This is a genomic window from Paenibacillus residui (assembly GCF_042677205.1).
In the GTDB taxonomy this organism is placed as follows: Bacteria; Bacillota; Bacilli; order Paenibacillales; family NBRC-103111; genus Paenibacillus_L; species Paenibacillus_L residui.
Genome location: NZ_JBHTIU010000010.1, coordinates 1 through 57,671 on the forward strand (window position 1 = coordinate 1; position 57,671 = coordinate 57,671).

Below are 57,671 nucleotides of genomic sequence, written 5' to 3' on the forward strand. Positions count from 1 at the left end.
TCCGAAAACCGTATACGCACTGGCTTCATTCATTCACTCGTTGTTCAGTTTTCAAAGGGCAATGCTGAATCTAGCAGCCTCTCGGCTATTGCCGCATCTCTCAAGCGCGACTTTTATAATATAGCACGTCCCCTAATATAAAGTCAACTGTTTTTTTATTTAATATTTTTGAGACGAACAAAATGCTATTTCAACCTGATTTTCTGAATATCTACCATGGACTATGTCCGTAACAAAATTATCGAAAGCAAACCTATTAGACCCGAGCTTATAGCAAAACTAGCTTTATAGCCGCCAGCATCCCTATACCGGGAATGCCAAGAAAAGTGACAGCCGCAATAGTGGCGGGGTTTATCGGAAGCCTGAATCCATAATATCCGCCAATCCAGTTCACTGCATACAGCAGCACGCCGGCAATGACAATATGAATCCCCAAACGGGCAAGCCATTGAATGGATGATCTATTTTTTATAAGAACAAATAGCAGAAAGGATAGTGAAAAAATAAATACACCCCACAGCAAGAGCTGCATCATATCACCTCCCTCTCATAATTGACAAAACCTTGATTCCATTGCTGCTGTTTCGCCAGTCTGAGAAGCATCTCATACTTTTTTTCTGCTGCCACCAAATCATATATAGCGCAATCGACTTCATCCTGACCGACGACCCATTCCAGCCGATGCTGGGCATTTCTCCACTCCAGTTGTGATTGGCGTATTTCCTCCAGAAGAGCCAGCTTGTCCTTGATCGACGCGGCCGTTTCCTTATTTCTCCTCCAATTCAGAAACCACTTCATTATTCCACCCCTCGCCGAGAGTTAGTCCTTAATAATGAATATGGTGTTCACGTAGGCTTTTAGAACGGTTTCCTCCAAAATCAATCCCTTGTCATCCGTCCATCTCCGCACCGGCAGAAAAACTGCTCATAAAAAAACTGCGGGACCCTTTGTCCCGCAGGTAAATTGGCTTGCCATCCAATGTCAGATTAGCCGCCGTCTTATTTTGTACATCCTATTTGCAGAGATCATTCCCGGCGGTATCCGGCCTATTCGGGGTCAGCTCCGCTCAGGAAAGCTCTCTTCTTCCTTCAAGCGCTTTGGTCAAAGTTACCTCGTCGGCATACTCCAAGTCTCCGCCCACCGGCAATCCGTGTGCAATACGTGTGACACGAATGCCGAAAGGCTTCACCAGACGGGATAAATACATTGCCGTCGCCTCTCCCTCTATATTCGGGTTGGTGGCAAGGATCATTTCCTGAACGCGTTCATCGCTCAGTCTCTTGACCAGCTCTGTTATGCGGATTTCATCCGGGCCAATGCCTTCCATGGGAGAAATAGCACCGTGAAGCACGTGGTAGAAACCGTTAAATTCCTTAGTCCTCTCCATAGCCACCAGATCTTTCGGTTCCTGCACGACACAGATAATGGAGTAATCCCGGCTCTTATCCTGACAAATCCGGCATGGGTCCGTATCTGTAATATTGCAGCAAACCGAACAATAATGGAGATTTCTTTTGACATTGACGAGCGCCTTGGCAAAATCGATCGCTTCATCTTCCTTCATCTGAAGAACATGAAAAGCTAGACGACTCGCCGTCTTGGGCCCTATGCCCGGAAGCTTGGAAAAGGAATCGATTAATTTGGCCAATGGTTCGGGGTAGTACAAGAGGCTATCTCCTTTTATCCAGTCTCGTTCGCTATTAGAACAGACCCGGGATTTTTAATCCGGCAGTAAACTTGCCCATGTCCTTGTTGGCCAGCTCTTCCGCTTGGTTCAAAGCGTCATTCACGGCTGTCAGCACGAGATCCTGCAGCATTTCCACATCGTCGGGATCGACAGCTTCCGGCTTAATGGCAATATTGACGATTTTCTTCTGTCCGTTAGCGGTAACGGTGACCACGCCGCCCCCTGCAGTTCCTTCCACCGTTTTATTGGCCAGTTCTTCCTGCGCCTTCAGCATCTGCTCCTGCATTTTCTTAACCTGCTTCATCATTTGATTCATATTATTCATGCTTACCTACTCCTTAATCTTTTTTTATTTTCACCAAATCTTCTCCGAATAATTGGATCGCTTCATCGACCCAGGGAGATTTACTGCCCTGCTGCTCCTCATCCGGCTCAAGCTTCATCTCTTCGACAGCTTCCGGTTCTTCCGCCAACGCATCCTTCCATTCCTGGTTCATAACGGCAACAAGCTGGAGCGGATGACCCAGAACCTGCTGTATCGCCTGCTCGATAAGCTGCTTGTTTGCAGGCTTCTCCGTAGTCTCCCGATGCATGGCGCTTTTGAATGCGAGAAGCAGTTGATCATTGGATAGTGACACAGGCTCGCCGTCCACAAGCCAGGCATGCACCGTTATCTTCATTTCCTTAACCAGTGCCAATATCTGGCTCCATTTGGACAAGGCCTGTTTAAACAGCGGAGACTCCTGGTCGCGAATGAATGCCTCCAGGTTTACAGACGGCTTGCGAATGGCAGGGCCGCTTCTCCGGGCTCCGAACTGATCGGCCGGCCCCCTGGATGCCGGCTCCGGTGTTGTCACCTGGCCGGAAGCCGGCGCCGGGGAAGAGGCCATTAGCCTGGAGAGCGTCTGTTCCAGCTGCTCCACCTTCCGTTTAAGGACGGCCCAGTCTTCTCCTTGTCCGGCCGAGACGGGAGACGACGGAGAGGCTTGCGGTGACGGGGCTTCTTGGCCTTGCAAATGGCACAGCTTCATAACCGCAATTTCAAATAATATCTGAGGCTGCGAAGAATACTTCATCTCCCCGTGATAGCGGTTGAGAACCTCGATCGATTCGAACAATTCCTCACGGCTGAAGGAAGCGGCCGTCTCAGCGAAGCTGGCGGGATCCAGAATCCGCTCGGTGGAGGCTAACGAATCGGGAACAATCTTGATCAGAAGCAGATCCCGGAAATAATGCATCAGACTCTCCACGCATTTATCCGGACTCTTGCCTGCCTGCAGAAATTGCTCCACTAATTGCAGAGCTTCCCCGATGCGCCGTTCCCGAATCAACACGGATAGTTTCTTAAATTGATCGGCCGCTACTCCACCGGTCATAGCCACTATATCCTCGTAAGTGACCTTGCCGCTCGAGAAGGAGGAAATCTGGTCCAAGAGGCTGACGGCGTCACGCATCCCGCCCTGGGACAGCCGCGCAATGTACTGAAGCGCCTCCTGTTCTATATCAACGCCTTCTTGCCGGCAGATATAATCCAATCTGGAGATCTGTTCATCCAGAGACACCCTGCGGAAGTCAAATCGTTGACAGCGGGAAATAATGGTGGCCGGGATTTTATGCGGCTCTGTTGTGGCCAGAATGAACATGACTTGCCCCGGAGGCTCCTCCAACGTCTTCAATAAGGCATTGAACGCTTCGGTGGTCAGCATGTGAACCTCGTCGATGATATAAACCTTCTGCCGAACCTCTGTCGGGGCGAACTTGACCTTATCGCGTATATCGCGGATTTCTTCCACACCGCGGTTAGAGGCCGCGTCAATCTCGACCACGTCCATGACGGCACCTTCTGTAATCCGCCGGCAAGTATCACATTCGTTACAAGGCTCTTCGGCAGGGCCGTGCTGGCAATTAACCGCTTTGGCTAATATTTTGGCCGCACTGGTTTTCCCTGTTCCGCGTGGCCCATTGAACAAATATGCATGGGTCAAACGGTTTTCTCTGAGAGAGTTTTGCAAGGTTTTTACAATATGCTGTTGTCCGACGACATCTCTGAAAAATTGAGGCCGCCACGTACGGTATAGCGCAATATGCTGTTTCATATAAAACCTCTCCAATAATTCCTTGCATAGAATTATTTTCTTTATTATACAATACTGTCAGTCCTCATTGAAGCGCGATCAATGAATTGGTCCGGATTGCTTGAATATGGGAAGCGAAACGGGATGGATTTAGCCTGGCAGTTCAACAGAGGCGAATTATAAAAATGGCGGGGAAACACAAAAACAGCCTCTCCAAACGGCAGGCTGTTCTATGGAAAGGGAATGCTTACACTGAACGTCGTGCCATAGCCCTTCGAAGCGACGCGTATCGTTCCACCGATGTCGTGAATGATGCGCTGACAGACGGACAGTCCGAGACCGGTCCCGTTTTCCTTGGTGGTAAAGAAGGGATCGAAAATTTTATCGATGACAAAATTGGGGATTCCGGGTCCGGTATCATGAATTTCAATATGAACCATCAACTCCTCATAATCGACCTTCTCCGTTATGGTGAGTATTCCTCCGTCCGCCATTGCTTCGATCCCGTTCTTGCACAGATTGAGGAAAACCTGCTTCAGCAGCTCGCTGTCGGCAATCACTTTAGGCAGGCCGGGAATGGCATCATATTGTACGCTTACCCCATGAAGCAATGCCTCATTACTGATTATCGGCAAGATTTCGCGCATAACCAGCTTGATATCCACCTTATGATAGGATACGTTCTTAGGCTTGCTGAGCAGTAGGAATTCACTAACCAGCTCGTTAATCCGGTTGATTTCGGTTAGCATGATGTCGGTATATTCCTGTTCCTTAACCATGCCCTTCTCTATAAAGGTATTCTTGAGCACCTGCATGAAACCTTTAATGGATGTTAACGGATTCCGGATTTCATGTGCGGTTCCCGCTGCAATCTGGCCGATCATCGCCAACCGGTCGCTTCTCTGCACCTGTTGTTCCAAAGACCGCAGATTCGTTACATCCTTAAAAATAACATAGGCGCCCACCGTTCTCCCGGCCTCATCCTTAAGCACATTGGAATCGAGCAGCAGCTCATAGCGATCCTCGTTATTCGTCCAGGAAACGGCATGATTTCTCACCACGACCCCATTTAATATGGCTGGCTGAATCAGTTGGTGATGAGAGGGGACGGCATTAAAAACCTCTGTAACCGGTTTGTTGACAACTTTTTCTCTATGTAACCCTAATACCCGACAGGCCATATCGCTAATATCCACGATACGGAATTGGACATCAATCAGGATGACCCCTAAATTAATATCCTTCATAAACGTTCCGGCAAATTTCTGAAGCAAGGAAAGCTCCTCCTCCGTACAGACCCGGTCCATGTGCATGGAAAAATAGGGTCTTCCATCCGGAGTTTGTAATGAGACAATCGCATACCGCCTGTTCATCACATCCCCCTGACAATTCCGCAGACGGATGATTGGATTTAAACTGCTCCGGGATACCGCTTCCAAATATTGATCCTGCAGAATGCTAAAGGATGACTCAATCCCCAATTGCTGAAGCGACATCCCTTTAAGCTCCTGCAGTGTATAACCTGCTTCTTGGAGAAGAGCGGCGCTGCAGTCGGCGATCAATCCCTCGCCGTCCACAACAATAACACACTGTGACGAGAAAGCCTGAATGTAGGCATCCACATGTTCGATTGTGAGCGGAGAACGGCCTTTACTTAAAGAGGACAACTGCTTCCCCCCTATTCCTTAAAGTACGGAACGCAATCTCTCTTTACGTTTTGGTTACATAGCGGTAGTTTACACGTATAAACATTCGATCTACGGTTTTAAATTCCTTCCGGACAACAAAAAAACACTTCAATTCGATATTATCGGCATTGAAGTGCTGCTCTACATTTAATATTAAACCGTGCACCTGCTATCGATCATTGCAATCCAAGCGGAACGAACATCGTCAGCTCAGGCTAGGCACTCCTTCGGCACATGAAGCATCTTGCTTACGGCTGCTTTCTTCCGAACCTGACCGGGTTCACAAGCGTTCATTGCGAAGGACCTGACCGTCAACACTGACAAACATCCGTCAGACCTTACATTAACAAGACCTCTAACAGGAATTCAACCCTGCTGCAGCGGATTGCAGGTTACAGGGCACCGCTACCTCCCCGTCTAGCACGGCATGAATAAGTATAGCGGATTGAGCGGCAAATATCAACTATCGGTTTTTGGATAAATCAGCTATTGGCGTCTCACATTAACCCTGACGTCGTATCTGGGCAGCATATAGCTGACCGCTTCCAAGGCCTGGGCTTCAATCCTCTGGTATTCTTCCTGGCTCGTATCCCTCGGTACATAGACCGTTATGTCCAGGCGCCGGCCATTGAAGACGGTCCGAGTATTTTGAATCCCGCCGATCTCCCTGAGCGCATGATTAACCATTCGCCGGTCGGCAGAATAATTATGATAGGTTGGGCTTGTCGGGTAATTGGGATTGGCGCTTGTCGCACCCAGTAACCCATCATCCGGATAACTTCTTGCCCTTACTCCGTTATTTCCGCAACCGGACACAAGTAAGGAAAGACAAATAACGGATATCGCCCCGACTAACACTCCGGTTCTGTTCATAATAAACAAACACCTCCCTTGGTCTTAGAATGACCTTAGAGAGGTGTGTTAATCCATTTCCCAAAAGGAAATTGCCGGATATTACATTCCGTATTTCTTCTTAAATTTATCTACACGTCCGCCAGCATCGACAAATTTCTGCTTGCCGGTGAAGAACGGATGGCAGTTAGAGCAAATTTCCACGCGGAGCTCCTGCTTTACGGACCCGGATTCAAAGGTGTTCCCGCAAGCACAAGTGACCGTAGTTACATGGTAATTTGGATGAATAGCTTCTTTCACAATCTTTCACCTCTTTCCGCCCTGAATCTTAAACGTCGATCCAGAGTAAATGGACACATAAACGGATTATATCAAAACCATTTTTGTTGCGCAAGAGTCTATCATTGACAATTCCGAGCGGTCTGCGGTTCAGATTCGACTTTTATACAGTGAGCAAACTCGAAGGATACCCGCTTATCCGGAAAACTTTTATGGAGTTCCTCCGCTGCGATCCAACACTCTCTTCTTCCGCAGTCCTTCCGGAGTATGGGAATAGGAGCCGATGGCCACATCCGGCAGTTCCTCCTGGAAGATTTCAATCATCTGCTTCATCCCCAGGATCTCTCCCTGCGGAGAGGGAATTATATTCAGATATGCCTCTGGATCGATGTTCAAATTTCTAAGCTGAATCAATTTCAGGCCCGTTCTGCGTACGAAGCCTATCATCGCTTCGATTTCCTCTTCCCGGTCCGTCACCCCGGGGAAGATCAAATAATTGATAGACGTTAATACTCCTTTATCCGATGCATACTTCAAAGACTTTTCCACATTGGCCAAAGTATACCGGCGAGGTTTATAGTAAGCATTATAATGCTCGTCAAGCGCGCTAATCGTGCTGACACGCATCATATCCAGGCCTGCATCCACTATTCCGCGGATGAAGTCCGTCAGCCCGGCATTCGTATTAATGTTAATATAGCCCATATCCGTAATGCGGCGAACTTCACGAATGGCCGGTATAATCAGGGCCGCTTGCGTAGAGGGTTCACCCTCGCAGCCCTGCCCGAAGCTGATGATACTGTCTGGCGAAGTCAGCTGCTCCAGCATCACTTGCACGATTTCTTCCACCGTCGGCTTGAAATTCATCCGGGTCTGCGGCGCTACGAATCCGCTGTCCTCCGGCTGTTCCGAAATACACCCGAAGCAACCGGCATTACAGGAATAGGAGACAGGGACAGCGCCCTCCCAACGATTAAGGAAGGTATTGGATGCCGTCAAGCATTCATATTCCAAAGCACACTTGGACAAATGTTTATACAGCCGGTTCTCGGGATATTTATCCAGCCGGTCCGATACCTGCTGCTCCAACAGATCCGGATCACAGTTGACCGGATTCCAGCGATACGGATCGTCGCTCTGACGGGCCGCCACATAGAATCCATCCTCTTTCCAAACCACAGCCGTATATCCGAACAGAGGAAGCACCGCAGACCGATCCTTCTTCACATAGCCCGGCAGCAGAAGACGGGTAAACCCTTGCGGCAGCAGCGCCCCCACCGCAGCGAATGAGCCGTCCATCGCTTTCATTTCGCCGGTCTTCGGATCCATACAGACCGGACGGGTGGAGGGCAAACTGACCAATGTCGCTCCCTCCGGAAGCGGGATCAGCTCGTCTTCCATAATTTCCACAACCATATCCCCGCTGCGGCCAAGTGCCAGCAAATCGGGATGATCATATACATTGCCGTCTGAATCCGCATATACCAAATTCATTGTAGTGCCCCTTTATCTCGTCACCATCGGTGATGCAAGTTACTTATTGAAGTGTATATTCACGAACCGCAATCCGGACGTATCATCCAATGATGAGTCCTTCACTTTTAGGAAGCGGAGTTTTTAACCTTTTTCCCGTTGGGTTGGGTTTCCAAAGTTTCCAGAAACTCGCTGTTCGTTTTGGTTTCCTTGAGCTTCTTGAGGAACGCCTCGACAAACTCATGCGATTCCTGCATATTTTTGCGAAGTGCCCAGATTTTCTCCAGCTCTTCCTTGCTCATAAGCATTTCCTCGCGGCGGGTTCCCGATCTGCGAATATCGATAGCAGGGAACACTCTGCGCTCGGCCAGCTTGCGGTCCAGATGAAGCTCCAGATTTCCCGTTCCCTTAAATTCTTCATAGATCACATCGTCCATACGGGAGCCCGTTTCAATCAAGGCGGTAGCCAAAATCGTCAGACTTCCACCCTCCTCGATATTCCGCGCCGCGCCAAAGAAGCGCTTAGGCCGGTGGAATGCCCCCGGATCTATACCCCCGGATAAGGTTCTTCCCGAAGGGGGAATGACCAGGTTGTATGCCCGGGCCAAACGGGTGATGCTGTCCAGCAGAATGACAACATCCTTCTTATGCTCCACCAATCTCTGAGCTCTCTCCAGAACAAGCTCCGCGACTTTAATATGGTTCTCCGGCAGCTCATCGAATGTGGAAGCCACTACCTCACCTTTAACCGAACGCTGCATATCGGTCACTTCCTCCGGTCTTTCATCGATGAGCAGGACGAACAGCTCGATATCCGGATAATTAGTGGATATGCTATTGGCAATCTCTTTTAACAGCAAGGTTTTGCCCGCTTTAGGCGGTGCTACTATCAATCCCCGTTGTCCTAAGCCTACGGGACTCAATAAATCCATGATTCGGGTTGAAAGAATGGAAGGAGATGTTTCCAGAACCACTTTCTGCTGCGGATATAGAGGAGTTAGGGCAGGGAAGTGCAGCCTTTCGGCCGCCGTCTCGGGCTTTTCCCCATTGACCGCCTCGACTTGCAGAAGACCGAAATATCTTTCATTTTCTTTGGGAGGACGACATTTACCGGAAACCAAATCACCCGATCGTAAGTCGAATTTGCGGATTTGAGAAGCGGAAATATAGATGTCTTCGGAACTGGGCAGATAGTTGATCGGCCTGAGAAAACCGAATCCTTCCTGCAATATTTCAAGGACGCCTTCCATGAACATAAGGCCGCCCTTTTCTGCCTGTGCTCTAAGTATGGAGAAAATCAGTTCCTTCTTCTTCATCTGGCCGTAGTAAGGGATTTGATGCGTCTTGGCCAGTTTATACAAATCAGTTAACTTGAGCGCTTCAAGCTGCGCCAGCTGCATATCCATTGATTTGACCACCACACTATGAAATTTTAAAAGCAAGATTAGTATACCCAATTATGCCCTGATTGAGTCCTGCCCCGTGCCTGTTACCCTGACAGGTTAAGTAAAATCAGTCTATTCCATCCTCCAGACCTCTGCTCCCAGCATGGACAGATTCTCTACCAGATTATCGTAGCCTCTCTCAATATATTCAAGCCCGCTTACTTCCGTAATGCCGGAAGTGACCGTGAGTCCCGCCACGACAAGCGCGGCTCCTGCACGAAGATCGGTCGCCGTTACTTTGGCTCCCGACAGAGGAACTCCGCCTTCAATAATGGCAGATCGGCCCTCAAGCTTGATTCTGGCCCCCATACGCACAAGCTCGGGAACATACTTAAACCGGTTGCTGTACACGTAATCGGTCAGAATGCTCGTCCCCTTGGCTTGAGTCAGCAAGCTGGCCATGGGAGATTGAATATCGGTGGCAAAGCCAGGATAAATCAAAGCTTTGACGTCCACTTGAGCATACTCCGGAGAACCGATAACCCGAATAGACTCGTCCAGTTCTTCAATGATAACGCCCATTTCCTGCAGCTTGGCTGTTACTGCCTCCATATGCTTCGGAATGACGTTGTCCACCAGAACATCCCCGCGGGTGGCAGCCGCTGCAATCATATACGTGCCGGCCTGGATCCGATCAGGAATAATAGAGTGTCGGCAGCCATGGAGAGAATCTACGCCTTCGATGCGGATCGTTTCGGTGCCCACACCTTTAATGCGTGCTCCCATCGAGCTCAATAACGTAGCTACATCAATGATCTCCGGTTCTTTGGCGGCATTCTCGATAATCGTTACACCCTTGGCCCGCGCCGCTGCCAGCATAATATTGATGGTAGCCCCCACGCTGACGACATCCAGATAGATTCTGGCGCCGCGAAGCTGCTTCGCCCGCAGGTGAATGGCACCGCCTTCATTAGTCACTTCGGCTCCGAGCGCTTCAAATCCTTTAATATGCTGATCGATGGGCCGCGGTTCGAAGTTGCAGCCTCCGGGCAGGCCGACTACCGCCTCGCCGAACCGGCCGAGCAGAGCTCCCATTAAATAATATGAAGCTCTCAGCTTTTTGACGTTCCCGTTAGGAAGCGGAATAGATCTTAGACCTTCAGGATGAATGATCATCTGATCACCCTGCCATTCAATAGAAGCCCCCAGCTCCGTTAACAGCTCCATGTAAATGGCGACATCGCTTATCGCAGGCAGGTTGTCCAATGTTACCGTGGTCTCTGCAAGAATTGCAGCTGGAATGAGAGCAACCGCGCTGTTCTTGGCCCCGCTAATCGAAACCGTGCCGCGCAGGGGCCGCCCGCCTGCTATCATCAATTTATTCATTCCTATTGCTTTCCTCCTACCTCTGTGCACGGCAACGCAAAGACATTAAGGGAATTGCGCCTGTTACTGGAACGCAGTTCCCTTAATGAACATGAGCCGTCACAACTTAGGCTTGATTATTGCTTCCGAACAGCACCATTTTCGATTTGACGACTTCTACCATTGCTGCACGGGCAGGAGTCAAGTATTTACGGGGATCGTAAACCTTCGCATCCTTGGCCAAAACTTCACGAATGGCATTCGTGCAAGCTACCTGATTTTCCGTATTGACGTTGATCTTGCCAACACCGGCTTCAATAGCTTTGCGAATGGCCTCATCCGGTACGCCGGAACCGCCATGAAGAACTATCGGAACAGGAATGGCATCGGCCACTTCCCGGATGATGTCGAAGCGGATATTAGGCTCACCGGCGTACATTCCGTGTGCCGTTCCTACCGCTATTGCCAGGCAATCCACGCCGGTCTCTTCGTAGAAACGAATCGCTTCCTCCGGCTTGGCCAGGCTTGCATCGGCTTCATCCACGCTGATATCGTCTTCCACTCCGCCGATCGTTCCGAGCTCTCCTTCTACCGAAACTCCCATTGCATGGGCCGCTTTCACGACCTCTTTCGTCAGACGAATATTTTCCTCAAACGGATAGTGGGAGCCGTCGAACATAACCGAACTGAATCCGGCGCGGATACACTCCATGGCCACCTCGAAACTGCTGCCGTGGTCCAGGTGCAGAGCAATCGGAAGACCCGATTTCTTGGCTGCCGCTTCCGCAATAGCTACCGTGTACTCCATCCCCATATATTTCAAAGCGCCTTCGCTGACACCGTAGATAAACGGAGAGTTTAACTCCATAGCAGCTTGCATAATGGCTTGGGCAAACTCCAGGTTGTTCATATTGAACTGACCGACAGCAAAGCGGTTTGCTTTAGCTTTGGGTAAAAATTCATTCATTGAAACCAAAGGCATAGTCTTGTCCTCCCTTGTAGTGTGAAAGAGTGAAAGGCCGGATTGTCCGCGACCAATTACTGAGCTATTATATCACATTAAAACGGTGAATGGTAAATTGAAGATTATGCACCGCCGACAGGGACTGACGTAAACCGGCCTTAGAGTCTGGACGGAAGCAAATCCCCGTTTGTAAAGAGGCGAAAAAAAAGATCCTTATTCAGGATCCGACAGCATAATCGTGAGAAGACGAAAGACCCATCTGGGAATTAACCGCTACCCGAAGCTCATCAATATCGAAAGGCTTGGTAAAGTGCATCAATGCCCCTAAGTCTGTCGCTTCTTTAATCATATCCAATTCACCGTACGCCGTCATCATAATGACTTTTATCGAGGAATCGATTTGTTTAATATGTCTGAGAATGTCCAAACCGTCCATTCCGGGAATCTTCATATCCAAAAGGACCAGATCGGGAGGTTCCTTCCTAACAATATCCAGGGCCAGCTTACCGTTCGAAGCTTGGAAAGTTTGGTAGCCTTCACTGTTGAATACTTCTACTAGCAATACACGTATGCCATTCTGGTCATCAACAATCAGCAACTTCTTCTTGTCCAACAAAATAACCTCCTCCGGAAACCGATGATCATGTTAATGATTTACATTCGACAACCGAAGGAGCATTTCCTTCTGCCAGCCAGATTATTTTTTACATTCCTTGCCTGAAGGGCAGCCTGGCTGCCCCGATATTTACATCCCGGAATAGTTAAATGCAGCCTTCACAAATTCCCGGAACAGCGGCTGGGACCGGTTCGGCCGGGATGTGAATTCCGGATGGAACTGAACAGCCAGGAACCAAGGATGATCCGGCAGTTCAATAATTTCTACCAATCGTCCGTCCGGAGAGGTGCCCGATATTTTAAGGCCCGCCTTTTCAATCAGTTCGCGATATTCGTTATTGAATTCATAACGATGGCGGTGTCTTTCGTAAACCAGCTCTTTCTGATAGCAGCGCAAGGCCAGCGATCCGGCTGCCAGCTTGCAAGGATACAATCCGAGCCGCATGGTTCCCCCAAGATCCTCGATATCCTTCTGCTCCGGAAGCAGGTCGATAACCGGGTAAGGAGTGGTCGGATTAATCTCCGAGCTGTTGGCTCCTTCCAGCTTGGCAATGGAACGGGCAAATTCCACCACAGCGACCTGCATGCCGAGACAAATGCCGAAGAACGGAATCTGCTTCTCCCGCGCATACTTAATCGCCGCTACCTTCCCTTCGATGCCTCTATCCCCGAATCCGCCGGGCACGAGAATGCCATGCACTCCTCGCAGAACCTCATCCACGTTGCTTTCCTGGACTTCCTCCGCATCAACCCAACGGATCTTCACTTCCGTCTCGCTGTCAAATCCGGCATGGGACAACGCCTCGACGATGCTCAAATAAGCATCATGAAGGGCTACGTATTTACCGACAATGGCGATTTCAGTCTGGTGCTTAAGCCCCTTAACCTTCTCCACCATCTGTTCCCATTCCGTCATATCCGGCTTACCGCAATTCAGCTTCAAGTGGTTGACGACGATCTCATCCAGTCCTTGATCCCTCATCATTAACGGGATCTCATAAAGCGTGTCAGCATCCAGGCATTCCACTACTGCATTGGCGTCAATATCGCAGAACAATGCGATCTTTCTTTTCAAATCTTCCGCAAGAGGATGTTCCGTACGGCAGACGATGATATGGGGCTGGATGCCGATGCTTCTCAGCTCCTTGACACTGTGCTGTGTCGGCTTCGTCTTGACCTCGCCGGCCGCTTTGATGTAAGGGATTAATGTAACATGGATGTACATTACATTTTCCCTTCCGATGTCACTTTTGATCTGGCGGATCGCTTCGAGGAAAGGCAGGCTCTCAATATCTCCGACCGTTCCCCCGATTTCGGTTATGACTACGTCGGATTTGGCTTCCTTGCCCGCCCGGAATACCCGTTCTTTAATCTCGTTGGTAATATGGGGGATGACCTGTACGGTCCCGCCCAGATACTCCCCTCTCCGTTCCTTGGAAATGACAGAGGAATAGATTTTGCCTGTCGTCACATTGCTGTTCTTGGTTAAATTGATGTCGATAAAGCGCTCGTAATGGCCGAGGTCCAAATCGGTCTCCGCGCCGTCATCCGTCACGTATACTTCTCCGTGCTGGTATGGACTCATCGTTCCCGGGTCGACATTAATATAAGGATCGAATTTCTGAATCGTCACCTTTAACCCCCGGTTTTTAAGCAATCTTCCCAGAGAAGCAGCAGTAATCCCTTTGCCAAGGGATGAAACGACGCCGCCTGTTACAAAAATGTATTTGGTCACAATGTTTTACCTCCTGCGTGATCTCCTGACACTGACATGATGTAATTGAATTGGACGTCTGCCAACGTTTAAGATTGTTATTCCCATATTCACTCCATAGAAAAAAATCAAGCTTCGCCACCCAAGCGAAAGTTGATCCTCTCCTCCGCGGCAAAGCCTCACCGCACCCCTTATTATCCGGCTAAAAAAATAAAAAGTGACACCCGTTGACACGGGGCACTTTAGTTAGAATTGTGTATAAAAATCACGCTAATTTTCTAGCCCATGCTATAGTTTACTCTGTCACGTTACGGCTTGTCAAGTAACGCGAGCACGGAGCCGTGCCGTGGGGAAAATTCCCATTAGACGAGCTTACTGGTCGTCTTCTTCCTCTTCGGAATCCCCAAAGTCCTCGTCTTCTTCTTCATCCAGTTCGGCATCCTCTTCTTCATCATCTTCGTAGAATTCTTCTTCCTCTTCTTCAGCGTCTATATCTTCACGATCCTCATCGTAGGTATCGAAGTCTTCTTCACTGTAGACTTCTTCTTCCTCCTCAGGGAATTCATCCTCTTCATCCAGATCGTCGTCATCGTTAATAATTCTTGGACGCTTGGCGCTGCCCACGCCATCATCCGATTTGGTATCGACAGGGTACCATCTTTTGAGTCCCCACAGATTGTTGCCTACGCATGCAAAACGGCCATCGACGTTGATTTCGGTATACAGCTGCGCGATGACCTGCATGACCTCCTCTTCGGAAAATCCCTTTATCTTCGCGATCTCCTGCATCAAATCACGATAATAGAACGGCGTATTAGCCGCCTTCAATACCATAAAGGCCAAATCTACCATCGGCATTTCCTTGGCTTGCTCTGGCGCAATCTGGAGCGTAAATTGGCTGCTCATTCGAACACTTCCTTCCGTACATATTCACTGCAAACGATCTAATTTTCCCCAATTATCATCCTTAAGTAAAACCTATTTTATTCAAAAATGCAACTCTATACACCCTCAAAAAAAATAATTTAAGCGGAGGCCAAACTGCACCTCCGCTTACGACTGTAAATCCCGAACGATGACCTACCCGTCACCGCCTTGTACTTATATCAAGGGCCAGCAAATGATCCCTCTCTTCATCCTATGTGAAACGGGAACGAATGACACGGTTTAGCGCTGAATTATCCAAAAGCGGGCGACCATCCGATGCGGGGGGAAGACCCCTTACATAGGATATGAAAAACGAATATCGCGTCATGACTCCAATTCATATTCCAGCAGCACAGGAAGAATCTCTTCCAAACAGCAGCATATGGATCTCATGCGGCAAAGGGGAAATTCACAGATGGAAAGGGATCTTATCTATTGGATACATGATGAGCTGCAATACAGAGGAGCGGATTCCTCGAGGCATATCATCCGATTCAAGTCCAAGAGGGAATACTTGAATTGTCTTAATCTGATCAGCCAGCTGAAACCGTCCCTGGATGCACTTCCTTTCCTTCAACCGTTACCTTCCATTCAAGGCTTTTCCTGCTTTCTTCGTTCCGCCAGCGAACTGAGCTCTTATTCGGATACGGTGTCGATCGAGGAAGACCGCAAGCAGGCTGTTATCCATGCCGCCTCTTCTTCATCGACGCGTTCGCGCTCTCAAGCGAAATTTCGTGTCGACGAGCAATTCATTCCATGGGGGGTTCGGCAAATTAAAGCCCCTACCGCCTGGGCACGTTCTACCGGACATAAGATTAAAATTGCGGTAATAGACACCGGAGTCGATTACATGCATCCCGACCTTCAACGAAATGTGGCCGGCGGCGTCAACGTCATCTACCGCCATCTTCTGCCGAGAGACGATAATGGACATGGAACCCATATCTCGGGGACCATAGCAGCCTCCTCCCAGAGAAAGGGCATTGTCGGCGTCGCTCCCAATGCGTCCTTATATGCTGTCAAGGCCTTCGATCATAACGGCACAGCCTTCATCTCCGATATCATCTTCGGTATCGAATGGTGCATCCGCAACCGCATCGATATTATCAACATGAGCTTCGGGATGAAGAACAGCAGCAAGGCATTGGAGGATACGATTCGCAAAGCTTATGAGGCAGGGGTTATCATTGTCGCTTCCTCCGGCAATGACGGACGTAGCGGACGGATTGATTATCCGGCCAAATTCCCGTATACGATAGCGGTCGGAGCGACTACGAAAAACCGGAAAGTAGCCCGATTCAGCAATCGGGGCAAAACGATCGATATCTATGCTCCGGGAGATAAGATTTATTCATGTTGGTTAAATGGTAAATACCATGAGTTAAGCGGCACCTCAATGGCTACTTCCCATGTTTCGGGAGTGATCGCCATGATGATGGCGGTTCGCGGGAAAATGTCCACCAGGACGGTGAAGGACCTGTTGAAGAAAAGCTCTTCCGCCATTCAGAGCAAAAGATCCACCTCCTTGGATACCGGGGAGATCAATGCTCTGCAAGCGGTCCGAACCGTCATGTCCTAATGAAGCAAAGCGGGCTCCGTGTCGAGCGTCAAGCTGAAGCGCCCGGCACTGCTGCCTTGAACACGCAGCTCATAATCCCAGCATATCTTGCCTATGCCGTCGACGAGATGGACAGCCAGACGGTGAGTGTAAGTCTCCAGATGAATAATTCCCTGTTGGGTGCGATAGAACCCCGGAATCCATCGATGGAGAATGAAGGTTTGTTCGGATTGCAAATCGCCATGCCGGATCACTTTAATTTCCTCTCGTCCGACCTTGACTGTCGTCGTTGTATTGCCCATATCCGACTCCTCTTCCTGATACCGGATGTAGCCGTTCTTCTCTTTGGGGTACCATGCGGCTGTAAACGACCTGCTGGTCTCCTCATCTTCTTGCAAGCTTCTGACGGTAAGCCGGATTTCTTTATGTGCAGCCATGTCTGTTCACTCCTTCCAAGGGGGCTTCTGCGATGGATCGCTGTCCCCTTGTCAAGTTTCTGTCAACACCTCAGCTTATATTACAAACACCGGGCTATTCGGCCCTTGACTGAACCGATTAATAGGTACGGATGAACAAAGGATTAAGGCGCAGCCTTAATCCTTTGTCCATCTTTATGAGCTTACATTGGTTATTTAACAAACCCGAGAAGCATCTCACGAACCAGCTTGGCCGCGACAATCTGTGTCTGCTCACTGGGATCGTAGACCGGGGCCACCTCTACCAGGTCGGCACCCACTACTCTCAGATCGGAGCGGGCAATGGCATGAATGGCCGCCAGCAGCTCCTTGGAAGTAATGCCGCCGGCTTCCGCTGTACCCGTTCCCGGGGCCGCGGACGGGTCCAGAACGTCAATATCGATCGTTACATAAACAGGCCGGCCGGCGAGCTCGGGAAGCACTTGACGAAGCGGCTCCAGAACGTCGAACGGATACATATGGAGATTCCGGCGGGCATACTCGAACTCCTCGCGCGTCCCGGAGCGGATGCCGAATTGATAGACATTGCCGCCGCCGATCAATTCCGCGGCCTTGCGGATCGGCGTCGAATGGGAAAGCGGCTCGCCTTCATACTGCTCCCGCAAATCGGCATGTGCATCGATATGGATCAGCGCAAGATCCGGGTATTTGGCATACATTTCGCGGATAATGGGCCAGGAGACAAGATGCTCCCCGCCCAAGCCGAGCGGAAATTTGCCGTCGTTCAGCAATCCTCTAATATAATCGCCGATCATATCCAGACTGCGGGCCGGATTGCCGAAGGGCAGCGGGAGGTCTCCCGCATCGAAATAGGAGGCATCCGCCAGATCGGCATCCAGATAAGGGCTGTATTCCTCCAAGCCGATAGACACTTCCCGGATCCGGGCCGGGCCGAATCGCGATCCCGGGCGGAAGCTGACCGTGAAATCCATCGGCATGCCGTAGATCACTGCTTTGGAGTTTTCGTAATCCGGGGAGCTGGCAATAAAGACATTCCCTGAGTAAGCGTCGTTAAAGCGCATTTGGCCACGTCCCCCTGTCGTTATTTACAAAGCTCTTCCACGAATTTAGGCAGCGCGAAGGCCGCTTTATGGATTCGCGGGGAGTAGTATTTCGTATTGATTTCAGGAATGGTGCTTTCGTCAACAGCAAGCGGATCATACTTTTTGCTGCCAATGGTAAAGGTCCACAGACCGCTCGGATAAGTAGGAATGTTCGCCCAATAAACGCGCACCACCGGGAAAATTTCACGCACATCGCGGTTAACGTTGCGGATAAGGTCCGCCTTGAACCACGGATTGTCGGTTTGCGCCACGAAAATTCCGTCGTCCTTAAGCGCGTCATAAATCCCTTGATAGAAGCCTTTGGTGAACAGCTCTACGGCCGGGCCAACCGGCTCCGTGGAATCAACCATAATGACATCATACTCGTTCTTGTGGTCATGAATGTGCATGTACCCGTCATTGACTATCACTTCGACCCGGGGGTTATCCAATTCGCAGGCAATTTCCGGGAGGAACTTCTTGGAATATTCGATGACCTTGCCGTCGATATCGACCAGCACAGCCTTCTCCACTTCGGGATGCTTCATTATCTCCCTAATAACCCCCCCGTCACCACCGCCAACCACAAGCACCTTCTTGGGATTCGGGTGTGTGTAAAGCGCGGGATGGGCTACCATTTCATGATAAACAAATTCATCCTTAACGGTAGTCATCACCATTCCATCCAGAACAAGCATCCGTCCAAATTCGACCGTATCGATAATGGCCAGATCCTGAAATTCCGTCTTCTCCGCAACCAGCGTTTCTTTAATTTTTGCCGTAATGCCGAAATATTCCGTTTGCTTCTCGGTATACCACAGCTCCATTGTCCTATCCCTCTTTTCCTGTATTGAACAGACTCATGTCCGCATAACCTTCTATTACTTTTCCTCTTCAGCGAAATTTTAACGTCAGACGAACAAAGCAACAATTGTATTATAGTAAATCGCGCTGAAATTGCAATGAGAAAAACTCCATTTTAAGGATAAACGGCCGTGTTTACAAAATGTTATTTTCAGCCAAATAGTATGTCCTGCAGAAAATCCGGATGAGATTGAATATCAAGTCCCAACCTTTTCCATACTAGAAGTATAGATGCTACGGCAGAAGAGGAGGTAATGGCGATGCAGGACAAAGAAGCGGAGCCCCATTTGCGCTGGATAAGGAGAATCCGCAAATGGTTTTCTTTGCTGTTTTCCTTCCTGATTCTGTTTGCGGCCGGAACCGTTCTGCTGCTGCTTTATTTACGTTCCCAGGCCCTGCCCGTCACTCATGTACTGCAATCATCCGAAATCTATGATATTAACGGAGAGCTTATCGATTCTTACCACGCCGGGCAGAACCGGCAAGCCGTTTCTTTAAACGATATCTCCCCATACCTTGTCCAAGCGGTTCTGGCCATTGAAGATCAGCGCTTCTACGAACATTTCGGGGTGGACCCGAGGGGAGTCGCCCGCGCCGTCGTCACCAATGTTAAAACGATGTCCATGCAGCAGGGGGCGAGCACGATCACCCAGCAGCTGGCCAGAAACCTGTACCTGAACCATGACCGGACCTGGTCGCGGAAAATTAAGGAAGCCGTCTATGCTCTCCAATTGGAAATGCAGTTAAGCAAGGATCAGATCCTCGAGCAATATTTGAACCAAATTTATTACGGGCACTCTACGTATGGAGTCCAGGCAGCTTCGCGGCTGTTCTTCGACAAGGATGCCAGCGATCTCACCTTGGCCGAGAGCGCGCTGCTTGCAGGCGTGCCTAAAGGACCCAGATATTTCTCCCCGTTCTATAACATGGAGAATGCTCTTAAGAGGCAGAAAATCATCCTGAATACGATGGTGGCCCAGAATCTCATTACACAGCAGGAAGCGGATCAAGCTGCCGCCGAAAAGCTGATTTTCGCGGAGAACAACAAGAGCCGGGAATCCGAAGCTCCTTATTTCCAGGACTACGTCAGACAGATAGTCAGCGAGAAGCTGAACCTGGAGGAGTCTCTATTCGAGACAGGCGGCATCCGGATCTATACGACCTTGGATTTGAGAGCGCAGAAAATCGCCGAGGAAGCCGTTAACAAGCACCTAAAGTCGAATGAGGAGCTGCAGGGGGCGCTTATCTCTATTGACCCTCGGAACGGCTATATCAAGGCGATGGTCGGAGGCAAGGATTATAATGCGAACCAATACAACCGTGTGTTCACGACGACTCGGCAGCCAGGTTCCTCCTTCAAGCCTTTTGTCTACCTGGCTGCTTTAATGAACGGATTCACCCCTGTCAGCCAATATAAAAGCGAGCCGACGGAATTTGTGTACGATGACGGCAAGAAAACCTACCGCCCCAACAACTTCAACAATCATTACGAGAACGAATATATAGACATGCGTAAAGCCATTGCCAAATCGGACAATATCTACGCGGTTCACACCATTATGGATGTTGGAGCTGAGCAGGTCATAGATCTGGCCCGCAGAATGGGGATTACGAGCCCCTTGGAGCCGCTGCCTTCCTTGGCCCTAGGCACCTTCCCGGTCAGCCCGTTCGAGATGGCGTCCGCCTTCGGTATTATGGCCAATGATGGGATACGGGTGGAGCCGGTTGCCGTTCTCAAGGTCGTTAATTCAAGGGGCAGGATTCTGTATGAAGCGAAGCCGAAGAAAGAACGGATTATCGATGCCCCTTATGCTTATGTCATGACCAATCTGATGCAAAGCGTATTCGAGCAGGGAGGAACCGCCAATCGGGTATCCAGCGTGCTTAAACGCCCGGTAGCGGGAAAAACCGGAACGACGAACAACGATGCATGGATGGTCGGATATACGCCGGAGCTGTCCACGGCCGTCTGGGTCGGATATGACCGCAATAAGGCGATAACAACCACCGACTCCTATAAGGCCGCCCCCATCTTCGCCGATTTCATGGAGAAGACGCTGGATCCGGTGCCGCCGAAGCTGTTTCCGATCCCGGACGGAGTGGCCAGCGTATATATTGATCCCGTTACCGGGAAGTTGGCGAATGAGGCCTGCTCCCCTTCGCGGCTGGAAGTATTCGTCCAGGGAACGGAGCCGAAGGAATACTGCGCAGAATCCAAGTCCCCGGCCCAGCCGGAGAAGCCGGAAGGCAACAATTCCTGGTGGGATTATTTGAAGCGATGGTGGAATGAATAAACGCAAAAAAGCAGACGAAAGCGTCTGCTTTTTTGCTGTCCTAGTATATTGATGCAAATATACTTTCCATAGTATACCCCGATTGTGGAACCTTCTCAACGGATGACACACAATCGCCATAATTTCGAAATAAAAGTTGGAGGAAGTCTATACCTTATTAGATGGCCAATGCATCCTTGATTTCGCTGCCCGTGCGCTCCCACCACTCCGGATTGTGGTTGATCAGGCAGTCCCTCAACAGCTTCTTCTCCGCCTCATTCAGATTCTCCACCAGCACATGCCGTTTCATCGCCTTATCCATCCGGTTGACATGATCGGCAAGAATCTTCCAGCCTCTTCTCGCCTCCGAATCAATCAGCATTTCACAAGCGGCCAGCCCACCATAAAACGGGCCTTCTTCCGTACGGTCTACCGCCACCCATACGATCCAGCATTTGCGGCCGTTAGGCACATCTTCCTTATTGGCCGAGAAGCGGATGCGGCGCTCCACTTTACTCTTCGCATGCAAGGTGCCTTCATCCACGTAAGCCTCATCGCCATCAATAATGATGCCGGACACGTTGCTAAGATCGATGGAGCCGGCTCCGAATCCCCTGTGATTATATTTGGTGCTGACTATATTCAAAGCATTAAGCTTCTTGCCCTTCTGTTGCTCTTCCATTGTCATCACTCGCTTTTCCTATAAATCGAAATACCTTTCTTTATTTTAGCTAATATTCCCGCATTTGCAAACATATACATGCTGTAGATGCTTGTCAACGGGGGGAGAACAATGAAACTAAGATTAACTAAACCATTTATGATTTGGTTGCTTGTAGTCGTTGCAAGCTGCGCGGTAACGGCCGGCCTGCGCCTCCTGACATGGAACAGGGATACCATGACCACTACCCTGAACCACGGCCCCATCCTTAACGATGCGGTTCCCCAACAGCTCAAAGCTCCGGACCCTTCGGCTCCTCCACCCATGAGCAGACGGATTGTGGAATACCATATTTCCGCTGCTCTCCAGCCGGACAGCAAGTCTCTGTCGGGGAGCCAATCATTAACATGGGAGAACCCGGGGAAGCTTCCGGTTGAAGAGCTTTATTTTCACATGTATCCCAATGCCTTCGAGTCGAAGAAAACTACCTTCTTGCAGGAGTCGGCGGGAAAGCTCAGACAAGACGAACAGAAGCCCGGAAGCTACGGCAGCATGACTCTGCATAAGGTGACCACGGCCGAAGGCACCAATCTGCTCGACCGGATGGAGTATGTTCAGCCGGATGACGGGAACAAGAATGACCGGACTTTGGTCAAGCTGTCCCTGCCCGCACCTGTACTTCCCGGACAGAAGGTAACTCTGAGCATGGATTTTGAGGTGCAGCTGCCGGAAGTATTCGCACGAATGGGATATGCGGACGATTTCTATATGGCCGGGCAGTGGTTTCCCAAAATCGCCGTCTATGAGCCGGAGGGAATGCGCGGGAGAACGGCCGAAGGCTGGAATCTGCATCAGTATCATGGAAATTCCGAGTTCTATGCGGATTTCGGAATTTATGATGTCATCATTAAGGTGCCTTCGACGTTTACCGTAGCAGCGACCGGTTTTCCAACCCAGGCTCCCGTCATTCAGAACGATATCAAAACCTATCACTTCTACGCAGATGACGTGCATGATTTCGCTTGGGCCGCTTCCCCGAATTTTCAGTATTATGAGGAACCGTTCTCCACCTCGAACGTCCCCGGCGTCAAGATCAAGCTGTATCTAGACCCTAAGCATGAAGCATTAAAGGGACGCTATTTGCAGGCGGCCAAGAAATCTCTGGCCCGCTTCAGCGAATGGTACGGAGCTTACCCTTACTCGACCTTATCCATCGTAGTTCCTCCGGGCAATGCCAACGGAGCCGGCGGGATGGAATACCCGACGCTTATCACCGCCTGGGGAGCGGCCGAGGATAATGCCGACCTCAACCTGGAAAGGGTGGTCGTCCATGAAATCGGGCATCAATTTTTCTACGGAATGGTCGCCTCGAACGAATTTGAAGAAGCTTGGCTGGACGAAGGCTTCACCTCCTATGCGGAAGATCTGGTCATGGAACAGGAATATGGCATTAAACCGAGACAGGCCCTGGAAGCCACCTATATTACCGCTCCCGCCTCGTTGACCATTAACGCTTGGGATTACGATGATCACAGTCATTATGCGGATAATGTCTACATTCGCGGCAAATTGATTCTGATGGCCATCGAGCAGGAAGTCGGTTCCGATACGATGAAGAAAATCATGAAAACGTATTTTCAACGCTGGAAGTTCCGTCATCCGACAACGAAGGATTTTCAAAGCGTGGTGGAGGATGTTACCAAAAGGAGCTGGGAAGATTTCTTCCAGCAATTTGTCTACGGCAGCCAAATGATCGATTATTCCGTGGACAAAATCCGCATTCGTCCGGCAGGCCCGGATCTGTATGATAATGAGGTTCTGATTACGCGTAAAGGCGCCCAGCATCACACTGTGCCCATTCAATTTCATTTCACGGACGGCACCAAAGTCGATAAGCTGTGGGACAGCCAGGGAAGCCAGATCTTGTATAATCTCAGTCACTCATCCCCGCTCTCCTGGGTCGTCATTGATCCGGAATATACCCTGATCCTGGAGAACCGGAAGATGAACAATTTCATGAATGCGAGCGTTGATGACAAATTGAAGGTTCGTTGGAATACAGGTATCGTTAAAATTGTCGAGACCGTCTTCGGCTGGGTCTCCTGGTGAGGTGTCCCGTAATGCTGCAGCATATTAAGTTGGGCTGGAGGGCAGCCCTAAGACAGCCATTCGCCGTTCTGGTTCTGTTCCTGTACCGCTTTGCCTGGGGGTTCGCTCTGTATGAGCTGGTGAAATCCGTCATCATTCCGTTATTGCATCGTTATCCGGGGAATGTCTCTCCGGACCGGGTCCATCTCTTCCTGGCCGAAATTCAGTTCCAACTGACGAAGACGGACCTGATTTCCCCCTACCTGTGGCTGCTCGTCGGTCTTCTCGGCGCGAGAATGCTGCTCACCCCCTTTATCAATGCGGCGTTATATTACTCCGTGGAGTATACCCGCTTGAATAACGGCTATCGATTTTTTAAAGGAATCAAAGAACTGTACAAGTCCTTCTTGCTGTACTACCTGCTGCAAACCGTCGTCACTCTGGGACCGCTGTATTTTCTTATCCCGAAGGTCAAGAGCATCTTTCTACAAGCCGTATCGTACGAAAGCCTTCTGATGAATCTGCTCCCTTGGATCGCCGGTTGTCTCGTCTACGGATTTCTTGTCCGGCTCGCCGTTATGTACCTGCAGTTCGGAAGAACGGCCAACCGCCCGCTGCTTCAGTCCATGACCTGTCTGATCAAGGGTCTGCTTCCTGTTATCGGAATGGCCGTGATCCTGCTGCTGCTCTCCTTCCTGCTCTCGCTGACGGTTCTTACCGTTGTCTTCGTCTGGGCCGGCTTCTGGGCCGTGCTTCTTTATCAGCTCTACCGTTTCGCGGAGACTTTCATTTCGGTATGGGGGATTACGAGCCAGCATCAATGGTATACAAGCCAAAGCGCTTGACGGCTATTTCCCGGATTCGTCTATAGCTGCTTGGCGGCACCGTAACGATCCGTAGGCATACAGCCAAGGATAAACGGCTATCGCCGTCCTTGGGATGGCGCGTTTACCGATGAAATATACTTTCTTATATTTGAAGAAAAACGCTGAGGGCGCGCTGAACAGAAGCGTCATTCCTCAGCGTTTATGCCGACCATCTATTAGAGCCTTTCCGCAGGTTGTTGCGGCAGGGCTCTTTTGGCATCTTGTTAAATAAACGCCCTACCCCGTCAAAACGAAATTTCATTGGCAATGTACTGCACCGAGAACATCGTGGAAAGGCAGGCTGAATACGATCAGGCCGTTCGCTTCCGGCCTGCTTTTTTTGTTGAATAAAACGGTTCATTGTCTGAGTTCCGGAGGAAGGCACATTTTTTCTCATTTTTTGCAGAAGGATTTTCTATATCGATGGAGAATGTGTATTACTATTGCAAAATTGTAACAAATGCTACAAAATGTCCGACTTTCTTCCAGGCCAGTCGGCTTCCCGAGCGGAAGCCGGTCGGAAATCGGGCATAAGTGGAAGGAGACATCAGGTTTTGAGGAAAGTTGTCGTCGGTTTATTCAGCTTCGTACTATTGTTCAGCTTCATGTTGGGAAGCGCTTCCGCCGAGACTCCGCTAAGCGCAGAGGTTGACGCCCTTATCGGAACCCCTTACAAATGGGCCGGTACCACGGAAGAAGGCTTCGATTGCTCCGGGTTTACCCAGTATCTGTTCGCCAAATTCGACATCAAGCTGTCCCGCAGCTCTAAGAGTCAGGCTAAAGAGGGTACCGAGGTAGACAAGGCGGACCTAAAAGTTGGTGATTTAGTATTCTTCAACACCGACGGCAAAGGAATCTCCCATGTCGGCGTTTATATGGGAGATGGAGAATTTGCTCATTCCGCGACCGATGACGGAGTGATGATCAGCCGTATGGATGAGAAGTATTATGCCAAACGGTACGTCACTGCCCGCAGAATTCTCGGGGATGACGATTATAAGAAATTGACTGCCGAGCAATAACGGTCCATTACAATGGATCATCCCCTCCGAAGGGGAGAGCAGCAATATAAAGCCCAGCGCGGCCGGACAAGCTCCGGAGCACTGGGCTTTATTCTTTAATTTTGTTTATCGATTCCGGGTAAGATAGGCCTTGATCGCAAATTTCGGCAGCACAAGCTGTCTTCTCCAACGGGAGGGCTGGCGTATTAACCGATACAGCCATTCCAGATTGAGACGTTTCCAAATTTCCGGCGCGCCCTTCACTTTGCCGGCAATGACATCCAGGCTCCCGCCTACTCCGATGGCCAGCTTGGCCCCCAGCCGGTCCTTGTAGCGGTAAATCCATTTCTCCGCACGCGGCACCCCTAGAGCGACTATAAGAAGATCCGGCTTCCGCTCCTTAATTTCGGAGACAAGCTGCCCTTCCTCCTCTTCGGAAAAAAATCCGTTATGGCGCCCGGCGATTCTGACACCCGGATACCGCTGCCGGATCGTCTCCACAGCCGTCCGGTTAGTGTCCTCATCCGTCCCCAGAAAATAGAAGGACCAACCCTTCCGGTCACCGGCCTCCAAAAGCCGCAGCAGCAAGTCGTAACCCGTCACTCTCTCCGGGACGGGATTTCCCCTCCACTTGGCCGCCATAACAATCCCGATGCCATCGGGGGTAACCAGTCCGGCCTCGTGAATAATCGTCTGCAGCTCATGATCCTGCTGCTGCTGCATCACCATCTCCGGATTGGCTGTTATGACCTGGAACAAATCTCCCCCGTCGGCTTCCAACCGTTCCGACAGCAATTGTACGGTTTGCTCCATTGTAATTTTAGCAAAGGGAACACCCATAATATTGACTTTATCTATTGTTCTTCTCATCCTGTATTCTCTCCTAAACGATAGCTCTTCAGCGGAAGCACCGCCTAATCATTGATCCGCTCATGAAGATACTGCTCTAAGAACTGGGCATTCCTTCGGTCAAGTATTTGGGCTACTCTCTTGATGAGGCAGTCCATTGAGCAATTAACGGCACTGCGGAATAATCAATTAAATTTCCGTCCTTGAAGGTACAGCAATACTCATAAGCAGAAGGGCCATCCTCTAACAGTTGGGGCAAATAATACCGCGCATGCTGCGGAATGCCGTTATTTTGCGGATCCAGCACCCACCCGATCGGCTTCCAATCCAGGATGCCTTCGTCCGTCTCGCGGGGAGTTATGTATGCTTGGGGATCCAAATGTCCGGGAAAGTCCGCCAGGAAAGCATACATTCCTCCGCTGGTCCCTCCCAGTGTCGTCCAAGTGACCTTGCCCCTGTCCCTGACGTGGTCCAGATGAATTCCCGTTTCCTCCAACACTTCCCTAAGCACACTATCCGCAGGACTTTCCCCGGCCTCGATCTTGCCGCCCACTCCATGCCACAGTCCCATGACCGGAGGGGATTTACGGTTCAACAGCAGCAGACTGTCGTTATGACGTATATAACAAATAGTATATTTGAGCAGCAATGGATCCACCCCGTCCGCAGCGATTTCATTTTCCAATTTCATTTTCTATAGTCTAACATGTCCGCGATTACATGGCTATCCGAAATGCCGCACTTCCTCTGACGTCCGCAAGCTGCCCATCATTGTTTCAATAAATCATTTCGGTCAATCATCCTCGTTTAGGCAGCAATTCCCGGGTGAACCGGATCCATTCTCTCGCCGCAAAAGATAAATATTTGTTTTTCCTCCAAATCAATCCCAAATTCCATGGAATCGCAGGCTCAACCAGCGGGACGACCGCTATCCGCTTCGGATCCAGACCTTGGCAGATCGTTCGCGGAAGCAGCGAAATACCCAGTTTCGCCGCAACCATCTCGCTAATGAAATCCCATTGTGAGCTTTCATAAAGAACATTAGGCCGATAGCCCGCACGGATACATTCATCTGGGATTCTATAGTGCAGGGCGAAATCTTCGCTTAGCAGGATGAACGACTCCTCCTTCAACTCCGCTAACCGGATGAAGGGCTTTGTCGCTAAAGGATGATCTGCCGGCAGAAGGACCATTAACTCCTCCCGAACAATTTCGAAATACTCGAACTCCTCCTCTCTCGCGGGAAGCAAAATGACTCCGATATCCAGCTCCCCGTTTTCTACGGCATTTTCCACTTTCTTGGCCCCCACTTCGATAATCTTGATCGCTATCCCCGGGTAGGTTACGCGAAATTGACCCATGACCTCGGGGAAGAAATGCGAGCCGATCATCGGCGGCAAACCGATTCGAAGCAGTCCCTTACGAATTTCCATAACATCATTCAATTCAGTGGAGAGGTTATGGAAGGCCTCCAGCACCCGTTTGGCCTGTGATAGCACGACCTGTCCCGCATCCGTCAGCTCCATCTGCTTGGTGGAGCGGTCGAGCAGCGTAACCCCCAGCTCCTCTTCCATCAGCTTCACCATCTTGCTCAGCGTTGGCTGTGTAATATGCAATGTCTCCGATGCTTTGGTGAAGCTTAATTGCTCCGCGACTTCGACAAAATAACCAAGCTGTCGAATATCCATTGGCCAGGCTTCCTTTCTATATATAGATATTATGAATAAATAACATTCCATATATGTATTTTACCTATACATTTTCCCCATGTACACTGAAATTAAAGGAGAGAACGGGATGAAGATATTATTTAAGACTATTGCTCAAATTGGGCTTCTGCTGCTGTTTGCTTCGGCGGGAAACTGGATTGCGGCCTTTCTTCACCTGCCGGTTTCGGGGAGTATCATCGGTATCGCCCTTGTTTTTATCCTCCTGCGCATCAAGGTGATTCGACTCGATTGGGTGGAGTCGGGCGCTAACTGGCTCATCCGTCATCTGCTGCTGTTTTTTATTCCGGCTGCGGTAGGAATTGTTCAATATACGGATGTTATGGCCCGCGACGGATCCCGCTTCCTGCTTGTCATTCTGTTCGGCACGGCCGCCGTAATGACTTGTACCGGCTTGATGGCGGATTACATTTATCGGAAAAGGAGACATCAACATGATAGTGACATCAGCGGCCATGCTGCTGCTAACCCTTCTAATCTACCAAGGCGCCGTCCGTCTCTACGCCCGCCACAATAAAATTTGGCTCGCGCCAATCATCATTGTGCCCGTTGTGATCATTGCTTTTCTTGCACTCACTCCCGTCGGTTACGATCAATTCGAATCCGGAGGAAAATGGCTGTCAAGGATGCTCGAGCCGGCTACCGTTGCCCTGGCCATCCCCTTGTATAAATATTCATCGTTATTAAAAAAGTACGCTGCAGAAATAATCGGCAGCGTACTATTCGGTTCCTTGGTCGCCATATTCACCTCGGCTCTGCTGGCCGGATGGATGCATCTCGAGCCGAAATGGGTGAACAGCTTGCTGCCCCGCTCTGTCACGACCCCGATTGCGATGACCATCTCGCAGAGGCTTGGAGGAATCCCTCCGATCACTGCCGTATTTGTCATCCTGACCGGAATTGCCGGGATGATCATCGGCCCGCTCGTCATACGATACCTGCCCATTCGCAGCGGTATATCCAAAGGCTTGCTCCTTGGCGTAGGGGCACATGGTTCCGGAACGTCCAAAGCCTTCGAATTCGGACCGGTTGAGGGCGCTTTGGCCAGCCTGGCCATGATTATCACTGCGATGGTCACGATTGTTACGGCCCCGCTGCTGCTGCCGTTCCTCAAGCTCTGGACGGGATAATAGTTTACCCGCGAGCTCTAGAGAAACGAGACAGCGGGGAATAGAGCAATAGTTATTATCATTATTGAATATATTATTTATATCGATAACATTAAAACGAATATTTCCGGACATCGCCCTACCATTATATATTGAGAATAAGTATTCGCAGTAGTAGAAGTTAGGCAAATCGATAAGGAATTTGACCAGATCGATGCCGGGACCTCCAATCACATCAACATTTTAATAATTTTGGCCGGAACGCCGCCTACAACCGCATAATCGGGAACATCTTTAGTCACTACGGCTCCAGAAGCTACCACCACATTATTGCCGATAGTCACCCCCGGGTTAATAACGGCCCTTCCTCCTATCCATACGTTATTTCCAATTGTAACAGGCTTGCCGTATTCAATTCCCGTGCTTCGTTTCTCAGGTTCTAAAGGATGAGCAGCCGTATAAATATGGACGCCGGGTGCCATAAAACAATGGTCCCCTATTCGAATTTCACACACGTCCAAAAAAATACAGTCAAAATTAGCATAAAAATGATCGCCGACATGAATGTTATAACCATAATCACAACGGAATGGCGGCTCAACGTAGGGCTTGTTACCCGTGGAACCGAAAAGCTTCATTAATATATCCATCCGATTTTCCTGTTCCGTCTCTAGCGTCTCATTATATAATCGGATTAATTTTCTGGCACTCTCACGCTCCCTTGTTAATAGCGCATCTGAAGCGAAATACAGTTCCCCTCTTAACATTTTTTCTTTTTCCGTCATTCTCTTCCTATCCCTTTCCAGATAAATTCTGCCTCGGCTTACCTTCCGAGCTAATAAAACCATTTTTGCCCGGAACAGAAAGACTATACCCTTCTTTATTGAAATATGAATATGCATCAAAACAGCACGGCTTCGAGGATAATGATTGAAGAATGCTAACTTCAGCCACCGATACAGTATGTTGGTTGAGCGATGTTTAGAAGCGTTAGTGGGTGAACCGCACAACAAAAAACAACCGGGTCCGCGCACAATGGCTGTCTCCGGCTGTTTAACTAATATGAATTATTTATAGGGATACCGCTTCTTCATAGACACCTTAAACGTAAGGGATTAATCGCGAACTACCGAATGAAAGAATATCCGCTTTCCCAATATAATTCCCACAATTCCACCTCCGCCAGAGACTATCATGACAACATATTCGACCAAATCTGACTCAGGGTTTCCTAACGAAGATTCATCCAATCTATGGCTTTTTTGATATCACTAATGATAATATTATCGATGTTGTCGTCGATTTTAAGGTCTGCCCCTCGATTCGTTCAAAGAATACTCCCGGCTGCTCCGCTCCAAAATAGACGACGGGTTCTACGCTTCTATGTTACACTAGTAGCTGAAATCATAGAGATATGTAAGGAGTAAGAAAATGTTAAAACTGATATCCTGGAATGTTAACGGCCTCAGAGCCTGCATAAATAAAGGGTTCTACGACTACTTCAAAGCGGTGAATGCCGACATATTCTGTGTTCAAGAAACAAAGCTGCAGGAAGGACAAATTCAGGTGGAGCATGGTGAGGAATATACTTCTTACTGGAACTATGCACAAAAAAAGGGGTATTCCGGCACGGCCGTCTTCACAAAAATCAAACCGCTGTCCGTTCGCTACGGACTGGCGGAAGATGAGGAGCCGGAAGGGCGAATCATTACACTCGAGTACGATGCCTTCTTCCTGGTGAATGTTTATACGCCTAATGCCAAGCGCGATTTGTCCCGACTTTCGTATAGACTGGAGTGGGAAGACCGGTTTCGAAGTTATCTGCAGAAGTTAGATGCGGACAAGCCAGTTATTGTTTGTGGAGATTTGAATGTGGCCCATCAAGAGATCGACCTGAAGAATGCCAAGTCGAACCGCAACAATTCCAGCTTCACTCAGGAGGAGCGGGACAAAATGACGCAGCTTCTGGAATCGGGATTTATCGATACCTTCAGACACTTCTATCCCGATCGGACGGACGCTTATTCCTGTGGTCCTACATGCCCAAGGTAAAGGAGCGGAATATAGGGTGGCGAATTGATTATTTTCTCGCTTCTGCCAGACTTAGTCCTTGCTTGCTGGACGCACAAATTGATTCCGAGGTGACCGGCAGCGATCATTGCCCGGTTATTTTAACTATGAAAGAAATCGCCAAGCCCAACGAAGACTGTAACGTTTAAAGCGGGCAGCATAACGGCCTGGTCCGAATTATCGGGCCCGGCTGTTTCTCATGGCCGCGAGCAGCTTCACCTCGCCCTTCTCCCCATTGGCAAAATCCCGGTACAACTCAGACTCCATTGGAACTAGAGCCATTTTCCCCTCTTGATCGAAGTGAATGCCCCATCCGAATTTCTTGGGCAGCATAGAGGCTCGGAAACAGGGCTTCGGCTTCCGGTAAAATTCTTCCCTGATCTCAACTCCCCGTGCAGCCAACTCCTCTTGGGGAATCTCTTTATGCCGAATATGAACCTCGTAAAGAAGTTTTTCCTGGGTGTAGGTATAGGGATTTTCCGAAAGCAAAGCATACTCGATCCCGGCTTTCGTCTTCTTCTCTTTCCGGTCTGGAGGGACCATCCCCTTATCGGCCGGACAATCCGCCGAAACCGTAATGAACGTATTGTAATAGTTCCATTCCATCAAGCTTCCTCCTTAGCCAGTTCCCATTATGGTTCTTTAGTTAATTTTAACTGGACGCCCAATAGTTTAGCTATCATTTTTTCCATCGCTTTGGCCTTGCTCCTTAGCTCCGAATCCGTCCATTGAAAAATACCCTGATCAAATAAAAATAGCATACCGGTTAATATAAACTCCGCCGCCTCTAGTGGATCCTCGACTTGAAACTGCCCTTCCTCCGTTCCTTGCTGCAATATTTGGGCGATCATAGGGGCGAAGGCATGAATTTTAGCCACGATCAGCTTTTGGTGATGCAGGGCATTGTTTTCCTGGTGGAGGAAGTCGAGATACATTTTGTATTGCGATGGGCTATAAATCTCTTCCCCGAGCACTTTCGTCAGTTTATCCCGGGCCGTCATTCGGTTGTTATCTGCAATGCTTTCTATCTTTTCAGCCTGTGCGGACACGGATAACTGAATGATGGCAAAGACGATCTCCTCTTTCGATTTAAAATAATAATAAAAGGTGCCTTGCGCAACCCCGACTTTACGGACAATATCGCTGACGGCTGTCTGTGCGAAGCCCTTCTCACGAAACAACTGCATGGCCGCTTCCACAATTTCTTTGCGCCGCACTTCCGGATCTTTCGAGATTCGAGCCATTGGACCTCTCTCCTTGAGATGTAATAGTTTTATTATACCCCTTGACTGACTTCAGTCAAATAAAATATAATGCTCAATAATCGACTGACATCAGTCAATTATTACCGAAAGGAGTGGTTTCTCCATGATGTCCCGCAGAATCTTGATGCTCGCATCGATAAGCGCTTTTATCGCGGTATTTGCCCAGAATCTATATACGCCCATCTTGCCGCAAATCCAGCAGCAGCTTCAGACCTCTCATTATCTGGTTAATTTATCGGTTTCCCTGTATACGGTCGCTCTTGCCGTCATGCAGATCGTATATGGTCCGCTCGCCGATGCGAAAGGAAGAAGAACCGTCATTTTGCCGGCCATTGTCGTTTATACCGGTGCGTCATTCGGCTGCGCCTATGCCGGTTCCATTGAGATGCTGCTGCTCTGCCGTTTCTTTCAAGGAATCGGGGCGGCAGCCATTCCGGTAGTAGCGGCCGCTGTCATCGGAGATTTGTATGAGGGAAGAGAACGGGCAAGGGGGATGGCTACTTACCAGCTTTTTCTTACTCTGGCGCTGTCTATGGGACCTCTCGTTGGAGGTATGGTCGGAGGGTGGAGCGGCTATTCCGGTATCTTCCTTCTTGTAACTGTCATGGGGATCGCCATGCTGCTGGCCAATCTGTTTTGGCTTCCGGAGACCAAGCCTGCAGCAGGGACCGCCTCTCCCTTCCGTCTGTCTTCTCTTGTATTTATAGCCGTTAAGCACAGAAGCTCAGCCACGGTTCTTATTGGTTTCACTCAATACTTGGCTTTGTATGTGTTCATGGTCTTCTTGCCGCAAATAGCGGCACATCGTTACGGCTTGGGGCCGGAACAGACCGGAGGTTTATTTCTTCTGCTGTCTCTGCTGCCTGCTGTCAGTGTTAGGCTGGGAGTTAGGCTCCAATCCAGGATGGGAAATGAACGGAGCCTGCTATTCACAAATATGCTTAATGTGCTCTCCATTTTCTTGTTCGCCTTTACGGCGAATCTCTCTCTTCCGCTGCTCATTGCGGGGCTTTGTTTATTCGGCTTTACGATGGGATTGACGATGCCCGTCCCCGCCACACTGCTGACAGAATACTTCCCCAAAGACAGAGCAACCGCCGTCGGCGTGTATAACTTGGTCCGTTATATCGGAATGGCCGCAGGCCCCATTATTGGAGTGCCCCTTTATCTTGGAGGGAATGTGCCCCTATTGTTCGGAGCCATTGCCGCAATCTATGGAGTATCCGTATGGTTGGGAATGCTGATCATCCGTCGACGAACGTCTGCCCCAGGGGTCCGCAATCGGGAGCATGGACTTTGAAACAGGATTTTTACAATAAAACAATAGAAAACAACGAAAACCACATTTTATTGTTGATTTCTTGTTGCATCATCCCTTATGATGAAGTGGAAACCTATTTGATCCAATGAAATGAGATGATCCGTTCATGACCTCGCTTGCCATTCTTTTAGTTTTATGCTCCGGAATGGCTCATGCCGTCTGGAATCTTTTCACGAAGAAAAGCCTGGACAAAGCGGTATTCCTATGGTGCATCCACATCGTAGCGGCGGTGCTGTTCCTCCCGTATTTTATTTATGAGCTTATACATGTTCAACTTACGTGGCAGCTGCTGCTGTTCATTGCCTTATCCATGGGCTTTCAAGGCGCTTACTTTGTTCTTCTTTCCAAAGCCTATTCACATGGCGACATGTCGCAGGTATATCCGATCATGAGGGGAACGGGAGCGTTGCTGGTGCCGGTCATGAGTACCCTTCTCTATCACGAGTCCCTCTCGATTATAGGATGGATAGGTCTCGGCCCGATTATTGTCGGTTTATTTGCCATCAGCGGCCTGACCGGCCGACAGGCGAGCCAGAACAAAGCTTTGACCCCGGTGGCCGTTGGATTGGCTCTGTCAGTCGGACTGTGCATTACCGGCTACACTCTGACCGACAAACTGATCGTGGCACAGATGTCTCCGCTTGCGCTAATCGAAATTTCGAACATTGGTTATGTGCTGATGGGTACACGCTATGTATTGAAATCCGGGCAAATCCGCCAGGAATGGAGCCGGAATTGGCGCACCATTGTGCTGGGTTCCGTTCTCTCGCCGGGCTCTTATCTGCTCTTTCTGTTTGCCTTGCAATTGGCGCCGCTGGCGGCCATTGCCCCCATTCGCGAGGTCGGTACCGTGTTCGGCACTCTGCTCGGCATCCTTCTATTGAAGGAACAGCAGGGACTGCGCAGAATTGCCATGGCTTCGGTAATTACATTCGGGATCATATCCATTGCTTTGTGGGGATAAGTTGGATACGGCCCCTGTCGCAGCCCGGGCACTCGGGTTCCCGCCCTCCAAGGAATGGGAAGGACAGGTTCCCGCCGGACTGTTTGCCCCTTCGGAATAGCGGCCCGCTCCGCAAGAAGATACGCACAAGGTTAGAGTTATTTAATCGCCGGTATTCCCTGATTTTAAATCGGAGGCATCCAGCCAACGAAGCCCCGCCCCCGTTATGGCCTTCTCCCACTCCGAAGGCGGAGGGCTGTCACATATCATCGTATGCACCTCGGGCAAGCCGGCAATTCTGTAGCTTGCCCGAGTTCCCACTTTAGAGAAATCTGCCACAACGACCGCTTCTTTCGTTCGCCGAATAACCTTGGCAGCCAGTAACGACTTGCTGCTGTCATAACCGGTAAATCCGGCTTCAGGATCCATTCCGTCTATGGAAATGAATGCTTTCGTAAAATAAAAAGGCTCAAGCATGTGCTCGGTGAGGGAGCCGGCTGTTCTGGCGTGTCCGGAGTTAACCTCTCCCCCGATGAAAATTATTTTACCGTGAAATAACTGTTTATTCATATATTCCATCAGTTTCACGGCTGCCGGGAAGGAATTGGTAAACACCGTCAGTCCGCGAATATGCTGCAGATAAGGAATCATCTTCAGAGTGGTTGTGCCTTCGTCCAGAAAGATGGCATCGGCGGGATCAACCATTGCCGCCGCTTTTTGGCCTATTCGTTTTTTGGCCTCCACATTAACGGCTTCCCGGATTAGATGCGGAGCCTCTTCTCCTTTCTGGGCGATCTTGACCGCACCGCCGTACACCTTCTTCAGCTTGCCGGAGCCTTCCAATTCGTCAAGATCCCTGCGGATGGTCTCCGTAGATACTTTAAGCGTCTTGGCCAAATAGCCGGTTTCCACCTTGCCCTTCGATTCCAGCAATTGGAGTATCTTTGCCTTCCGTTCTTCCCCTTGCAGTGACACCTTCCCGCCCCCTTTTCTATTTGATTTTAACATACCATCCCATGGCAATTAGAACAATCCGCCTGATGATCTCCTTCAAATCGATTTCGCTCTAAAAAAAACAAACCGGATGCTATCCGGTTTGTTCCCATTGCTGGTGCACCAGCTTCCGATAAAATGGATGAGTCGCCAGCAGCTCTTCATGAGTGCCTTGTCCGGTGACCTCACCTTGTTCCAGCACCACGATCTTATCCGCATTGTATACGGTTGACAGACGGTGAGCGATCACTAATGTGGTCCGGCCTTTCATCAGTATTTGCAGCCCATCCTGAACCAGCCGTTCGGAGGCACTGTCCAGATGAGCCGTAGCCTCATCCAGCAGCAAAATTTCCGGGTCGCGCAGAATCGCCCGGGCAATGGCCAGGCGCTGGCGTTGACCACCCGACAGCTTAACCCCTCTTTCGCCAACCTCCGTGTCCAGCCCTTTCTCCAGGGAATGGATGAACTCCTTCAGATTGGCCTGTTCGATCGCCTCATTCATTTTCCCTTCGTCCACTTCCTCCAAGCCATAAGTCAAATTGTCACGAATGGTTCCGCCCATCATCGGACTTTCCTGTGATACATAGGCTAGCCGGTTTCGCCAATCCTTCAGGGTATAGGAAGAAAGCGGCCTCGTGCCATAATAAATTGTTCCCCCAGACGGCTCGTAAAATCTCTCCAGCAGCGAAAACAAGGTCGTCTTCCCGGTTCCGCTGGGCCCTACGAAAGCCGTCGTCTGCCCTGCTTCCACGGTTATGGACACATTGCGCAGAATGAGCCTATCCGGGGAATAACCGAAGCTGACCGAATCGAACCAAACCGGCTTCGACCTATCCGACACTTGAAGTGGTGCTGCATGAGTGGCAGGCGGATCATGCTCCTCCACCTGGTTGCTCTCTTCGGGCTCTTCCCGCATAATAGCCAGAATCCGTTCCGATGCGCCCATGGCTTTCTGGAATTGGGTGAAGAACGATGCCATTTGGGTAAAAGGAATGACAATCTGGAACATGTATAGAATGATGGCTACCAGTTGGCCGCCGTTCAATGTTCCGGCAGCTACCCGCACACCTCCGTAACCGATCAACAGGACAAGCAGCAGCATCATGATGCTCATCATCAAGGGCGATACCAAAGCCATGATTCTCGCTTCCTTCAAACCATAACGAAACAGATGGCCTATACGCTTCTGCCCCCGCTCCAGCTCTAGCGGTTCGGCCAATGACGATTTGACGAGACGGATTTCCGACAATACACGGCCGAGATCCCCTTGGAACAGTGCCGTTTCGTTCTGCATTCCTTGGGAAACCCCGAACATTTTCGCTCCTATCGGCCATAGAATGAGCAGTGCAGCCGGCACCGCCAGCAGCATCAGCACGGTGACTTTCCAATCAATCGTCAGCAGCAATATGACAGCCCCGATAATGGAGACGAGTCCGGACAAGAAGGAAATGACATGTGCCGTTATAAAATCTTTAATCACATTGGTGTCGTTCGTCATCCGGCTCATTGTCTCCCCCGAAGTATTGCGGTCGAAGAAGGGAACGGGCAAACCCAGCACTCTCTGCCATAAGTCGTCTCGCAGCTTGGCAATGACATACTGACCGATATAAGACATGGAAAAGATGGAAAATCCCGATAATGCAGCCTGCGCGATAAACACTCCTACCAATAAAGCGATGGTCATCCCCTGCAGATTTCCCGCCGACAACTGATTCACCATATCCATAGTGAACAGCGGAATGAGCAGATTCAGAATCGTCTCCCCCAAGCCCAGCAGAATCGTAATAATGATGATCCAGAGCGCCGGCCTGTACTTGCTCAACAAGGATAAGAAGTCTCCCCATTTAGGCATATCGACGGTCTCTTTCCCGGCGTCCTTCGGATGAGCGGTTGAGTTCATCATTCCTTGTCTCCCTCCTCCCTCGTATGGCTTTCAGTGTCTTCGAACATATTCCTTATTCGCGGATCATTCATATTTTCAAATACTTGCTGAAGGAAAATGTCCTCCTCTTGAGTAAAATCGGGAAATAAAATCGGGTCTACCGATTCTGTGCCTATATTCGTTAAAAACTCTTCCATCGGCTCTTCTCCGATATAAGAAAACATGACGGTTATCAATTCCTGCGCCTTGTCCTGAACGACCGGATCGTCAGGTTGTTTGCCTTCCTTGCCAAATTGTTTAAGCTCCGCATAAATAGCCATTAGCCTGCGCTCAAACTTCTTCCGCTCATCCGGCCGGCCTTCGAAAAATAGCGCATCTACCGTCGTATGGGAAAGACGCTGCTTGAGCCAATCCTTATGCCTATCCTCCATTTGAAAGGCATAAATCAACATCAGGATATCGTCTCTCTGAAAATATTCCGACTCTTCCATCATCTCCTGGACGCTGTTCAAGGTTTCGATAACCTTATCCAGATGCTCGCGCTTCTTAAGCAGCAATTGCTTCTGAAAAGCCAAAGACCGTTTCAAATCGAGCTCCGGCTTATTCAAATATTCCGCAATTTCTTCCAGGGTATAATCGAGATATTTTAAGGTGACGATCTTTTGCAAACGAACGATGTCTTTATCTGAATACAGGCGATGGCCCTGCGCATTGCGCCCGGACGGTTTAAGCAGCGTTTTTTTGTCATAAAAGCGCAAGGCGCGCTCCGTTACATGGGTTAGCCTCGCAAATTCGCCGATGGTATACCATTTCTGATCTGTCATCTTTACCACTCCCTTCACCAAAAAGTATAGCCCTTGACGTAAGGTCAAGGGCAAGCTTTTTTTCTGTATTTATTTGTAAACAACCGCCTTCTTTATTTACTTCTTCTTTCGAATCACAATTCTCCACTGGGCATCGTCCGTTTGCTCGAAAGAAGTCACTTCATGACCGTCCGTTGCCGCCCATCGAGGCAGTGATTCAGTCGCTTGCGTACAGTCGAAGTCGATGACCAACTCGGACCCTGCGGGGAGATCCTGCATGACTTTCTTCGCTTCCACCAATGGAAACGGGCATACCATCCCTACGACTTGCAAATGATGCTGACTCATTATGAATCATCCTTTCCTATTATATTATCCGGTTATGCCGGGACGGATTGTTGATATCCCTTGCCGGTTGAATTAGCTTTGCGTTGGCCGCGCACAATAACGATATAGGTGGCTGCCCATGTTCCCAGAATAATGAATAACGTGGCCACCCAACCCTGCCAGGAGAACAAGGAAGTATTCACCAAACCGTTGCCGATGGTGCAGCCTCCCGCCAAGCTGGCTCCAAACCCCATCAATAATCCGCCGAAAAAGTTGTTGCGAATCGTCTTGCGGTCGGGAAGCCGCCAACGAAATTCTCCGCTGCCTTTGGCCGCGATGAAAGAGCCTATACCGATGCCGAGTACCAGGAAAACTCCCCAATCCAGCAGCTTGGAATCGCCGGTCGTTAAGTAGCGCAAAATATTGCCGCTAGGAGTCGTAATGCCGAGCCCGAACATCCGCCCCGTCGCTTCACTCATCGGCCAAGCCAAAATGGCAATGATTCCGACAATAATCGCCGTTACGAACGGATGCCAGCGCTTCTCAAACAATATATGCGCTAGTCCCGTCTTCTTGGGCTTAAGCGAAGGGATTTTCACGGAAGGCCTGCTTAAATGTCTCCAAACTATAAAGCCGACAAGAAGAGTAAACAAAACAATAAGGACCCAGGGTGAAATGCCGAACGTGCCGTAAATCGTCCCCTCGGTTGTTTTATACTGAGTAATTTGATCGTTGACGGGCTTCAAAATTCCTGCCTTAGTAATTACCGTACCAAGCATATAAGTGAATAAAGCTACCCAACTGCCGATCAGCCCTTCTCCCGCACGGTACCAAGTACCGGTGGCGCAGCCTCCGGCGAGCACAATGCCGAATCCGAACAAAAGTCCTCCGATAATAGCCCCAAGCCATGTAAAGGATACATTACTGAGCTGAATCACGCCCAGCCCTGACAAGGCGAAGATCCCGATCGCTTGCACCGCAATGGCAATCAGCACGGCAATAAACATCCGGTTATCTTTAGTCAAATACATATCTCTATACGCACCAACCACGCAAAACCGTCCTCTTTGTAAGACAAAGCCGAGCAGCAGTCCGCAAAGAACGCCCAACCCAATTTTCGCCAGCATTCCGTTCACCCTTTCCCGATTTGTTATTCATTTCTAAAGTGGTATCGTTGGATGCTTTTTTATATACTTCAGAATATACTGCAATTATTCCAATTTTTCAACTAGGAATTATTAGCTTTATTTTATTACTGCAATGGGATAAAACGGTTATATTCCATTTAATCTCTTGTGAATCTTGGCTCCCTGGCAATATAAATAAATGGAGGGGAACGAAAGAGAATCTCTGAAGAAAAGCAGAGGATAGCCATAGCGAAGGAGGACAACGGTTAATGAAACCGAAAAATGATGAACGATTTTATTCCGGGGTGGAGCTCCGCCCTGTAGATCACGACAACTGGTACGACTGCACACAAATTCAAGTTACGGACGAGCAGCAGACGTTATTCCCCGTCCCCGCCGTCTATTGGCTGGCCGAGTCCGCCTACTGCGGATATAGTCCTCTCGCCATTTATTCAGGAACCGATCTGGTCGGTCTTGCGATTTACGCTATCGATCCGGAGGACGGGCAATACTGGATAATGGCCTTTGTAATCGACCGCCAATTCCAGGGCAAAGGTTTGGGAAGGGCAGGCTTAACGGAGCTGATTCGCTATATGAAGGAGAAGCATGCATGCGAATATATTATTCTAGGTCACAGGCCGGGGAATGATCGCGCTTCGGGCCTGTACGAATCGCTAGGTTTTGTGGAGATAGACCGGAGCGGAACTGAAATCATCCGGCGATTGAAGCTTACTTAATAAGCAGTTTCGGCCGGATGCTTCACCCCGCTCTTGCCGTCCGGCCGGCAACGAAATAAAACAGCCCGCCTATCATCCAGAACGGCTCCCAGAAGAAGAGGCGCCACCACGCCGAGTAAGAGTCGATTGTCGGCAAATTCAGAACTTGAGCCATCATGAGCAGCACTGCTACTAAGTTAAATAGCCCATAAAGGAAAAGAAGTATTCCGCCAACCATGGCTGTAATTCGAAACGCTGCTTGGACAAGCCCGTTGCTCCAGTTAATCTTCAATGCGAGTAATAAAAGTGCCCCGGCAACCTTGGCCACCCCCGTCAACCATACGACGAAAATGAAGCTATCGTCGCGCAAGACGGCTTGCCGCGAAATTTCCGGCCCTAGCGTATTAACCCCCAGCATGCCGCCACTCGCCCAATAAAAGCTCATCAAGGCGAACAGCAAAGACCAGACGACCCCGCAAGTGATCGGCCATCTCTTTCGTTGAACGGACATATCGATCTCCGCCTTTCATGGACCCTTATGATTGTCATACTGCGAAAATAAAAAAAAGAAGTTTTCCCTATTACCAAAGTCTATACTGACACAAATACTATCCAATTATGAAATAATAATCAATAACGAGGTGACCCCACCCATCGTACATAACGGCAGGGATTTCATGATAAGTATCGAACATAATAATCCAGCTATTAACAGCAATGAACTGCCTGAACAAATCCAATTGGAAGGAGTTTTTTGCCGCTATGCGCAGACATGTTTGTTCTAAGCTTATGTGCAGCATCATGGGTTGTGCAATCATCCTGCTGGGCATCGCAAATACTGGGTTCGCCCAATCCCCCGTATTTGTCATCCCTCCCCAATACGATGCGGCTTGGCCCTTTAGTGAGGGGCTGGCGCAGATTGAACAGGATGGTCAGCATGGGTTTATTGACACGACCGGTCAATTGGCCTTCCCTCTGCCCCACGAGTACACCGAAAACTACAATGACTATACATGGAATTTCAGTGAGGGCATGGCAAAAATTTTAAGGGCGGGAAAGTATGGATTTATCGATAATACAGGCAAAGATAGGATCCCTCCTCAATACGACGACAGTGCGGATTTCTTTAAAGAAGGACTGGCTGCGGTCAGCAAAGGCGGCAAATGGGGCTTTATTGATAAGAACGGACAAGAAGTCGTCAAGCTGCAGTATGACGAGGCAGGATCTTTTTATGAAGGTCGGGCCTGGGTTCGGAAGAATGGAAAAATGGGGTTCATTGACACGACAGGCAAAGAAGTCATTCCCATCCAATATGAGTCGGTGAGCCACTTTAGCGATGGCCTTGCATCCGTAACGAAAAATGGGCAGAGCTTTCTCATTGATCTTACTGGAACGGAGGTCCATTTGGGCAAGTCGTTCGACTATGTCATCGGTTTCGACGAAGGAATGGGAGTCGTCATCAAGGAAGAAAATTTCGACTTGAAATACGGATTCATTGATAAATCCGGCAATGTAGTCGTAGAGCCGCAATATGAACGGGTACTTGGCTTTAAAGAAGGAATAGCCAGAGTTCAACAGAACGGAGTCTGGGGCTTTATTGATAAAACCGGCAAGGAAATCGTCAAGCCCCAGTATCATAATGCAAGTGATTTTAGCGAAGGGTTGGCGCGAGTCAGCAAAAATATGAAGTACGGCTTTATTGATAAAACGGGGAATGAAGTGATCCCGCTTCAATATGAATTTGCTGGGGATTTCAACGATGGGTTGGCACCTGTTCAAAAAAGGTACAAATGGGGCTATATCGCCCATCCGGCCCCAGAATCCCGTTTGCCTTCCGGCTCGGACTCTCCCGATGACTGGGCGGCGGACGGGATATCGGTAGCAATTGAGGCCGGGCTTATTCCCCCTGCGCTGCAGAAGGACTATAGGAACAAGATCACGCGACAGGAATTTAGCACGCTAGTCATCCATTTCATCGAGGCTCAGACAGGTACCGGCATAGATCACTTCCTATTAGAAAAAAACGTTTCAATGCCCGAACCTCCCTTTACCGACACCGTGGATAAGGATGTTCTCGCCGCCTATACTCTTGGAATTGTGTCCGGCAAAGGAGCGGGCCGCTTCGATCCCGAAGGCAGCCTGACTCGGGAGGAAGCAGCCGTTATGCTAAGAAATACCGCCAACGTTTTGGATTTGGATACGGCAGCCCCTCCTGCAAGCTTCGCGGATAACGAACTCATCGCCGGTTGGGCTTACGATTCCGTTGCTTATGTGGTCTCCCGGGGCATTATGAACGGTGTCGGTAATAACGAATTTGATCCCAAGGGCTCCTACACGCGTCAGCAAGCCTATTTGACGATTTTACGTTTATTTGATCCGTGAACGAAGTCACATGAATAGATAAAGCCGAACTATATGCCGCCTATGTCGGTAAGAATAGTTCGGCTTTTGTAAAATTCCCGCCATTAGGACACCCAATATTTTACCCATTTCACCTACCTCCTCAATCCGACAGACGAAATGTACACAGAATTGCTGCGCCCCGTAGGCCTTTATCGTTAAAACTCCCCAAGTAATTATTCTTGAAGTTACCCGGCTGCACGGAAGCGGCAGCAGCGATTCAGTCTTGATGCCACTCTAAGGGAGGTTCTTTTTTTCAGAGCTTATCGCTTACTAATCCACCCGAACCGCTGACGTCTCCGTTCCCTCCTGCAGAATAACCAGCTTCTCCGCCTTACCCATCCCGTTCTGTATGCTAAATTTTACTTCTACCGGAACTGAGCGTACGAAGAACCTTGTTTCGGTAGCCGGGTAAAGCTCGAGCCGCACTTTGCCGGTGATCTGCAGGTACAGTCTGTCCCCTTCGGTCAGAACGACTGCGACGGTTTCCTCATGGACTCCTTCACCTTCGTCCAGCCGGTACGTGCCGATATAGCTTTCATATAGACCAGGGTTTATGACGGCAAGCTTCCTTTGGGCCGGACGCTGTGGAGCATCGTAAGGCAGTTCGAACAAAATTTGCTCGGCAGCGATAAGAAGAGCCTGGTCGAATTCCACATCCTGCTCCATATTGCTTAAATAAATCAGCGTCATATCGGCATCGATATATCGAATGAGGTTGGTGGCATATCCCGGCCACCCTCCGCTATGGCTCACCGCCCTGCCCTTCCCCTCTTTCTCTTCCAATATCCAGCCGAACCCGTAGCCGCATGTCTCGCCGTTATTCAAACTCGCCGGCGCAAATATCTGTTCCAGCGATTTCCGGCTCACAAATTGTCCGGCATGAAGTGCCTGATCGAATTTATACAAATCATGCAAATTTGAATTCACGGTTCCGTCCCCCTGGATGCCATCCAGAAACACTACGTAATTCGTTTCCGGCACAAGGTCCGGCAGCTCATAGCGGTCGGAATGCAGATCATAAATGTAGCCGAAAGCGTAATCGGGAATGACCTCGCCGCTATATCTTCGATTATAAATTCTCGTATTCTTCATGCCTAACGGACTGAATACATGCTCGCTCATAAAATCGGCAAACCGCTGCCCTGTTATCCGCTCGATAAGAATAGCGAGCAGCACATAGCCCGTATTACTGTATAGCCAGCTTTCATTCGGCTCGAAATAAACCGGTGGGCGATGCCGCACCAGCAGATTCAGGACATCCGCATTGGTCGCGATGTTCGAACGGTCCCAATGCTCGAAAAACAAGTCCATATAATCCGGCAGTCCGGACGTATGGCAGAGCAGATGGCGAACGGTGATCCCTTGGTAAGGAAGCTCCGGCAGCCACCGCTCAATCGGCTCGTCATAGGCGAGCATGCCCTTCTCCTCAAGCACAACGATACCCAAAGCTGTGAAAGGCTTCGACAGTGAAGCCAGCTCGAATACGGTGTTTGTCTGCAACCGGCGGCTCGTGGATAGATCAGCCTGTCCGAAAGCAGCTTGATAAATGATTTCTCCATGCTCGGCAGCCAGAATAACTCCGTTCACCTCACCTTTTTCCGCCAAACCTCCGAATAATTGCTCCAATCTTTGTCGTTTCATACTCATAGCTTCTCTTCCTTTCTTATATTATATATGCTTAATTATTAAGAAAACTTAATAATTCGACACAGGGAATCTTGCTTCTCCCTGCATAACCTTTTCCCCGTAGCCGGCCATTATTTGTCCCTCAGGGTCCCGGCTTCGTCAAGCTCCTTCTCCACGATCGCTTTGAGCTTGAGAACGATATTTTTCATCGTGACGACTTCTTCATAGTCCAATTGAGAATAAAAGCGCTCAATGATGGAAAGCTCCATCTGTTCCTCCTTGGCAAAATGCTCGATTCCCCGTTCATCCAGCCGAACCAGAATCTCTCTGCGATTAAGCGGATTGATCTCCCGGCGCACATACTTCGCCCTCTCCAGCTTGCTGATGATTTGACTGACCGCACTGGAGGTTACCTTCATCCGTTCCGCCAGTTCGCTGACCGTCAATTGCCCGTGCTTGTGAACGAACTCCAGCAGGATGGTTTGCTTGGCCGTAATATCGCTATTGAACAGCGACTCATAGGCCTGAACCAGCATTATATTAATCGCGTAATCCGCTTCGTTCATATCTTTGACTACGCGGATAAGATCCGGACTTACTTTCTTCATTCGAATATATTCGCACCCTTCATAATTTAGATACCTTAATTATTATAGTCATTAACGGATCACTCTGCAAGTCCCGCATTATCTTAGGACTAACCTGAACCTTTGACGCGATCCGCCTTCCGGCCCGTTGGAAACCTTCTCCTCCGGAATAAATCCATGCTGGATATAAAGATTTCTGGCAGGAAGCCCGTCTGCTATATCATTGCCAAAGGTGGTAACCGTCACTTCCGCCGGACGCTGCACAAGGGACAGAACATGCTTGATTAATGCCGTAGCAACACCTTTTTGCCTCGATCTGGACGCAACGGCCAGCCAACCGATCTTATAGACAGGAGCAGATGACGAAGAGAAAAGAAGTCCTCCCATAAGGCGGGACCCCGGCAGGCCGTCATTTTCACGAATGCAGAAGGCGCTCCCCCTGCTAATATTTTTCTGCAGTGCCAGCAAGAACTTCGGATCATCCACCATTGGACCGAAGAGATATTCCACCTCCGAAGCCAGATTCAACCAAGGAGTTATATCTTCTTCTACTGCACGCTGTACGACCACGGCCCTCTCCTCCTCTCCCAAACATTAATCTTCAGCGTTAAGTTGTAACCTTATAGAAGAAACTAGAAACCCACCCTAAGGCTTGGAACCGAAGGTGGGTTTTGCAGCATTGATTCTATCTCATGACATAAATAGGAGTCCCGATTTTTTTCAAGACCCTATACAACATCATAGCAAAAGGAAAAATATCAGTCTATAATTTCTTGGTTAATTATGTAAAAATTTTCTCTATAAATATGACTATGCAGCGGGAGGAAGAAATAGATGGTTCCAGAATGCTTTTCAGCTTATCGCCGGATAATGCCACGCTTGGAAGAAGTAGCGGAATGGACCTTATTAAGGAAATGGGCGCTTTCCGAAGTGTATAGGGCGACATGGAAATCGGGTCAAACCAGTATTATTAAATGGGCCGCGCAAGAAATGGCGAGAGAATCCGCTATCTATCGACAATTGGTCATTCCAATGCAAATAAAAGCGCCTTGCATTTTCAACCTTCTCGAATTGGAAACCGATGCCGTTATGATTATGGAGGACGTTGGCCGGCAAAATTTGGAGCAGCAGCCCCTCCCCTATTATTTTCTCGAAGCGGCAAGGGAATTGGCCAGACTGCGAAAAGTGGCATCGGCTAATTTGGGGGCGCAAATCCCAAGTGAAACGATTAGCTCGTATACAGTATCCGCTGCAAATTTTATAACCCTACTGGACGATCTGCTGGAGTCGCCCCGGCTTTCCAAATCCTGCGTTCTATCAAGACTGCGGAAAACGTTGCCCTCCCATCTGGAGAAGCTGTACCGAACCCTTCCTCTTACACTCGTCCATCATGATTATCATGCTAAAAATCTAATGATTCAAGGGAATGGTATACTACCGATTGACTGGTCCCTTGCTTATTTAAGCCCACATCTGGGTGACCTGCATTGTTTGATAAATGAGACAAAGGCTTGGAGCAGCGTTTCGCAGGATGATGTTCTTTCCGCCTTTTTGCAAGAAGCTGGCACGGAGTTATCCATGGAACAGCTGAACTGGCAGGTCAAAATCGGCGGTTTGTGCTGGCTGATTAAAACTCTAAGATGGCTGGTTTACGGAGGCACAGTGACCATACCGGATTCGGATGCCTGGATACCTGATTTGATGAATGATTTAGAGGACCTTATGAAAGATTTAGTTTAAGGATGCAAAAAACCCACCCCAAGGTTGTTCCGCCGAAGGTGGGTTTTTGATCCTTTGCAACTTGAAGGGACACCCCATCCAAGCCAGTTGTATAGGCCGAGTGTTACCAGCACCCGGTCTTTCTAACGATATTTTAGTATATGCAATGCGGTTTGAACAAGTGACCATCTACCATTAAAGATGATCATAAATCACTATCGCACGCCTCTTGTTTGCAAGCTGTTTACAGAAGAACCCAAAGAGAGCCGCAACAGTTCGCCTATCGGCATTCTGTCACAGCCCCGAGACTTATCTCAAGTTTCCTCTTTTTTAAGCCTCTTCCCCCGTCGCAACCGGGTTATCTTCATAGCTGACCCAATCGCTCCAGCTTCCGGAATACAGCTTCACCTGATTAAATCCCGCTTCCGTCAACGCCAATATATTAGGACAAGCGGTCACTCCCGACCCGCAGTAAACGATAATTTCCTCCGCCGAAGACAGGGCCGCGAATCTTTCACGCTGGTCTTCTCCCGCTTTCCAGCGCCCCGTTTCGTCCAAAGCATCCTTCCAGAAATAATTCCGTGCTCCAGGAATGTGTCCGGCTACCCGGTCCAATGGTTCCTCCAGGCCCAGATAGCGCCGTGCGTCACGGGAATCGATCAGCACCGTATCCTTCCGTCCCAGACGATCCCGCACATCCTCCATGCTGACAAGCATAGGAGTCTGCACTTGGGGGACGAAAGAACGGGCAGACCGTGCAGTTGCTTCCTGGCTGACCGGATATCCCGCTTCTTTCCATTGAGAGAAGCTTTCATCCAGAATACGGACCTGCGAATGTCCCATAAATTTCAGCAGCCACCAGAATCGGGAGGCCATCGCCCCGCCCTGGTCATCATAAGCGACGACCTGGACCGTATCGTCTATCCCCGCTGCGCCGAGCTTAAGGGCGAGTGTTCCCAGATCAGGCAGAGGATGCCTTCCCCCATGCTCCTTGATCGGACCGGACAAATCCTCCTCCAGATCGAAATAAACAGCCCCTGGAATATGACCTTCCTCATAAGCCCGTCTTCCTGCCTCCGGATTGCCCAGCACGAACCGGCAATCTACCACAACGACATGGTCATCCTGCAAGTGTTCGCGCAACCATTCTTTAGAAACCAGATTGGACATCGGCTCACATCCCTTTTCTTTTTATTATAACGGTCTTTCCTGCCTCGCCACAATTCATCCCGGCTTCAGTCGTTCAGGCCGCTTCCGGACAGCGTAGGTTCCTCCACTGACTCGGTCGCTCCCTGCTGAAGCCGATACATTGTATAGTATAGCCCTTTCTTCTGAATGAGCTCCTGATGCGTACCCCTCTCGACAATCTCTCCTTGATGCAGAACAAGGATCAAATCGGCATCCTGGATCGTCGATAACCGGTGGGCTACCGCGATCGTCGTGCGGCCTTCCCTCATTCTTGCCAGGGCCGCCTGGATCGCTTCCTCTGTTTCCGTATCGACATGGGCAGTCGCTTCGTCCAGAAGCAGAATCGCCGGCTGCCTTGCCATCGTCCGGGCGAAGGAAAGCAGCTGCCGCTGGCCGCTGGACAAAGTAGCCCCCCGCTCGACGACCGGCTCCTCATAGCCATTGGGAAGCCTGCGGATGAACGAATCGAGCTGCACGAGCTCGGCCGCCTCATAGATGGCCTCATCACTGACGGTGCCATCCAGCAGACTGATATTCTCCCGGACCGTCCCGGTGAACAGGAACGGATCCTGCAGCACAAGCCCCATCTTCCGGCGCAGCTCTTCGTTCGAATACCGGGACAAGGGGACGGAGTCAATGCGGATTTCTCCTCCCTTTATCGCATAAAAGTTGAGCAGCAAATTGATAATCGAGCTTTTGCCGCTTCCCGTATGGCCGACCAAAGCGACCGTCTGACCGGGCATCGCCGTAAACGAGATGTTCTTGAGTACATCCGTCTTGCCGTCGTAAGAGAAAGTGACGGAATCGAATTCAATCCGCCCCTCCCGAATGACCGGCCGGTCGCTTTCGGTACCCTTGCTTTTTTCATGATCCGGCCGATCTCCCGGAGACCACTTCTCGGAGTCCAGCAGCTCGAACACCCGCTCACCGGCAATCAAAGCCTGCTGCAATTGGGCAAGCCGCATCATCATCATGTTGACCGGCTCGAAAAAACGGTCCAAATAGTTAATAAAAGCGTACAAAACCCCGATTTCAATCACTCCGTCGAACGATTCCCTGCCGAAAAAGTAAACGACCAGCATCAGGGCAAAGATGCGGAGCAAATCGACCGCCGGACGCAGCAGCAGCCCGTTCAGGCGAATATTTTTAAGAGAGGCCGAATAATATTCTCCGTTAATTTTGGCGAAGCGGTTTTGCAGTCTTTTCTCCTGTCTCAAAGCCTGGATAATGTTCATCCCCTGCAAGGACTCGTTAAGGATTGCATTCAATTGTCCCAGCTTTTCCCTGGAGACGCGAAACACCTTGGAGCTGAGCCGGCGGAAAACATTCATCAGCACCAGCAACACCGGAAGCAGAAGCAGACAAATCGTGGCCAGGCGGACATCCAGCACAAACATGGCGGCAAAGATCCCGAGCAAAAACACAATATTCTGCACGAAGGTAGACAGAACGCTGACATACAAATCCTTGACCGCTTCCGTATCGTTCGTAATCCGGGACACCAAACCTCCGGCCGCCGTCCGGTCGAAGAATGACAAGCCCAGGTGCTGGGTTTTGCCAAACACATCCGACCGCAATTGATGAACGATCTTGAGCGCTATCTTTTGGAAGGAAAATAGCTGAAAATATTGCAAAATAACGGAACTCAAGTGCAGGAGCAGGTATCCGGCAGCCAGCCCGATCAAAGCCCCGAGCGGAAACCATCTGGGCTCTAAATAGTCATCTATGAAAATCTTCACCAGATATGGGCCGGCGAGATCGGCGAGAGTTCCGAACAGCAGCAGGATAAAAGCGACCGCAAGCGATTTGCGGTGGGGCTTGGCATATTTAATCAAGCGGCGGACGACCATGCTCGGCACCTCCTTGCAGCACTAGCGATTCCAACTGCTGGCGGCGGTACATCTGTGCATACCATCCGTCAGCCGCCATCAGCTCATCATGCGTTCCTTGCTCGATGAGTCGTCCTTCTTCCAGCACGAGAATGAGATCCGCGCGCTCTACGGCGCTCAGCCGATGCGCAGCGATCAGGGTCGTGCTGTTATGGCGATCCTCGCGGAGCGAATCGATGATCGCCTTCTCGGTGCGCGCATCCACAGCGGACAGCGCATCATCCAGCAGCAGTAGCTCCGGCCGCAGCAGAAGCGCCCGGGCGATGGACAGCCGCTGCTTCTGGCCGCCCGACAGCGTCACGCCGCGTTCCCCGACCACCGTGTCGTAGCCGTCGGGGAAGCGGACGATGTCATCGTGCACGGCGGCGATCCGGGCCGCCGCTTCGATCTCTTCGGCCGTTGCTTCCGGCCGGCCGAAGGCGATGTTCTCGGCAATCGTGGCCGAGAACAATACGTGCTCCTGCGGCACATAACCGATCGCACGGCGAAGCGCCTCCAGCCGGAAGTCGTAGATCGACTTCCCGCCTATGGCGATGTCGCCATCGTTGAGGTCGAATTCCCGCAGGAGCAATCGCAGCAGCGTCGACTTGCCGCTGCCGAGGCGCCCGACGATCCCGAGCGTCTTGCCGCGCCCGAGCCGGAAGCTTATCCCGGTGAGGGCCGGCTCCGAGTACCCGGGATAGCGGAACGAGTCGATCTCCACCGTCAAATCTCCGCAGGGAGATTCGGAAGATGCCCCTTCCCGCTCCTGCACTTCGGATTTAGTATTCAGCAGCGACTGAACCCGTTCATAGGAGGCTCTCCCACGTTCCATAATATTGAATAAATATCCGATCGCCAGCATCGGCCAGATCAAGTGACCCAAATAAATGGTGAACTGTGTCAGCTCGCCGAGCGTCAATTGGCCGTCAACGACCAGCTTGGCGCCATAAGCAACGGACAGAAAGAACGACAGGCCGACAATGAGCGAAATCGTCGGGTCGAAGAGAGCGTCCACCTTGGCGACCGCTACATTTTTCTCCACCGCTTGCTCCGACAGACGGTTAAACCCTTTCTTCTCCTCTTCCTCCTGACCGAAAGCCTTGACGACGCGAATTCCGGAGATATTCTCCTGCACCTTGTCATTCAAGGTCGAGAAGGCGGCCTGTGCCGCATGAAACCGTTCATGGAGCAAATTGCCGTAATAACTGGTGGACCAGGCAATGAACGGCATAGGGAGCAAAGCTACTATCGTCAGCTTCCAATCGATAAACACGGCCATCGTTGCAACGACCATCAAGCCCATCACAAGCGAATCGACCAGGGTCAGCACCCCTTCCCCGGCCGTCAGTTCAATCGCCAGAATATCGTTGGTCGCATGCGCCATCAGATCACCGGTTCTTTTCTGCTGATAAAACCGCGGAGACAAGCCGGTAAAATGCTGATACAGCCGATTGCGCAGCACTTGGCTGAGTCTCGCAGCAGAACCGTAGATCATAACCCTCCAGACATACCGCAGCACATACATCAACCCGGCAATAACGGCCAGAAGCGCGAGCCATCCGAACATCTCACTCCCTGTCAACGTTCCGGCCGCGATCCCGTCCACCATCACTCCGATGATATAGGGCGGAAGCAGAATAAGCAGACTGACCACAATCAACGTAAAGATACCGCCCAAGTACCTCGCTTTTTCCATGCGAAAAAACCACATCAAATCGATAAATACACGCATAAGTTCACCCATTCATTTGGTTAAAATGTTGGAAGACTCCCGGGAGTCATTCTCGCGCAGAGGTTCCAGGCCGGCAGCCTGCTAAGGCAAACCGAACGCACTTGGCTCGGATTGCAAGGAAATGCATTATCCATAACAATGAAAAAATATATCTATTAATCATGAAAGGCTCCTTGTTAGCTGGGCATGACAAATAAAGGAGCCTATTCCCTGCCTCCGCTCTCCGATAGAAGAACGAAATGCCAAAACGTTCCACCGCTTTGCATCCGCTTCAGTATAAATGTAACAGTGAAGTTTATTTATAAGATAAGCTGCTGCTTCGGTTCAATCGATCAACGACGATAGGACTTAACTGCTATATGCTGTTATTGTAGAATACAACCCCATCTTTTTCCATCCCTATTTCCAGAACTAAATAGATACTTAGGAGCTTGGTTTTTACCTTCCTGGCATAGGTTGTCGATGATAAAATGGAAAGAAGACCCCCTAGCAGCACAAGTAATTTTTTATGGGGGAGGGTTCAAATCGGTCTGGAGGATATCCCTATGAAGACAATACCAACATTCCATATCGCCCCGCTAAGCTTGCGGCAGTGCGAGGAAATCTGCAGTTGGATCTACGAACCGCCTTACGATTTATATAACTGGAAGCCGTGGACGGAAATGCTGGAGGAACAGAACGAATTTGCCGACCCCTCTATTCGTAAGGAGCAGTATGCGGCTGTCATGGACGAAGCCGGCGTTTTGTGCGGATTCGCACAGTTCTTTCCCCTGACCGGCGTCATTCGCCTCGGATTGGGAATGAGGCCCGACCTGCGCGGCCAAGGACTCGGGGTCCCTTTTGTTAAAGCAATAGTTCGGGAAGCAGTCTCCAGGGGGCCCTCGCAGGAAATCGATCTGGAAGTGCTCGTATGGAACGAGCGCGCGATTAAGGTATATTCTAAAGCCGGCTTTGTTATTACAGATAGATATACTCGAAACACCCCTACCGGACCGGCGGAGTTTTACTGTATGGTCTACTCAGAAGACGATCAGGCTTAACCCTAGTTGCGGGATACTGACTCCTTTCTCAAACATCAGAAGGCTAGGGCGACCCTTACTATATTGCTTAAACTCTTGAGGTAAACCGTTTTGGCCACTGCGCTGACCACCCACTACGCAGCGCCTTACCCTTGTTATCCGTCCTTTGGACTGTTATCCCGTTCACTCAGTTAGCCTGTTTACCTGGCCAATAGCTCCTTTCTCCGTCCTTTGGACTGTTATCCCGTTTGCTCAGTTACCCTGTTTACCTGGCCAATAGCTCCTTTCTCCGTCCTTTGGACTGTTATCCCGTTTGCTCAGTTACCCTGTTTACCTGGCCAATAGCTCCTTTCTCCGCCCTGTGGATGTTATCCCGTTCGCTCAGTTACCCTGTTTACCTGGCCAATAGCTCCTTTCTCCGCCCTTTGGCTGATATCCCGTTCGCTCAGTTACTCTGTTTACCGGGCCAGTAGCTCCTTTCTCCGCCCTTTGGCTGTTATCCCGTTCGCTCAGTTACCCTGTTTACCTGGCCAATAGCTCCTTTCTCCGCCCTTTGGCTGATATCCCGTTCGCTCAGTTACCTTGTTTTCCACGCCTGTGACACCATTTCTCCGTTCTTCCGGCTGATACCCCATTCACTCAGTAACATCCGGAGATGGACTCCGACCTTGAATAGATTTTTATAGATGATGGGAGCTGGCGATGGAGACGGGGCATCCTGCTTTTACTGAGTCAAAGGGATAACCGTCCAAATTACCTTGAAAATCCGTCTATTTTACCGTCTGCAGGCATCGTTGCAAGTGGAGCGGCACGTCTAACTGTATTTTGTACAGGTAGATTCAAGCGAATGGGCGAAAATGATCAAACTAACTGGATAAACTACAGTTAAAAATGGGCAATTCTGGGCGAAACGGCTGTTTTGGCGCAAACTAGCTGTAGGTTTTCCAGTTAGTTTCCATATTTCTTCCGAATATAGAAATCTAACTGTATGAAATCCATTTAGTTTTCAAATTTCACACTATTGAAGCAATTCAACTCTATTCTACCTTGAAAATCCATCCATTTTCATCATCTGCTGGTGCCGCGGTCAAAGGCATGGGGGTCTAAATGGAAAATAGTTTGCGCGAAAAAGGCGGTATCAACAAAAAACCGCGATTCTAAATGTACTTTTTCTTACTTTTTCCATTTACTTCATTCATTTTCTGCCATTGGCTTGAATCGACCTACATAAAATACAGCTAAATCAAATGCCTCTCACCGATTTATAGCCGCTGCTGATTTCCGAGGTTCCGACGTGGAATCGAAGGCATTCGAAAGCAAAAGCAATGGTTTTCTATTTGTGCAACACCAATCAAATCAACCGATTTTGCTCTGTTAAGGTTGAGTAATAAGTTATAACCTTAAGTATTATAAAAGAGTTATCAGGCATTTTAGCAAAAAAACCGGCAGGTTATTAATTACTTCTATAGAAACAAAAACCTTAGGAAGATATGGTTATAAATTCAACTCACCCTAAGCATATTAATGCAAAATCTGATACTATAGAAGGTAAGCCTTTTTTTGCTTACGGAGGGTTTAAAACAGATGCCAAGGTTCAAACTTGCCAAAAACCGGATGAACCTGTTGATTGACAAATTGCAGAACCGGTTTGATCCGGAAACGCTGGAACAAGGATGGGAGCATTATCATAAGGGATTCGTAGCCAAGCTGACGCTGCAGCATGGTTACATTCTGCATGCCATCGTTCATGGAGTGGAGCCTTATGATGTCAAGATCGATCTCGAGCAGTTCGAACGAAGCGAATGCACCTGCCCGAGTACCGGCGAATGCGCCCACATGGCCGCCGCTATCTTCATGGCTTATACGGCACACGGCAGACCCGAGCTGCTCCTGATTCAACTGAAGCACACTCTGCTCACACGAACCAAGGCCGTACGTGCCGCCGGCAGGGCCAAATCGGAAGAGCATCCGATGATTCCGGGACCGGGAGACCTTCCTGCACAGTGGCATAAAGTTTTTGACCAGCGTTTTTACGGTTTTACTCTGAGCCATCAGCATTCTGTAGATACATTCTATTCGGCGGCTGTCGATTCTCTGCTCCCGTTTGCCCAAACGTGGAACGAGGGGATCCGTTCGCTGTACCGATTGCATATCTATCTGTTTATTCTTAGAAAGATAGACGATTTTCACCAAACTCACCAAACGACTTATTTGTCTACCTATCACGTAGCCGGAAGCCGGAACGCCGCCATGAGAGCCCTTCAAGAAATAACCCAGTGGACGAAGCAGGCCGATCCCCATCCGATTTCACGGCAGCATGAGGGGCATTGGCAGGACACCATCCGGCTTGTGAGGGAATGGTCACTGCGCGGTAAACCGGGACCGGTGCCTTGGCTGGACGTCTATCGGACACTGTGGGGTCAATGGTTTGAACAAGTGGAGGAGCCGACCAAGGAACGCCACCGGCTGAAGCACATGCTCGGCCCGTCCGGCCTCCCGTCCCGCCAAGAGGATATTTTGCGCCTGGCTCTGGCCCATTTCGACATCTCCGGCGGAGACGATGAGACGGCCATTCATTCTCTGAACCGGCTGCATAACCGGCAAATCGGGGATTTTCTGTTCGTGCTGCAGCAGCTTCACCAGGCGGAAGCCCCGGATCGGCTGCTGCGTTGGCTGCGCTGGCTGCTCCCGTTGATGCCGAGGCTTAAGCAGGATGAATTCCATACGCTGTGCGGTTACTGGGTAGAAGCGATGAAGCATCAGCCTTCAGACGAGGAATGGATACGCGTCATGATCGCCATGCTGCCCAGAAGCTATACTTATTACACCGATTACTTGATGAAACACGGCCGCTTCCGGCAATGGGCAGACCTTCAATTGGCAAATTCCGTCGATCCGGCCAACCTCTATCCTGATGAAATCAAAGCGGTGGAGGCATCCGATCCGGAGCTGCTGCTGCCTATCTATCATCAATCCGTGGAACGGATGATCCAGGAGAAAACCCGGCTTTCTTATAAAACGGCCGTCCGTCTGCTCCGAACTCTGCATCTTCTATACGAGAAGCTGGACCGGCTGGACCGCTGGCAGCTGTATATCGAATTGCTGTCGGATAAATATTCCCGTCTGCGCGCTTTCCAGCAAGAACTGCAGAAAGGACAGTGGCTGTCATGATCGCTAACACTTCCTATACCGTTCATTCCAGATGGATACCTTCCGGTTCTTTCTTCCTGTGGGGAAGCCGCAAGATCGGGGGAATGGTCGATGCCTTCGAATTGAAGCAGGGTCTGTTCGCCTGGCATTCCCCCTCCTTCTACGGAATGACTATAGATACCGATGAATTTGACGGCAAGGAAGGGATCCTGCTGCCGGCCGAGCTGGCGCTGGATTTCCTGTCCGATCCTCCTTGCCCGGTCCATGGGCTAATGGAGTGGGAGCCTGAGCTCAAAGAATTAATGAGGCTGGCCCCTCACATTCAGGAAGCTCTGAAGCACGGGCGCTTCATGCCCGATTTCGCCAAGTGGAGCAAGGGGGAGCCCGGATGGAAGCTGGAGCTTCCTCCTGAGGCGCTCCCGCTCCTGTCCCCGTCCGCCAAGGAGTGGGCCGATCGGCTCATCGCGAGCCGGGTCCAAGACCAGCCGGAGCTGAGGGAAGCACTCAGCCGGCTGGAGCGAACCTATGGACGGCTCGGGCAGGAGCCTTCCGAAGCCCCGGTCTGGCGGGACGAGGAAGACTGGCTGATCGCGATCGGCTGGAAGAGCGATCCCCGCCCGTTCCGCACCTGCCTGCAGCTCCTCGAGCCCGAGAATGGGCTCGGCTGGCGCTTGCAGGTGCTGCTGCAGGACCGCGAAGACGCGGCGGTCCTGGTCCCCGTCGACGACCGTGCCGTGCCGGTCGACGAAGCTGCCGCCCTGCCCGAGAGCTGGCAGGCGGAGCTGGACCGCGCAGCGGGAGATGTGCAGCAGTGGCTGCGCATGCTCCCGTCTCTGCGCGACAAGCGCGAGCCCGACCGTCTGCGGCGGGAGGAACTGACCCACGACGAAGCGTGGGAGTTCCTCAGCCAGGGCAGCCTGCGGCTCGCAGAGGCCGGCTTCGCGGTCTTCCTGCCTGCCTGGTGGCAGCGCGTCAGGAAGCTGAAGCCGCGGATGAAGGCCCGGCTCCGTTCCGGCGCCGGGCCGCAGGGCGATTCGCTGCTCGGCCTCAATCAGCTCATGCGCTTCGACTGGCGCTTTGCCGTTGGAGACCTGGAAATGACGGAGGACGAGTTTCAGGAGCTTCTCCGGCACAACCAGCGGCTGGTCCGCTTTCGCGGCCAGTGGGTGCTGCTCGATCCGGCCCAGATCGCCCAAATCCGCGAGGTCATGAAGCGAATGAAGCCAAGCGAAGGCTTGACCTTCCGCGACATCCTCGAGCTTCATCTCAAGGAAACCTATGCGCAGAAGACCGAAGAAGACGGGGCGAGCGACGGTGACATTCGTCTGGAACTGGAGCTGACGGAGCACCTGCAGCATTTAATGGCCCAGTTCAAGCAGTTGGAGGCTAT

At 50.2% G+C, this 57,671-nt stretch carries 52 protein-coding genes, 1 other RNA gene and 1 pseudogene (1 of these 54 running past the window's edge); 16 read left to right on the top strand and 38 right to left on the bottom strand.

All coding sequences use genetic code 11. The features are described 5' to 3' along the window. Window positions 1-268: 268 nt before the first annotated feature. From ACFQ03_RS03260 to rpoE, 16 genes are all read right to left on the bottom strand, one after another. A complete protein-coding gene (locus tag ACFQ03_RS03260) occupies window positions 269-535 on the bottom strand; it encodes a pro-sigmaK processing inhibitor BofA family protein (RefSeq protein ID WP_144941999.1) in 267 nt (88 codons plus the stop codon). After that, window positions 532-798: a DUF2508 family protein gene (locus ACFQ03_RS03265; protein ID WP_144941997.1), complete on the bottom strand. Its 267-nt coding sequence runs from the start codon at window positions 796-798 to the stop codon at window positions 532-534. The genes ACFQ03_RS03260 and ACFQ03_RS03265 overlap by 4 nt, the downstream gene beginning before the upstream one ends. A 268-nt stretch (window positions 799-1,066) precedes the next feature. Beyond that, entirely contained in the window at window positions 1,067-1,666 is a 600-nt protein-coding gene (gene recR, locus ACFQ03_RS03270; RefSeq protein WP_144941995.1) for a recombination mediator RecR, read from the bottom strand. Window positions 1,667-1,700: 34 nt separating this feature from the next. Further along, window positions 1,701-2,012 (bottom strand): YbaB/EbfC family nucleoid-associated protein, encoded by a 312-nt coding sequence (locus tag ACFQ03_RS03275; protein ID WP_144941993.1) that lies wholly within the window; start codon window positions 2,010-2,012, stop codon window positions 1,701-1,703. A 13-nt stretch (window positions 2,013-2,025) separates the two neighbouring features. Next, the gene (gene dnaX, locus ACFQ03_RS03280; RefSeq protein WP_379286036.1) at window positions 2,026-3,783 is read right to left on the bottom strand and encodes a DNA polymerase III subunit gamma/tau; all 1,758 of its coding nucleotides are present in this window, start codon (window positions 3,781-3,783) and stop codon (window positions 2,026-2,028) included. A 209-nt stretch (window positions 3,784-3,992) separates the two neighbouring features. Then, entirely contained in the window at window positions 3,993-5,429 is a 1,437-nt protein-coding gene (locus tag ACFQ03_RS03285) for an ATP-binding protein (RefSeq protein WP_379286038.1), read from the bottom strand. 179 nt (window positions 5,430-5,608) lie between these two features. Then, window positions 5,609-5,876, bottom strand: an RNA gene (ffs, locus tag ACFQ03_RS03290) — signal recognition particle sRNA large type. A gap of 60 nt (window positions 5,877-5,936) precedes the next feature. After that, window positions 5,937-6,323: a hypothetical protein gene (locus ACFQ03_RS03295; RefSeq protein ID WP_379286040.1), complete on the bottom strand. Its 387-nt coding sequence runs from the start codon at window positions 6,321-6,323 to the stop codon at window positions 5,937-5,939. Window positions 6,324-6,404: 81 nt separating this feature from the next. Then, entirely contained in the window at window positions 6,405-6,602 is a 198-nt protein-coding gene (gene rpmE, locus ACFQ03_RS03300; protein ID WP_144941880.1) for a 50S ribosomal protein L31, read from the bottom strand. A 189-nt stretch (window positions 6,603-6,791) separates the two neighbouring features. After that, window positions 6,792-8,075, bottom strand: coding sequence for a radical SAM protein (locus ACFQ03_RS03305; RefSeq protein ID WP_379286042.1), 1,284 nt, complete (start codon window positions 8,073-8,075; stop codon window positions 6,792-6,794). A gap of 107 nt (window positions 8,076-8,182) precedes the next feature. Further along, window positions 8,183-9,460: a transcription termination factor Rho gene (gene rho / locus ACFQ03_RS03310; protein WP_144941876.1), complete on the bottom strand. Its 1,278-nt coding sequence runs from the start codon at window positions 9,458-9,460 to the stop codon at window positions 8,183-8,185. Window positions 9,461-9,571: 111 nt separating this feature from the next. Continuing rightward, window positions 9,572-10,825: a UDP-N-acetylglucosamine 1-carboxyvinyltransferase gene (locus tag ACFQ03_RS03315; RefSeq protein WP_144941874.1), complete on the bottom strand. Its 1,254-nt coding sequence runs from the start codon at window positions 10,823-10,825 to the stop codon at window positions 9,572-9,574. A 106-nt stretch (window positions 10,826-10,931) separates the two neighbouring features. After that, window positions 10,932-11,786 (bottom strand): class II fructose-1,6-bisphosphate aldolase, encoded by an 855-nt coding sequence (fba, locus tag ACFQ03_RS03320; protein WP_144941872.1) that lies wholly within the window; start codon window positions 11,784-11,786, stop codon window positions 10,932-10,934. 199 nt (window positions 11,787-11,985) lie between these two features. Beyond that, complete coding sequence (locus ACFQ03_RS03325) at window positions 11,986-12,381, bottom strand: response regulator (RefSeq protein WP_144941870.1); 396 nt, start codon at window positions 12,379-12,381, stop codon at window positions 11,986-11,988. Between the two features lie 132 nt (window positions 12,382-12,513). Next, window positions 12,514-14,118, bottom strand: a complete 1,605-nt coding sequence (locus tag ACFQ03_RS03330) for a CTP synthase (RefSeq protein WP_144941869.1) — start codon at window positions 14,116-14,118, stop codon at window positions 12,514-12,516. Between the two features lie 351 nt (window positions 14,119-14,469). Next, on the bottom strand, window positions 14,470-15,003 hold the full coding sequence (gene rpoE / locus ACFQ03_RS03335) for a DNA-directed RNA polymerase subunit delta (RefSeq protein ID WP_379286046.1): 534 nt from the start codon (window positions 15,001-15,003) through the stop codon (window positions 14,470-14,472). Between the two features lie 436 nt (window positions 15,004-15,439). Between rpoE and ACFQ03_RS03340 the strand changes: the two genes are divergently transcribed. Then, entirely contained in the window at window positions 15,440-16,603 is a 1,164-nt protein-coding gene (locus tag ACFQ03_RS03340) for a S8 family peptidase (protein ID WP_379286048.1), read from the top strand. Here ACFQ03_RS03340 and ACFQ03_RS03345 read toward each other — a convergent pair. From ACFQ03_RS03345 to speE, 3 genes are all read right to left on the bottom strand, one after another. After that, window positions 16,600-17,019 carry a DUF1934 domain-containing protein gene (locus tag ACFQ03_RS03345; protein WP_144939705.1) on the bottom strand — a complete coding sequence of 140 codons (420 nt, stop codon included), beginning with the start codon at window positions 17,017-17,019 and terminating at the stop codon, window positions 16,600-16,602. The two genes, ACFQ03_RS03340 and ACFQ03_RS03345, sit on opposite strands and share 4 nt — an antisense overlap. A gap of 191 nt (window positions 17,020-17,210) precedes the next feature. Further along, the gene (gene speB / locus ACFQ03_RS03350; RefSeq protein ID WP_144939703.1) at window positions 17,211-18,080 is read right to left on the bottom strand and encodes an agmatinase; all 870 of its coding nucleotides are present in this window, start codon (window positions 18,078-18,080) and stop codon (window positions 17,211-17,213) included. Between the two features lie 20 nt (window positions 18,081-18,100). After that, on the bottom strand, window positions 18,101-18,928 hold the full coding sequence (gene speE, locus ACFQ03_RS03355; RefSeq protein WP_144939701.1) for a polyamine aminopropyltransferase: 828 nt from the start codon (window positions 18,926-18,928) through the stop codon (window positions 18,101-18,103). 297 nt (window positions 18,929-19,225) lie between these two features. Here speE and ACFQ03_RS03360 point away from each other — a divergent pair, with 297 nt between their 5' ends. Further along, complete coding sequence (locus tag ACFQ03_RS03360) at window positions 19,226-21,259, top strand: transglycosylase domain-containing protein (RefSeq protein ID WP_379286051.1); 2,034 nt, start codon at window positions 19,226-19,228, stop codon at window positions 21,257-21,259. A gap of 157 nt (window positions 21,260-21,416) precedes the next feature. Here ACFQ03_RS03360 and ACFQ03_RS03365 read toward each other — a convergent pair whose 3' ends face one another. Further along, a complete protein-coding gene (locus ACFQ03_RS03365) occupies window positions 21,417-21,920 on the bottom strand; it encodes a YwhD family protein (RefSeq protein WP_379286168.1) in 504 nt (167 codons plus the stop codon). Window positions 21,921-22,031: 111 nt separating this feature from the next. On the opposite strand from ACFQ03_RS03365, the gene ACFQ03_RS03370 reads away from it, so the two are divergent. The 3 genes from ACFQ03_RS03370 (at window position 22,032) to ACFQ03_RS03380 (ending at window position 25,875) form a co-directional block, all read left to right on the top strand. Next, window positions 22,032-24,008 carry a M1 family metallopeptidase gene (locus ACFQ03_RS03370; protein WP_379286053.1) on the top strand — a complete coding sequence of 659 codons (1,977 nt, stop codon included), beginning with the start codon at window positions 22,032-22,034 and terminating at the stop codon, window positions 24,006-24,008. Between the two features lie 11 nt (window positions 24,009-24,019). After that, a complete protein-coding gene (locus tag ACFQ03_RS03375) occupies window positions 24,020-24,832 on the top strand; it encodes a hypothetical protein (RefSeq protein WP_144939695.1) in 813 nt (270 codons plus the stop codon). Window positions 24,833-25,407: 575 nt separating this feature from the next. Beyond that, entirely contained in the window at window positions 25,408-25,875 is a 468-nt protein-coding gene (locus ACFQ03_RS03380; protein WP_144939693.1) for a C40 family peptidase, read from the top strand. 105 nt (window positions 25,876-25,980) lie between these two features. Here ACFQ03_RS03380 and ACFQ03_RS03385 read toward each other — a convergent pair whose 3' ends face one another. From ACFQ03_RS03385 to ACFQ03_RS03395, 3 genes are all read right to left on the bottom strand, one after another. Continuing rightward, on the bottom strand, window positions 25,981-26,724 hold the full coding sequence (locus ACFQ03_RS03385) for a WecB/TagA/CpsF family glycosyltransferase (RefSeq protein ID WP_379286056.1): 744 nt from the start codon (window positions 26,722-26,724) through the stop codon (window positions 25,981-25,983). Between the two features lie 112 nt (window positions 26,725-26,836). After that, complete coding sequence (locus ACFQ03_RS03390; RefSeq protein ID WP_260982163.1) at window positions 26,837-27,394, bottom strand: NUDIX hydrolase; 558 nt, start codon at window positions 27,392-27,394, stop codon at window positions 26,837-26,839. A 106-nt stretch (window positions 27,395-27,500) separates the two neighbouring features. Next, window positions 27,501-28,391, bottom strand: a complete 891-nt coding sequence (locus ACFQ03_RS03395; protein ID WP_144939689.1) for a LysR family transcriptional regulator — start codon at window positions 28,389-28,391, stop codon at window positions 27,501-27,503. Window positions 28,392-28,500: 109 nt separating this feature from the next. On the opposite strand from ACFQ03_RS03395, the gene ACFQ03_RS03400 reads away from it, so the two are divergent. Together ACFQ03_RS03400 and ACFQ03_RS03405 are read left to right on the top strand one after the other, a co-directional pair. Beyond that, complete coding sequence (locus ACFQ03_RS03400) at window positions 28,501-28,947, top strand: CidA/LrgA family protein (RefSeq protein WP_379286059.1); 447 nt, start codon at window positions 28,501-28,503, stop codon at window positions 28,945-28,947. After that, complete coding sequence (locus ACFQ03_RS03405; RefSeq protein ID WP_379286061.1) at window positions 28,865-29,560, top strand: LrgB family protein; 696 nt, start codon at window positions 28,865-28,867, stop codon at window positions 29,558-29,560. Before ACFQ03_RS03400 ends, ACFQ03_RS03405 begins: the two co-directional genes overlap by 83 nt. 209 nt (window positions 29,561-29,769) lie before the next feature. Here the strand turns inward: ACFQ03_RS03405 and ACFQ03_RS03410 are convergent, their stop codons facing one another. Beyond that, the gene (locus ACFQ03_RS03410) at window positions 29,770-30,324 is read right to left on the bottom strand and encodes a sugar O-acetyltransferase (protein WP_379286063.1); all 555 of its coding nucleotides are present in this window, start codon (window positions 30,322-30,324) and stop codon (window positions 29,770-29,772) included. 646 nt (window positions 30,325-30,970) lie between these two features. Between ACFQ03_RS03410 and ACFQ03_RS03415 the strand changes: the two are divergent. Continuing rightward, window positions 30,971-31,758: pseudogene (locus tag ACFQ03_RS03415) on the top strand (exodeoxyribonuclease III). 28 nt (window positions 31,759-31,786) lie between these two features. Here ACFQ03_RS03415 and ACFQ03_RS03420 read toward each other — a convergent pair. Both ACFQ03_RS03420 and ACFQ03_RS03425 read right to left on the bottom strand, forming a co-directional pair. Beyond that, window positions 31,787-32,215 carry a DUF6157 family protein gene (locus ACFQ03_RS03420; protein WP_379286065.1) on the bottom strand — a complete coding sequence of 143 codons (429 nt, stop codon included), beginning with the start codon at window positions 32,213-32,215 and terminating at the stop codon, window positions 31,787-31,789. Between the two features lie 26 nt (window positions 32,216-32,241). Then, window positions 32,242-32,853, bottom strand: coding sequence for a TetR/AcrR family transcriptional regulator (locus ACFQ03_RS03425; RefSeq protein ID WP_379286067.1), 612 nt, complete (start codon window positions 32,851-32,853; stop codon window positions 32,242-32,244). 124 nt (window positions 32,854-32,977) lie between these two features. Here ACFQ03_RS03425 and ACFQ03_RS03430 point away from each other — a divergent pair, with 124 nt between their 5' ends. Together ACFQ03_RS03430 and ACFQ03_RS03435 are read left to right on the top strand one after the other, a co-directional pair. Next, window positions 32,978-34,174, top strand: coding sequence for an MFS transporter (locus ACFQ03_RS03430; RefSeq protein ID WP_379286069.1), 1,197 nt, complete (start codon window positions 32,978-32,980; stop codon window positions 34,172-34,174). A 127-nt stretch (window positions 34,175-34,301) separates the two neighbouring features. Next, the gene (locus ACFQ03_RS03435; RefSeq protein ID WP_379286071.1) at window positions 34,302-35,159 is read left to right on the top strand and encodes an SMR family transporter; all 858 of its coding nucleotides are present in this window, start codon (window positions 34,302-34,304) and stop codon (window positions 35,157-35,159) included. Window positions 35,160-35,300: 141 nt separating this feature from the next. On the opposite strand, the gene ACFQ03_RS03440 is transcribed toward ACFQ03_RS03435, so the two are convergent. The 5 genes from ACFQ03_RS03440 to ACFQ03_RS03460 all read right to left on the bottom strand — a co-directional run bounded on the left by ACFQ03_RS03440 (window position 35,301) and on the right by ACFQ03_RS03460 (window position 40,270). Then, the gene (locus tag ACFQ03_RS03440; RefSeq protein WP_379286073.1) at window positions 35,301-36,113 is read right to left on the bottom strand and encodes a DeoR/GlpR family DNA-binding transcription regulator; all 813 of its coding nucleotides are present in this window, start codon (window positions 36,111-36,113) and stop codon (window positions 35,301-35,303) included. Window positions 36,114-36,225: 112 nt separating this feature from the next. Then, window positions 36,226-38,031 carry an ABC transporter ATP-binding protein gene (locus tag ACFQ03_RS03445; protein ID WP_379286170.1) on the bottom strand — a complete coding sequence of 602 codons (1,806 nt, stop codon included), beginning with the start codon at window positions 38,029-38,031 and terminating at the stop codon, window positions 36,226-36,228. After that, window positions 38,031-38,837 (bottom strand): MerR family transcriptional regulator, encoded by an 807-nt coding sequence (locus tag ACFQ03_RS03450; RefSeq protein WP_379286075.1) that lies wholly within the window; start codon window positions 38,835-38,837, stop codon window positions 38,031-38,033. Before ACFQ03_RS03450 ends, ACFQ03_RS03445 begins: the two co-directional genes overlap by 1 nt. A 96-nt stretch (window positions 38,838-38,933) precedes the next feature. Next, entirely contained in the window at window positions 38,934-39,164 is a 231-nt protein-coding gene (locus tag ACFQ03_RS03455) for a sulfurtransferase TusA family protein (RefSeq protein ID WP_144939668.1), read from the bottom strand. 32 nt (window positions 39,165-39,196) lie between these two features. Continuing rightward, window positions 39,197-40,270 carry a YeeE/YedE family protein gene (locus tag ACFQ03_RS03460; protein ID WP_144939666.1) on the bottom strand — a complete coding sequence of 358 codons (1,074 nt, stop codon included), beginning with the start codon at window positions 40,268-40,270 and terminating at the stop codon, window positions 39,197-39,199. 269 nt (window positions 40,271-40,539) lie between these two features. Here ACFQ03_RS03460 and ACFQ03_RS03465 point away from each other — a divergent pair, with 269 nt between their 5' ends. After that, entirely contained in the window at window positions 40,540-41,007 is a 468-nt protein-coding gene (locus ACFQ03_RS03465) for a GNAT family N-acetyltransferase (RefSeq protein WP_144939664.1), read from the top strand. A gap of 22 nt (window positions 41,008-41,029) precedes the next feature. Here the strand turns inward: ACFQ03_RS03465 and ACFQ03_RS03470 are convergent, their stop codons facing one another. After that, window positions 41,030-41,497 carry a DUF3995 domain-containing protein gene (locus ACFQ03_RS03470; RefSeq protein WP_144939662.1) on the bottom strand — a complete coding sequence of 156 codons (468 nt, stop codon included), beginning with the start codon at window positions 41,495-41,497 and terminating at the stop codon, window positions 41,030-41,032. A 251-nt stretch (window positions 41,498-41,748) separates the two neighbouring features. Here ACFQ03_RS03470 and ACFQ03_RS03475 point away from each other — a divergent pair, with 251 nt between their 5' ends. Beyond that, window positions 41,749-43,368, top strand: coding sequence for a WG repeat-containing protein (locus tag ACFQ03_RS03475; RefSeq protein WP_379286079.1), 1,620 nt, complete (start codon window positions 41,749-41,751; stop codon window positions 43,366-43,368). A gap of 291 nt (window positions 43,369-43,659) precedes the next feature. On the opposite strand, the gene ACFQ03_RS03480 is transcribed toward ACFQ03_RS03475, so the two are convergent. The 3 genes from ACFQ03_RS03480 to ACFQ03_RS03490 all read right to left on the bottom strand — a co-directional run bounded on the left by ACFQ03_RS03480 (window position 43,660) and on the right by ACFQ03_RS03490 (window position 46,172). Then, the gene (locus tag ACFQ03_RS03480; protein WP_379286081.1) at window positions 43,660-45,036 is read right to left on the bottom strand and encodes a serine hydrolase; all 1,377 of its coding nucleotides are present in this window, start codon (window positions 45,034-45,036) and stop codon (window positions 43,660-43,662) included. Between the two features lie 110 nt (window positions 45,037-45,146). Next, window positions 45,147-45,623 (bottom strand): MarR family winged helix-turn-helix transcriptional regulator, encoded by a 477-nt coding sequence (locus tag ACFQ03_RS03485; protein ID WP_144939656.1) that lies wholly within the window; start codon window positions 45,621-45,623, stop codon window positions 45,147-45,149. Window positions 45,624-45,701: 78 nt separating this feature from the next. Beyond that, on the bottom strand, window positions 45,702-46,172 hold the full coding sequence (locus ACFQ03_RS03490; protein WP_144939654.1) for a GNAT family N-acetyltransferase: 471 nt from the start codon (window positions 46,170-46,172) through the stop codon (window positions 45,702-45,704). Window positions 46,173-46,436: 264 nt separating this feature from the next. On the opposite strand from ACFQ03_RS03490, the gene ACFQ03_RS03495 reads away from it, so the two are divergent. Beyond that, the gene (locus ACFQ03_RS03495) at window positions 46,437-47,342 is read left to right on the top strand and encodes a phosphotransferase (RefSeq protein WP_379286084.1); all 906 of its coding nucleotides are present in this window, start codon (window positions 46,437-46,439) and stop codon (window positions 47,340-47,342) included. Window positions 47,343-47,651: 309 nt separating this feature from the next. Here the strand turns inward: ACFQ03_RS03495 and ACFQ03_RS03500 are convergent, their stop codons facing one another. The 3 genes from ACFQ03_RS03500 to ACFQ03_RS03510 all read right to left on the bottom strand — a co-directional run bounded on the left by ACFQ03_RS03500 (window position 47,652) and on the right by ACFQ03_RS03510 (window position 52,112). After that, window positions 47,652-48,491 (bottom strand): sulfurtransferase, encoded by an 840-nt coding sequence (locus ACFQ03_RS03500; RefSeq protein WP_144939650.1) that lies wholly within the window; start codon window positions 48,489-48,491, stop codon window positions 47,652-47,654. Between the two features lie 65 nt (window positions 48,492-48,556). Next, window positions 48,557-50,359, bottom strand: coding sequence for an ABC transporter ATP-binding protein (locus tag ACFQ03_RS03505; RefSeq protein ID WP_379286086.1), 1,803 nt, complete (start codon window positions 50,357-50,359; stop codon window positions 48,557-48,559). After that, window positions 50,337-52,112, bottom strand: a complete 1,776-nt coding sequence (locus ACFQ03_RS03510) for an ABC transporter transmembrane domain-containing protein (protein ID WP_379286088.1) — start codon at window positions 52,110-52,112, stop codon at window positions 50,337-50,339. The genes ACFQ03_RS03505 and ACFQ03_RS03510 overlap by 23 nt, the downstream gene beginning before the upstream one ends. A gap of 545 nt (window positions 52,113-52,657) precedes the next feature. Between ACFQ03_RS03510 and ACFQ03_RS03515 the strand changes: the two genes are divergently transcribed. The 3 genes from ACFQ03_RS03515 to ACFQ03_RS03525 form a co-directional block, all read left to right on the top strand. Next, window positions 52,658-53,152 carry a GNAT family N-acetyltransferase gene (locus ACFQ03_RS03515; RefSeq protein WP_144939644.1) on the top strand — a complete coding sequence of 165 codons (495 nt, stop codon included), beginning with the start codon at window positions 52,658-52,660 and terminating at the stop codon, window positions 53,150-53,152. Between the two features lie 1,563 nt (window positions 53,153-54,715). Next, window positions 54,716-56,302, top strand: a complete 1,587-nt coding sequence (locus ACFQ03_RS03520) for an SWIM zinc finger family protein (protein WP_379286091.1) — start codon at window positions 54,716-54,718, stop codon at window positions 56,300-56,302. Further along, window positions 56,299-57,671, top strand: the beginning of a protein-coding gene (locus ACFQ03_RS03525; RefSeq protein WP_144941986.1) for a DEAD/DEAH box helicase. 1,510 nt of this gene lie beyond the right edge of the window; only the first 1,373 of its 2,883 coding nucleotides appear in the window; the start codon lies at window positions 56,299-56,301; its stop codon lies beyond the right edge, outside the window. The genes ACFQ03_RS03520 and ACFQ03_RS03525 overlap by 4 nt, the downstream gene beginning before the upstream one ends.

Coding starts and splice junctions, on each gene's coding strand:
- rho (WP_144941876.1), bottom strand. CDS start 9,460: ATGGATATGCAGCTGGCGCAGCTTGAAGCGCTCAAGTTAACTGATTTG.
- ACFQ03_RS03295 (WP_379286040.1), bottom strand. CDS start 6,323: ATGAACAGAACCGGAGTGTTAGTCGGGGCGATATCCGTTATTTGTCTT.
- ACFQ03_RS03360 (WP_379286051.1), top strand. CDS start 19,226: ATGCAGGACAAAGAAGCGGAGCCCCATTTGCGCTGGATAAGGAGAATC.
- ACFQ03_RS03385 (WP_379286056.1), bottom strand. CDS start 26,724: ATGAGAAGAACAATAGATAAAGTCAATATTATGGGTGTTCCCTTTGCT.
- dnaX (WP_379286036.1), bottom strand. CDS start 3,783: ATGAAACAGCATATTGCGCTATACCGTACGTGGCGGCCTCAATTTTTC.
- rpoE (WP_379286046.1), bottom strand. CDS start 15,003: ATGAGCAGCCAATTTACGCTCCAGATTGCGCCAGAGCAAGCCAAGGAA.
- ACFQ03_RS03390 (WP_260982163.1), bottom strand. CDS start 27,394: ATGAAATTGGAAAATGAAATCGCTGCGGACGGGGTGGATCCATTGCTG.
- ACFQ03_RS03500 (WP_144939650.1), bottom strand. CDS start 48,491: ATGTCCAATCTGGTTTCTAAAGAATGGTTGCGCGAACACTTGCAGGAT.
- ACFQ03_RS03450 (WP_379286075.1), bottom strand. CDS start 38,837: ATGACAGATCAGAAATGGTATACCATCGGCGAATTTGCGAGGCTAACC.
- ACFQ03_RS03515 (WP_144939644.1), top strand. CDS start 52,658: ATGAAGACAATACCAACATTCCATATCGCCCCGCTAAGCTTGCGGCAG.
- ACFQ03_RS03305 (WP_379286042.1), bottom strand. CDS start 8,075: ATGAATTTGGTATATGCGGATTCAGACGGCAATGTATATGATCATCCC.
- ACFQ03_RS03365 (WP_379286168.1), bottom strand. CDS start 21,920: ATGGAAGAGCAACAGAAGGGCAAGAAGCTTAATGCTTTGAATATAGTC.
- speE (WP_144939701.1), bottom strand. CDS start 18,928: ATGGAGCTGTGGTATACCGAGAAGCAAACGGAATATTTCGGCATTACG.
- ACFQ03_RS03505 (WP_379286086.1), bottom strand. CDS start 50,359: ATGGTCGTCCGCCGCTTGATTAAATATGCCAAGCCCCACCGCAAATCG.
- ACFQ03_RS03345 (WP_144939705.1), bottom strand. CDS start 17,019: ATGGCTGCACATAAAGAAATCCGGCTTACCGTCAGAAGCTTGCAAGAA.
- ACFQ03_RS03510 (WP_379286088.1), bottom strand. CDS start 52,112: ATGCGTGTATTTATCGATTTGATGTGGTTTTTTCGCATGGAAAAAGCG.
- ACFQ03_RS03260 (WP_144941999.1), bottom strand. CDS start 535: ATGATGCAGCTCTTGCTGTGGGGTGTATTTATTTTTTCACTATCCTTT.
- ACFQ03_RS03275 (WP_144941993.1), bottom strand. CDS start 2,012: ATGAATAATATGAATCAAATGATGAAGCAGGTTAAGAAAATGCAGGAG.
- speB (WP_144939703.1), bottom strand. CDS start 18,080: ATGCGCTTTAACGACGCTTACTCAGGGAATGTCTTTATTGCCAGCTCC.
- ACFQ03_RS03265 (WP_144941997.1), bottom strand. CDS start 798: ATGAAGTGGTTTCTGAATTGGAGGAGAAATAAGGAAACGGCCGCGTCG.
- ACFQ03_RS03370 (WP_379286053.1), top strand. CDS start 22,032: ATGAAACTAAGATTAACTAAACCATTTATGATTTGGTTGCTTGTAGTC.
- ACFQ03_RS03480 (WP_379286081.1), bottom strand. CDS start 45,036: ATGAGTATGAAACGACAAAGATTGGAGCAATTATTCGGAGGTTTGGCG.
- ACFQ03_RS03405 (WP_379286061.1), top strand. CDS start 28,865: ATGATAGTGACATCAGCGGCCATGCTGCTGCTAACCCTTCTAATCTAC.
- ACFQ03_RS03375 (WP_144939695.1), top strand. CDS start 24,020: ATGCTGCAGCATATTAAGTTGGGCTGGAGGGCAGCCCTAAGACAGCCA.
- ACFQ03_RS03435 (WP_379286071.1), top strand. CDS start 34,302: ATGACCTCGCTTGCCATTCTTTTAGTTTTATGCTCCGGAATGGCTCAT.
- ACFQ03_RS03495 (WP_379286084.1), top strand. CDS start 46,437: ATGGTTCCAGAATGCTTTTCAGCTTATCGCCGGATAATGCCACGCTTG.
- ACFQ03_RS03400 (WP_379286059.1), top strand. CDS start 28,501: ATGAAGATATTATTTAAGACTATTGCTCAAATTGGGCTTCTGCTGCTG.
- ACFQ03_RS03520 (WP_379286091.1), top strand. CDS start 54,716: ATGCCAAGGTTCAAACTTGCCAAAAACCGGATGAACCTGTTGATTGAC.
- fba (WP_144941872.1), bottom strand. CDS start 11,786: ATGCCTTTGGTTTCAATGAATGAATTTTTACCCAAAGCTAAAGCAAAC.
- ACFQ03_RS03430 (WP_379286069.1), top strand. CDS start 32,978: ATGATGTCCCGCAGAATCTTGATGCTCGCATCGATAAGCGCTTTTATC.
- ACFQ03_RS03470 (WP_144939662.1), bottom strand. CDS start 41,497: ATGTCCGTTCAACGAAAGAGATGGCCGATCACTTGCGGGGTCGTCTGG.
- ACFQ03_RS03455 (WP_144939668.1), bottom strand. CDS start 39,164: ATGAGTCAGCATCATTTGCAAGTCGTAGGGATGGTATGCCCGTTTCCA.
- ACFQ03_RS03420 (WP_379286065.1), bottom strand. CDS start 32,215: ATGGAATGGAACTATTACAATACGTTCATTACGGTTTCGGCGGATTGT.
- ACFQ03_RS03395 (WP_144939689.1), bottom strand. CDS start 28,391: ATGGATATTCGACAGCTTGGTTATTTTGTCGAAGTCGCGGAGCAATTA.
- ACFQ03_RS03410 (WP_379286063.1), bottom strand. CDS start 30,324: ATGACGGAAAAAGAAAAAATGTTAAGAGGGGAACTGTATTTCGCTTCA.
- ACFQ03_RS03465 (WP_144939664.1), top strand. CDS start 40,540: ATGAAACCGAAAAATGATGAACGATTTTATTCCGGGGTGGAGCTCCGC.
- ACFQ03_RS03315 (WP_144941874.1), bottom strand. CDS start 10,825: ATGAATAAATTGATGATAGCAGGCGGGCGGCCCCTGCGCGGCACGGTT.
- ACFQ03_RS03425 (WP_379286067.1), bottom strand. CDS start 32,853: ATGGCTCGAATCTCGAAAGATCCGGAAGTGCGGCGCAAAGAAATTGTG.
- ACFQ03_RS03460 (WP_144939666.1), bottom strand. CDS start 40,270: ATGCTGGCGAAAATTGGGTTGGGCGTTCTTTGCGGACTGCTGCTCGGC.
- ACFQ03_RS03485 (WP_144939656.1), bottom strand. CDS start 45,623: ATGAAGAAAGTAAGTCCGGATCTTATCCGCGTAGTCAAAGATATGAAC.
- ACFQ03_RS03340 (WP_379286048.1), top strand. CDS start 15,440: ATGGAAAGGGATCTTATCTATTGGATACATGATGAGCTGCAATACAGA.
- ACFQ03_RS03445 (WP_379286170.1), bottom strand. CDS start 38,031: ATGAACTCAACCGCTCATCCGAAGGACGCCGGGAAAGAGACCGTCGAT.
- ACFQ03_RS03475 (WP_379286079.1), top strand. CDS start 41,749: ATGCGCAGACATGTTTGTTCTAAGCTTATGTGCAGCATCATGGGTTGT.